54 protein-coding genes, 9 tRNA genes and 1 riboswitch (2 of these 64 cut by a window edge) are annotated in these 53,579 nt (G+C 66.9%); of the genes, 47 read left to right on the forward strand and 16 right to left on the reverse strand.

Annotated elements, in window-relative coordinates; translation table 11 throughout:
* From AC5P8F_RS02635 to AC5P8F_RS02645, 3 genes are all read left to right on the forward strand, one after another.
* Positions 1-3,213 carry the 3' portion of a pilus assembly protein gene (locus tag AC5P8F_RS02635; protein WP_032960885.1) on the forward strand. It extends 534 nt beyond the left edge of the window, so 3,213 of the gene's 3,747 nt are visible here — the last part of the coding sequence; the start codon falls outside the window, past its left edge; it ends in the stop codon at positions 3,211-3,213.
* Positions 3,214-3,251: 38 nt separating this feature from the next.
* Positions 3,252-3,674: a type IV pilin protein gene (locus AC5P8F_RS02640; RefSeq protein ID WP_049416370.1), complete on the forward strand. Its 423-nt coding sequence runs from the start codon at positions 3,252-3,254 to the stop codon at positions 3,672-3,674.
* A gap of 80 nt (positions 3,675-3,754) precedes the next feature.
* A tRNA-Asn gene (locus AC5P8F_RS02645) sits at positions 3,755-3,831 on the forward strand.
* A gap of 72 nt (positions 3,832-3,903) precedes the next feature.
* Here the strand turns inward: AC5P8F_RS02645 and AC5P8F_RS02650 are convergent.
* Positions 3,904-4,440 (reverse strand): GspH/FimT family pseudopilin, encoded by a 537-nt coding sequence (locus AC5P8F_RS02650; RefSeq protein WP_329768056.1) that lies wholly within the window; start codon positions 4,438-4,440, stop codon positions 3,904-3,906.
* Between the two features lie 128 nt (positions 4,441-4,568).
* On the opposite strand from AC5P8F_RS02650, the gene uvrB reads away from it, so the two are divergent.
* The 3 genes from uvrB (at position 4,569) to AC5P8F_RS02665 (ending at position 6,947) form a co-directional block, all read left to right on the forward strand.
* Positions 4,569-6,593: an excinuclease ABC subunit UvrB gene (gene uvrB / locus AC5P8F_RS02655; RefSeq protein ID WP_014646599.1), complete on the forward strand. Its 2,025-nt coding sequence runs from the start codon at positions 4,569-4,571 to the stop codon at positions 6,591-6,593.
* Positions 6,594-6,699: 106 nt separating this feature from the next.
* Positions 6,700-6,774: transfer RNA gene (locus tag AC5P8F_RS02660), tRNA-Val, on the forward strand.
* A gap of 98 nt (positions 6,775-6,872) precedes the next feature.
* A tRNA-Val gene (locus AC5P8F_RS02665) sits at positions 6,873-6,947 on the forward strand.
* Positions 6,948-7,079: 132 nt separating this feature from the next.
* On the opposite strand, the gene AC5P8F_RS02670 is transcribed toward AC5P8F_RS02665, so the two are convergent.
* Positions 7,080-7,382, reverse strand: coding sequence for a hypothetical protein (locus AC5P8F_RS02670; protein ID WP_495227587.1), 303 nt, complete (start codon positions 7,380-7,382; stop codon positions 7,080-7,082).
* 182 nt (positions 7,383-7,564) lie between these two features.
* Between AC5P8F_RS02670 and AC5P8F_RS02675 the strand changes: the two genes are divergently transcribed.
* The gene (locus AC5P8F_RS02675; protein ID WP_162838510.1) at positions 7,565-7,705 is read left to right on the forward strand and encodes a hypothetical protein; all 141 of its coding nucleotides are present in this window, start codon (positions 7,565-7,567) and stop codon (positions 7,703-7,705) included.
* A gap of 87 nt (positions 7,706-7,792) precedes the next feature.
* On the opposite strand, the gene AC5P8F_RS02680 is transcribed toward AC5P8F_RS02675, so the two are convergent.
* The gene (locus AC5P8F_RS02680) at positions 7,793-8,077 is read right to left on the reverse strand and encodes a hypothetical protein (RefSeq protein WP_014646601.1); all 285 of its coding nucleotides are present in this window, start codon (positions 8,075-8,077) and stop codon (positions 7,793-7,795) included.
* A 29-nt stretch (positions 8,078-8,106) separates the two neighbouring features.
* Complete coding sequence (locus tag AC5P8F_RS02685; RefSeq protein ID WP_495227588.1) at positions 8,107-8,874, reverse strand: MipA/OmpV family protein; 768 nt, start codon at positions 8,872-8,874, stop codon at positions 8,107-8,109.
* Positions 8,875-9,019: 145 nt separating this feature from the next.
* Here AC5P8F_RS02685 and AC5P8F_RS02690 point away from each other — a divergent pair, with 145 nt between their 5' ends.
* From AC5P8F_RS02690 to AC5P8F_RS02780, 19 genes are all read left to right on the forward strand, one after another.
* Positions 9,020-9,691: a response regulator transcription factor gene (locus AC5P8F_RS02690; protein ID WP_005415973.1), complete on the forward strand. Its 672-nt coding sequence runs from the start codon at positions 9,020-9,022 to the stop codon at positions 9,689-9,691.
* A gap of 1 nt (position 9,692) precedes the next feature.
* Positions 9,693-11,036: a sensor histidine kinase gene (locus tag AC5P8F_RS02695; protein ID WP_014646603.1), complete on the forward strand. Its 1,344-nt coding sequence runs from the start codon at positions 9,693-9,695 to the stop codon at positions 11,034-11,036.
* A gap of 59 nt (positions 11,037-11,095) precedes the next feature.
* Positions 11,096-13,495, forward strand: a complete 2,400-nt coding sequence (locus tag AC5P8F_RS02700; RefSeq protein WP_495227589.1) for a DNA internalization-related competence protein ComEC/Rec2 — start codon at positions 11,096-11,098, stop codon at positions 13,493-13,495.
* Between the two features lie 3 nt (positions 13,496-13,498).
* Positions 13,499-14,161 (forward strand): MotA/TolQ/ExbB proton channel family protein, encoded by a 663-nt coding sequence (locus AC5P8F_RS02705; protein ID WP_014646605.1) that lies wholly within the window; start codon positions 13,499-13,501, stop codon positions 14,159-14,161.
* 3 nt (positions 14,162-14,164) lie between these two features.
* A complete protein-coding gene (locus AC5P8F_RS02710) occupies positions 14,165-14,587 on the forward strand; it encodes an ExbD/TolR family protein (RefSeq protein WP_053494939.1) in 423 nt (140 codons plus the stop codon).
* The gene (msbA, locus tag AC5P8F_RS02715) at positions 14,584-16,332 is read left to right on the forward strand and encodes a lipid A export permease/ATP-binding protein MsbA (protein WP_014646606.1); all 1,749 of its coding nucleotides are present in this window, start codon (positions 14,584-14,586) and stop codon (positions 16,330-16,332) included. Before AC5P8F_RS02710 ends, msbA begins: the two co-directional genes overlap by 4 nt.
* Positions 16,332-17,351 carry a tetraacyldisaccharide 4'-kinase gene (gene lpxK / locus AC5P8F_RS02720; protein ID WP_032960871.1) on the forward strand — a complete coding sequence of 340 codons (1,020 nt, stop codon included), beginning with the start codon at positions 16,332-16,334 and terminating at the stop codon, positions 17,349-17,351. Before msbA ends, lpxK begins: the two co-directional genes overlap by 1 nt.
* A gap of 75 nt (positions 17,352-17,426) precedes the next feature.
* Complete coding sequence (gene kdsB / locus AC5P8F_RS02725) at positions 17,427-18,200, forward strand: 3-deoxy-manno-octulosonate cytidylyltransferase (RefSeq protein ID WP_014646608.1); 774 nt, start codon at positions 17,427-17,429, stop codon at positions 18,198-18,200.
* A complete protein-coding gene (locus AC5P8F_RS02730) occupies positions 18,197-18,685 on the forward strand; it encodes a low molecular weight protein-tyrosine-phosphatase (protein WP_495227590.1) in 489 nt (162 codons plus the stop codon). The genes kdsB and AC5P8F_RS02730 overlap by 4 nt, the downstream gene beginning before the upstream one ends.
* Entirely contained in the window at positions 18,682-20,094 is a 1,413-nt protein-coding gene (locus AC5P8F_RS02735) for a hypothetical protein (protein WP_495227591.1), read from the forward strand. Before AC5P8F_RS02730 ends, AC5P8F_RS02735 begins: the two co-directional genes overlap by 4 nt.
* Positions 20,091-21,935, forward strand: coding sequence for an excinuclease ABC subunit UvrC (gene uvrC / locus AC5P8F_RS02740; protein WP_014646611.1), 1,845 nt, complete (start codon positions 20,091-20,093; stop codon positions 21,933-21,935). The genes AC5P8F_RS02735 and uvrC overlap by 4 nt, the downstream gene beginning before the upstream one ends.
* Positions 21,936-21,953: 18 nt before the next feature.
* A complete protein-coding gene (gene pgsA / locus AC5P8F_RS02745) occupies positions 21,954-22,580 on the forward strand; it encodes a CDP-diacylglycerol--glycerol-3-phosphate 3-phosphatidyltransferase (RefSeq protein ID WP_012510614.1) in 627 nt (208 codons plus the stop codon).
* Positions 22,581-22,829: 249 nt separating this feature from the next.
* Positions 22,830-22,905: transfer RNA gene (locus AC5P8F_RS02750), tRNA-Gly, on the forward strand.
* Between the two features lie 139 nt (positions 22,906-23,044).
* A complete protein-coding gene (locus AC5P8F_RS02755; protein ID WP_075075706.1) occupies positions 23,045-24,151 on the forward strand; it encodes an NAD(P)/FAD-dependent oxidoreductase in 1,107 nt (368 codons plus the stop codon).
* Between the two features lie 114 nt (positions 24,152-24,265).
* Positions 24,266-24,341 (forward strand) — tRNA-Gly (locus tag AC5P8F_RS02760).
* 367 nt (positions 24,342-24,708) lie between these two features.
* The gene (locus AC5P8F_RS02765; RefSeq protein ID WP_032959318.1) at positions 24,709-26,172 is read left to right on the forward strand and encodes an efflux transporter outer membrane subunit; all 1,464 of its coding nucleotides are present in this window, start codon (positions 24,709-24,711) and stop codon (positions 26,170-26,172) included.
* A complete protein-coding gene (locus AC5P8F_RS02770) occupies positions 26,169-27,308 on the forward strand; it encodes an ABC transporter permease (protein ID WP_032959316.1) in 1,140 nt (379 codons plus the stop codon). The genes AC5P8F_RS02765 and AC5P8F_RS02770 overlap by 4 nt, the downstream gene beginning before the upstream one ends.
* 10 nt (positions 27,309-27,318) lie before the next feature.
* Positions 27,319-28,047: an ABC transporter ATP-binding protein gene (locus tag AC5P8F_RS02775; protein WP_032959314.1), complete on the forward strand. Its 729-nt coding sequence runs from the start codon at positions 27,319-27,321 to the stop codon at positions 28,045-28,047.
* The gene (locus tag AC5P8F_RS02780) at positions 28,044-28,958 is read left to right on the forward strand and encodes an efflux RND transporter periplasmic adaptor subunit (protein WP_075075705.1); all 915 of its coding nucleotides are present in this window, start codon (positions 28,044-28,046) and stop codon (positions 28,956-28,958) included. Before AC5P8F_RS02775 ends, AC5P8F_RS02780 begins: the two co-directional genes overlap by 4 nt.
* Before the next feature lie 2 nt (positions 28,959-28,960).
* On the opposite strand, the gene AC5P8F_RS02785 is transcribed toward AC5P8F_RS02780, so the two are convergent.
* Complete coding sequence (locus AC5P8F_RS02785; RefSeq protein WP_014646638.1) at positions 28,961-29,410, reverse strand: hypothetical protein; 450 nt, start codon at positions 29,408-29,410, stop codon at positions 28,961-28,963.
* On the reverse strand, positions 29,403-29,804 hold the full coding sequence (locus AC5P8F_RS02790) for a hypothetical protein (protein ID WP_014646639.1): 402 nt from the start codon (positions 29,802-29,804) through the stop codon (positions 29,403-29,405). Before AC5P8F_RS02790 ends, AC5P8F_RS02785 begins: the two co-directional genes overlap by 8 nt.
* A 130-nt stretch (positions 29,805-29,934) precedes the next feature.
* On the opposite strand from AC5P8F_RS02790, the gene AC5P8F_RS02795 reads away from it, so the two are divergent.
* The 5 genes from AC5P8F_RS02795 to AC5P8F_RS02815 all read left to right on the forward strand — a co-directional run bounded on the left by AC5P8F_RS02795 (position 29,935) and on the right by AC5P8F_RS02815 (position 31,891).
* Positions 29,935-30,010, forward strand: a tRNA-Gly gene (locus tag AC5P8F_RS02795).
* A gap of 142 nt (positions 30,011-30,152) precedes the next feature.
* Positions 30,153-30,228, forward strand: a tRNA-Gly gene (locus AC5P8F_RS02800).
* Between the two features lie 66 nt (positions 30,229-30,294).
* Positions 30,295-30,368 (forward strand) — tRNA-Cys (locus AC5P8F_RS02805).
* Positions 30,369-30,489: 121 nt separating this feature from the next.
* Positions 30,490-31,404 carry an ADP-ribosylglycohydrolase family protein gene (locus AC5P8F_RS02810; RefSeq protein WP_346601260.1) on the forward strand — a complete coding sequence of 305 codons (915 nt, stop codon included), beginning with the start codon at positions 30,490-30,492 and terminating at the stop codon, positions 31,402-31,404.
* Between the two features lie 217 nt (positions 31,405-31,621).
* Complete coding sequence (locus tag AC5P8F_RS02815; RefSeq protein WP_032959304.1) at positions 31,622-31,891, forward strand: hypothetical protein; 270 nt, start codon at positions 31,622-31,624, stop codon at positions 31,889-31,891.
* Positions 31,892-32,066: 175 nt separating this feature from the next.
* Here AC5P8F_RS02815 and AC5P8F_RS02820 read toward each other — a convergent pair whose 3' ends face one another.
* Positions 32,067-33,140, reverse strand: coding sequence for an alpha/beta hydrolase family protein (locus AC5P8F_RS02820; protein ID WP_495227592.1), 1,074 nt, complete (start codon positions 33,138-33,140; stop codon positions 32,067-32,069).
* A 260-nt stretch (positions 33,141-33,400) separates the two neighbouring features.
* Here AC5P8F_RS02820 and AC5P8F_RS02825 point away from each other — a divergent pair, with 260 nt between their 5' ends.
* Both AC5P8F_RS02825 and AC5P8F_RS02830 read left to right on the forward strand, forming a co-directional pair.
* Positions 33,401-33,919, forward strand: coding sequence for a P-loop nucleotide/nucleoside kinase family protein (locus AC5P8F_RS02825; protein ID WP_014646670.1), 519 nt, complete (start codon positions 33,401-33,403; stop codon positions 33,917-33,919).
* A gap of 141 nt (positions 33,920-34,060) precedes the next feature.
* Positions 34,061-34,894, forward strand: coding sequence for an AraC family transcriptional regulator (locus AC5P8F_RS02830; RefSeq protein WP_032959295.1), 834 nt, complete (start codon positions 34,061-34,063; stop codon positions 34,892-34,894).
* Positions 34,895-34,897: 3 nt separating this feature from the next.
* On the opposite strand, the gene crcB is transcribed toward AC5P8F_RS02830, so the two are convergent.
* Both crcB and AC5P8F_RS02840 read right to left on the reverse strand, forming a co-directional pair.
* Positions 34,898-35,290, reverse strand: a complete 393-nt coding sequence (gene crcB / locus AC5P8F_RS02835) for a fluoride efflux transporter CrcB (protein ID WP_014646672.1) — start codon at positions 35,288-35,290, stop codon at positions 34,898-34,900.
* Positions 35,291-35,371: 81 nt separating this feature from the next.
* Positions 35,372-35,435: riboswitch (Fluoride riboswitch) on the reverse strand.
* A gap of 22 nt (positions 35,436-35,457) precedes the next feature.
* Complete coding sequence (locus AC5P8F_RS02840; protein WP_005415999.1) at positions 35,458-35,859, reverse strand: helix-turn-helix domain-containing protein; 402 nt, start codon at positions 35,857-35,859, stop codon at positions 35,458-35,460.
* Between the two features lie 111 nt (positions 35,860-35,970).
* Here AC5P8F_RS02840 and AC5P8F_RS02845 point away from each other — a divergent pair, with 111 nt between their 5' ends.
* Positions 35,971-36,174 carry a helix-turn-helix domain-containing protein gene (locus AC5P8F_RS02845; RefSeq protein ID WP_014646673.1) on the forward strand — a complete coding sequence of 68 codons (204 nt, stop codon included), beginning with the start codon at positions 35,971-35,973 and terminating at the stop codon, positions 36,172-36,174.
* A 359-nt stretch (positions 36,175-36,533) separates the two neighbouring features.
* On the forward strand, positions 36,534-36,770 hold the full coding sequence (locus tag AC5P8F_RS02850; protein WP_005416001.1) for a hypothetical protein: 237 nt from the start codon (positions 36,534-36,536) through the stop codon (positions 36,768-36,770).
* Between the two features lie 9 nt (positions 36,771-36,779).
* Here the strand turns inward: AC5P8F_RS02850 and AC5P8F_RS02855 are convergent, their stop codons facing one another.
* A complete protein-coding gene (locus AC5P8F_RS02855; protein ID WP_262224839.1) occupies positions 36,780-37,835 on the reverse strand; it encodes a 4Fe-4S dicluster domain-containing protein in 1,056 nt (351 codons plus the stop codon).
* Entirely contained in the window at positions 37,832-38,119 is a 288-nt protein-coding gene (locus AC5P8F_RS02860) for a hypothetical protein (protein WP_164167119.1), read from the reverse strand. Before AC5P8F_RS02860 ends, AC5P8F_RS02855 begins: the two co-directional genes overlap by 4 nt.
* Before the next feature lie 179 nt (positions 38,120-38,298).
* Here AC5P8F_RS02860 and AC5P8F_RS02865 point away from each other — a divergent pair, with 179 nt between their 5' ends.
* Positions 38,299-38,739, forward strand: coding sequence for a group III truncated hemoglobin (locus AC5P8F_RS02865; RefSeq protein ID WP_041863293.1), 441 nt, complete (start codon positions 38,299-38,301; stop codon positions 38,737-38,739).
* Between the two features lie 44 nt (positions 38,740-38,783).
* Positions 38,784-40,193 carry an oxygen-independent coproporphyrinogen III oxidase gene (gene hemN / locus AC5P8F_RS02870; protein ID WP_041864131.1) on the forward strand — a complete coding sequence of 470 codons (1,410 nt, stop codon included), beginning with the start codon at positions 38,784-38,786 and terminating at the stop codon, positions 40,191-40,193.
* A 21-nt stretch (positions 40,194-40,214) separates the two neighbouring features.
* On the opposite strand, the gene AC5P8F_RS02875 is transcribed toward hemN, so the two are convergent.
* Positions 40,215-40,301 (reverse strand) — tRNA-Leu (locus tag AC5P8F_RS02875).
* Between the two features lie 131 nt (positions 40,302-40,432).
* Between AC5P8F_RS02875 and AC5P8F_RS02880 the strand changes: the two genes are divergently transcribed.
* From AC5P8F_RS02880 to AC5P8F_RS02895, 4 genes are all read left to right on the forward strand, one after another.
* Positions 40,433-40,867 carry a BLUF domain-containing protein gene (locus AC5P8F_RS02880; RefSeq protein ID WP_014646679.1) on the forward strand — a complete coding sequence of 145 codons (435 nt, stop codon included), beginning with the start codon at positions 40,433-40,435 and terminating at the stop codon, positions 40,865-40,867.
* A gap of 134 nt (positions 40,868-41,001) precedes the next feature.
* Complete coding sequence (locus AC5P8F_RS02885) at positions 41,002-42,288, forward strand: nucleotide sugar dehydrogenase (RefSeq protein WP_346601257.1); 1,287 nt, start codon at positions 41,002-41,004, stop codon at positions 42,286-42,288.
* A 55-nt stretch (positions 42,289-42,343) separates the two neighbouring features.
* Positions 42,344-43,966, forward strand: a complete 1,623-nt coding sequence (locus AC5P8F_RS02890) for an FMN-binding glutamate synthase family protein (protein ID WP_014646681.1) — start codon at positions 42,344-42,346, stop codon at positions 43,964-43,966.
* 105 nt (positions 43,967-44,071) lie between these two features.
* Entirely contained in the window at positions 44,072-44,533 is a 462-nt protein-coding gene (locus AC5P8F_RS02895; protein WP_032959291.1) for a GNAT family N-acetyltransferase, read from the forward strand.
* Positions 44,534-44,624: 91 nt separating this feature from the next.
* Here the strand turns inward: AC5P8F_RS02895 and AC5P8F_RS02900 are convergent, their stop codons facing one another.
* Together AC5P8F_RS02900 and AC5P8F_RS02905 are read right to left on the reverse strand one after the other, a co-directional pair.
* Positions 44,625-45,872: a TIGR03862 family flavoprotein gene (locus AC5P8F_RS02900; RefSeq protein WP_495227593.1), complete on the reverse strand. Its 1,248-nt coding sequence runs from the start codon at positions 45,870-45,872 to the stop codon at positions 44,625-44,627.
* Complete coding sequence (locus tag AC5P8F_RS02905) at positions 45,859-46,293, reverse strand: FKBP-type peptidyl-prolyl cis-trans isomerase (protein WP_014646684.1); 435 nt, start codon at positions 46,291-46,293, stop codon at positions 45,859-45,861. Before AC5P8F_RS02905 ends, AC5P8F_RS02900 begins: the two co-directional genes overlap by 14 nt.
* Positions 46,294-46,363: 70 nt before the next feature.
* Here AC5P8F_RS02905 and AC5P8F_RS02910 point away from each other — a divergent pair, with 70 nt between their 5' ends.
* From AC5P8F_RS02910 to AC5P8F_RS02925, 4 genes are all read left to right on the forward strand, one after another.
* Positions 46,364-46,729, forward strand: coding sequence for a DUF6164 family protein (locus AC5P8F_RS02910; protein WP_053494901.1), 366 nt, complete (start codon positions 46,364-46,366; stop codon positions 46,727-46,729).
* Between the two features lie 306 nt (positions 46,730-47,035).
* Positions 47,036-47,803 carry a sulfurtransferase gene (locus AC5P8F_RS02915; RefSeq protein WP_164077625.1) on the forward strand — a complete coding sequence of 256 codons (768 nt, stop codon included), beginning with the start codon at positions 47,036-47,038 and terminating at the stop codon, positions 47,801-47,803.
* Between the two features lie 190 nt (positions 47,804-47,993).
* Positions 47,994-48,989, forward strand: a complete 996-nt coding sequence (locus AC5P8F_RS02920) for an LLM class flavin-dependent oxidoreductase (RefSeq protein WP_014646687.1) — start codon at positions 47,994-47,996, stop codon at positions 48,987-48,989.
* 67 nt (positions 48,990-49,056) lie between these two features.
* A complete protein-coding gene (locus tag AC5P8F_RS02925; protein WP_014646688.1) occupies positions 49,057-49,554 on the forward strand; it encodes a pyridoxamine 5'-phosphate oxidase family protein in 498 nt (165 codons plus the stop codon).
* A 92-nt stretch (positions 49,555-49,646) separates the two neighbouring features.
* Here AC5P8F_RS02925 and AC5P8F_RS02930 read toward each other — a convergent pair whose 3' ends face one another.
* The gene (locus AC5P8F_RS02930; protein ID WP_014646689.1) at positions 49,647-50,306 is read right to left on the reverse strand and encodes an exopolysaccharide biosynthesis protein; all 660 of its coding nucleotides are present in this window, start codon (positions 50,304-50,306) and stop codon (positions 49,647-49,649) included.
* Entirely contained in the window at positions 50,290-51,594 is a 1,305-nt protein-coding gene (locus AC5P8F_RS02935; RefSeq protein ID WP_041863295.1) for a hemolysin family protein, read from the reverse strand. Before AC5P8F_RS02935 ends, AC5P8F_RS02930 begins: the two co-directional genes overlap by 17 nt.
* Before the next feature lie 292 nt (positions 51,595-51,886).
* Here AC5P8F_RS02935 and AC5P8F_RS02940 point away from each other — a divergent pair, with 292 nt between their 5' ends.
* Together AC5P8F_RS02940 and AC5P8F_RS02945 are read left to right on the forward strand one after the other, a co-directional pair.
* The gene (locus AC5P8F_RS02940; protein ID WP_004152833.1) at positions 51,887-52,513 is read left to right on the forward strand and encodes a DUF47 domain-containing protein; all 627 of its coding nucleotides are present in this window, start codon (positions 51,887-51,889) and stop codon (positions 52,511-52,513) included.
* A gap of 13 nt (positions 52,514-52,526) precedes the next feature.
* Positions 52,527-53,579: the 5' portion of an inorganic phosphate transporter gene (locus AC5P8F_RS02945; RefSeq protein ID WP_014646691.1), read on the forward strand. Its footprint extends 69 nt past the window's final position; the window shows 1,053 of its 1,122 coding nt (coding positions 1-1,053); its start codon is at positions 52,527-52,529; the stop codon falls past the right edge of the window.

Consider the following 53,579-nt stretch of genomic DNA (forward strand, 5'->3'; position numbering starts at 1 on the left):
CTGACTGTGGACTCGCTGTTGACCAGCATGGACACCGGCGGGCGGACCGGCGCGAACTGGCGCTTCCGCTTTCGTTCCGGCATGACGCTGCCGGTCGGAACCCGTATTGAGCGTGGGCGATGCAACCTGAGCGGGGGGGCTGTCCGGCAGGAAGGCTCGTTCGACAACGTGACGCGCCAGACCACCATCAGCAGCTCAAGCTGCGATGCTGCCGTCGCCTTCTATCCGGCCACGTTCTTCCTGGCAGATCCGTCTACACTGCCGGCGGAATATGGGTACACCGCGGCACCTGTTGCCGTTGCAAATCCTCCGGGCGGCCGTCCAGGTACGTTGTACAAGTACGAAATCAAGATTGCGAACTTCGGCAACAATCAAGCGAAGTACAACGCTGCCATGCAGAGCTTCGCCAACTGGTTCAGCCTGTATCGGACGCGACGCGAAGCGCTGATCGGTGCGGCCACGAACGCGCTGTACGACACTACCAATCTGCGCGTGGGCTGGTTCCGTATCAATGGCCGCCGCGCGGTGACCATGTTCAACATGACCAACGAGCCGGAGAAGCAGCAGCTGCTCAGCCAGATCATCGGCGAAATGCGGGCCAGCAGTAGTACGCCCAATCGTTCCGCCGCACAGTACCTTGGCGAACAATTCCAGCGCACGGATCAGAACGCGCCGGTACTCCTGTCATGCCAGAAGAACGCGGGCATGCTGTTCACCGATGGCTATATCAATGAGTCCGGCAACACGACGCTGATGAAGGATCTCGTGGCGCCGTACTACAACAGTTCTCTCGTGCCGGGCAAGGAGACCAATTCCGTGCCGGTGCCGGCCGAGTGCAAGGGGCCGAATCCAAATCCGTCGCTGGATTGCAAGACCCACCTGCACATGAATTTCTACGGCGTGACGCTGGGCACGCAGGGCAAGGAGTTCGGCGTCCGGTACCTGCCGGATCCGCTGCGCCCGTGGGTGCTCAGCCCCGACCCGTACGTCGTCAAGCCCAACTTCCCGACGACGACGCAGGACCTCAAGCCCGAGGCCGTTGATGAGCTGTGGAACGCGGTCTATGACACCCGCGGTGAAATGGTCAACGCCACGCGCCCGGCCGAAATCACCGCAGCCATGCGCCGCATCATCAGCAACGTCGCCCAGGGCGCCACGCCGTCCGGCTCGCGTTCGCTGACTGGCGCACGCATCGGCGTCGGCTCGTTGTCGGTGGAGCCGTTCTACGAGGCCACCAACAACGGCACCGACTGGTACAGCAAGTTGCGCGCCTTCAAGCTGAGCGTCGAGCCGTCCACCCGCAAGATCGTTTCGGAAGAGGCCTGGGAAGCATCTGCGAAGATGCCGGCGCCTGCATCACGCCGCATCCGGTTCTGGCGCAACGGCGCGCTGGAAGACTTCACCGGCAGCAATGTCAGCCTGGCCAATCTGTGCACCAAGTCATCGACGCTGTATCCGGGCATCCTGATCTGCAGCGCGTCCGAGCTGGCCGGCCTGACAACGGATTCCACCACGGCCGTGGCCTACCTGCGTGGTGAAACCTCCGGCGAGAAGCGCAACGGCGGCAAGCTGCGTGATCGCAGCACGGTACTGGGCGACATCATCACCTCCACCCCGGTGCTGAGTTCGCCTCTGGATGACTATGGGTTTGGCCGCCTCCCGGGCACGATGGGCAGCAGTTACGCCGCCTACATGACCACCAAGCGCAATGGTCGCCGCTACATGGTCTACGCCGGCGCCAACGACGGCATGTTGCATGCCTTCGATGGTGGCATGGGCGCCGACGGCCAGATGGACGCTGACGGTGGCAAGGAGCGGTTCGCCTACATTCCCTCGACCGCGTTGGGCCACATGGGCAACCTGTTGTTGCCCAACGACCCGACCAACCAGAACGCCCAGCGTTTCCAGCACCGTTACTACGTCGATGGCCCGGTGACGATCAGCGACACCTACGGCAGCAACGGGTGGACCACGTCACTGGTGGGCACGGCCGGTGCCGGCGGCCGCAGTGTGTTCGCGCTGGATGTGTCCGATCCGGGCAACTTCGGCGCCACCGGCTCCCTGCTGTGGGAGATCAGTGACCTCGATGCTTCGCTTGACGATGCTGTGCGCGCCAACATCGGCCATGTGCTGGGCAAGCCGGTGATCGTGCCGGTGAAGAATGCCGACGGTTCGGTGGGCTTCAAGGCGATCTTCGGCAACGGCTACGAGAGCAGGAGTGGCAAGGCGGTACTGTTCGTGGTTGACATGGTGGCAGGCCGCACGCCGACCATCCGCATGATCGAGGCGATCGAGTCGGGTACCAACCTGCCGTCGGGCAGCAACGGGCTGGGCAACATCGTGGTGGTTGATCGCTGGGGCGGAACCGGGCAGAACGCGCGGGTGCGCGATGGCCTGGCCGATACGGTCTATGGCGCCGACAAGCGTGGCGTTATCTGGAAGTTCGACCTGCGCGGGACCACCGCGCCAACCGTACCGTTGTTCACCACCAATACCCATGTCGATCCCGCCGACCGCCGGACCTACCGTCAGCCGATCACCGGTGGCATGACGGTGACCACCGGACCGTCCGGTGGCGTGATGCTGATCTTCGGCACCGGCAGCTTCTCCTACTACGGTGACGAGAGCGATACGGCGGTGCAGGCGTTGTACGGTATCAACGACACCGCAGCGGGCCAGCCGACGACGACGCTGACCTCGGCAAACCTGAGCTCGTATACGGCCGAGATCGGTTCCGGCGTGCGGACGTTGCGTGCGGGAACCGTGCCTACGGTCAGCCGCGGCTGGACCGTGGTGCTGGCCAACAAGGAGCGTGCCGTCGGTAATCCGAGGATCGTGTCCGGCGTGGTCTTCTTCCCGACCTATATTCCGTCCGACGCTCAGGGTTGCTCGGTGGACGGTGCGAACTGGTTGCTTGGCCTGCAGGCCAGCACCGGGCAGGCAGCGATGTCGCAGGTGCGCTTCGGTGCCCCCGACGGCCGGTCGCCGGGAGCGGGTACTGCCGGCGTTGCTCTCAACACTGGCGGCAACGCGCCGGTGAGGGATGTGACGACGTCGGTGGTGCCGCGCCTGGCGCCGCCGGACAGCACTCCCGGCAACCCGCCGCCGCAGCCGCCAGGTGAGGCGTGCCTGATGCAGATCTCGGTGGCCGGTGCTGATCCGATGTACCTGCCGTACCCCTGTGGCCGCCAATCCTGGAGGCAGATCCAGTGACCGGCGTCGATCCTTCTCCGGCAGCAGGAGCCCGTGCAATGCGCCAATCTTTCGCGGCGGGTCGCCTGGCCCGCGGTTTCACCCTGATCGAGCTGATGATTGTGGTCGCGGTCGTGGCAATCCTCGCCGCGATCGCATACCCGAGCTACAGCGAACATGTGCGCAAGTCGCGCCGGGCCCAAGCCAAGGCCGATCTGGTGGAATACGCACAGTTGGCCGAGCGCTTCCACACGGTCAACAACACCTACGTCGGTTTCAAGTTCCCGGGCAATGCCGATTCGATCAACTCCCCGCGCGAGGGCGGCACGGCGGCCTACACCCTGTCCATGCAGACTGCGCAGTCCACATTCACCTTCACCGCCACAGCCGTCAACGCACAGGCGAAGGACAAGTGTGGAAATCTGACGCTCAACCAGGCCAACGTGAAGACCGCCAAGACCACGCTGTCCGAGTGCTGGTGACACTGCTGGAAACAGACGACGCAAGCATGTGAACGGGAGTGTTGCACTCCCTGTTCGACGTGATTACAATGCGCCTCCCCGCCCGAATAGCTCAGCCGGTTAGAGCACTTGACTGTTAATCAGGGGGTCGTTGGTTCGAGTCCAACTTCGGGCGCCAAATGTTACACATCAAAGGCTTGTGGACTTCCGCAAGCCTTTTTTGTTGTCTGCTTGAAGGCCAGGGCATCGTTCAGCAGGCTTGCCCGGCCCGCAGGGTGGACGAACGCGCCCGCCCACTGTTGCTGACGATGACCCGCGCGTGCTCGCGTCCCCGCACGCAGATTTGCAGTGTCAGGTTGCTGCCGGGACTGCGGCCATCCGGTTGGAAATAGAGTTGCGGTCGCCCGCTGCTGCTGGCGGCACTGATCGTGACATCCGGGCGGCCGGCCTGATGCAGGACAATGGCATCGGCCGTGGATGGGGGCTGCCACGCGGCTGCGGCCCGGTAGGCAATCCAGCCCTGGCTCCAGTCGTCCCCGCAGCGGTGGCCGTCCGCGCTGGCGCAGAGGCCGATCAGTTCGCGACGCATGATGGCCTGGCTGCGTGCCGTTGCCAAGGCGGCTTGCAGGCTGAACCGGGTGGCTTCCGCGCGCTGGTGCAACAGCAGCGCTCGCAGCGAGGGCCAGCCGGCGGCCAGCAGCACGGCCAGTACCACCGTGATGACCAGGATCTCGATCAGGTGCATGCCGCGCGACGCGGCGCGGCTGGAAGTGTGGTCAGGGTGCATGCATCCAGCCTCCGCGCCCGGCTGCGCGGCCGCCATCGGGAATCCCCGTGGCGGGCTGCCCGGCCACCCCTCAGCCAGCCGTCACCCCTAGCCCCGTATACTCATCCTTCCCGGGAACTGGCAACACCATGAGCGACAGTTTTGAACTTGTCTCGCCGTATTCGCCGGCGGGCGACCAGCCCGATGCCATCGCGAAGCTGACCAGCAACTTCGAGGCCGGCATCGCCAAGCAGACCCTGCTGGGCGTGACCGGCTCGGGCAAGACCTACACCATCGCCAACGTCATCCAGAACATTCAGAAGCCGACGCTGATCATGGCGCCGAACAAGACGCTGGCGGCGCAGCTGTATGGCGAATTCAAGGCGTTCTTCCCGCACAACGCGGTGGAGTATTTCGTCAGCTATTACGACTACTACCAGCCGGAAGCCTACGTGCCGTCGTCGGACACCTTCATCGAGAAGGACAGTTCGATCAATGAACATATCGAGCAGATGCGGCTGGCCGCGACCAAGACCCTGCTGTCGCGCCCGGACGCGATCGTGGTGGCGACGGTGTCGGCGATCTATGGCCTGGGCGCGCCGGAAGACTACCTGTCGCTGCGCCTGATCCTGTCCAAGGGCGAGCGCATCGACCAGCGCGACCTGATCAACCACCTGACCCAGCTGCAGTACACGCGCAATGAGTATGAACTGCAGCGCGGCACCTTCCGCGTGCGCGGCGAAGTGATCGACGTGTTCCCGGCCGAGTCGGACAGTGAAGCGCTGCGCCTCGAGCTGTTCGATGGCGAGGTCGAGAAGATCACCCTGTTCGATCCGCTGACCGGCGAGACGCTGCGCAACATGCAGCGCTTCACCGTGTATCCGAAGACCCACTATGCGACCACGCGCGAACGCGTGCTGGCGGCGATCGAGACGATCAAGGTGGAGCTGAAGGAGCGGCTGGAGCAGCTGTACGCGCAGAACAAGCTGGTGGAGGCGCAGCGTTTGGCGCAGCGCACCCAGTTCGACCTGGAGATGATGGCCGAGGTCGGTTACTGCAACGGCATCGAGAACTACTCCCGGCACCTGACCGGCAAGGCCGCCGGCGAGCCGCCGCCGACCCTGTTCGACTACCTGCCGGCCGATGCGCTGCTGGTCATCGACGAATCGCATGTGACCATTCCGCAGATCGGCGCCATGTTCAAGGGCGATCGCTCGCGCAAGGAAACCCTGGTCGAGTTCGGCTTCCGCCTGCCGTCCGCGCTGGACAATCGTCCGCTGCGTTTCGAGGAATGGGAGGAGCGTTGCCCGCGCAGCATCTACGTGTCGGCCACGCCGGGTCCGTATGAATACCGCGAGGCCGGAGACGAGATCACCGAACTGGTGGTGCGCCCGACCGGCCTGATCGACCCGGTGGTGGAGATCCGGCCGGTGGGTACCCAGGTCGACGACCTGATGAGCGAGGCCAACGCACGCATCAAGGCGGGCGACCGCGTGCTGGTCACCACGCTGACCAAGCGCATGGCTGAAAACCTCACTGAGTACCTCACCGAGCATGGCATCCGCGTGCGTTACCTGCACTCGGACGTGGACACGGTCGAGCGTGTGGAGATCATCCGCGACCTGCGCCTGGGCAAGTTCGACGTTCTGGTCGGCATCAACCTGCTGCGCGAAGGCCTGGACATGCCCGAGGTATCGCTGGTGGCGATCCTGGACGCCGACAAGGAAGGCTTCCTGCGCTCCACCGGCTCGCTGATCCAGACCATCGGCCGCGCCGCCCGCAACGTGCGCGGCAAGGCGATCCTGTATGCCGACCGGATCACCCGTTCGATGCAGGCGGCGATCGATGAAACCGACCGCCGCCGCGCCAAGCAGGTCGAGTACAACGAAGAACATGGCATCGTGCCGCGTTCGGTGGCGCGCCCGATCGTCGACGTCCTTGAGGGCGCGCGTTCGGATGCCGCGGAGAAGGAAGCCAAGAAGGGCAAGGGCAAGGGCCGGGCGGGCGTGGCCGAAGAGGCGACCGACTATCGTTCGCTGTCGCCGGCGCAGCTGGCTGTCCGTCTCAAGGCGCTGGAACAGCAGATGTACCAGCACGCCAAGGATCTGGAATTCGAGGATGCCGCGCGCGTGCGTGACCAGATCCGCCAGCTGAAGGAAGCCAGCCTGGGCTGAACGCGGCAGTGCAGCATCATCTTCACAAAAGTGTTGCGCTTCCCTGCCGGCATCCGTAATATACGCGGCCTGCACCGACGCAATCGCGGAAATGCAGAAGCAAAACGGGCGGTTAGCTCAGCGGTAGAGCACTACCTTGACATGGTAGGGGTCACAGGTTCGAACCCTGTACCGCCCACCACGAAGTCCTCGCAAAAGGGCTCTCGTGAACTGCAAAGCCCGGCCCTGGCGCCGGGTTTTTACGTAACAAGGCCAGCCTTCGGGCGGCAAGAACAAGATGGGCGGTTAGCTCAGCGGTAGAGCACTACCTTGACATGGTAGGGGTCACAGGTTCGAACCCTGTACCGCCCACCACCTGTTCCCGGCGTTGCCGGTGAAGCGGTGGAAACGATGAAAGCCGGCCCTGGGGCCGGCTTTTTTTCTTTCCAGGGGCAGGACCCCGGCGTTCCCGCGAAGCCACATTCCTGCAGGTTCAGTGGCGTGAAATCAGTGGGTGATGGTGATCGAATGCTGGATCCGCCAGTGGCCATCGACGCGTTCCCACAGCTGCGCTACACCTGCCCGGGCCAGCGCAGCATTCGGGCTGCCGCCATGGTCGCCTGCCAGTTGCTGGCTGCCCAGGCGCAGCACGCGGTCCTGGCGCAGGTGATAGAGCTGCAGGGGCAGCGCTTCATGCGTGTCCTGCGGTCCTTCGGTGCGCAGGATCTGGCTGCGCAGGGCATCCTCGGTGGGCCCGCTGCCGTCGCCGAACAGGCTGGAGAACAGCAGGACCAGGGCAAGCATCGGCATGGCACGGTGCTCCAGCGGGAAAGTGCGTGCAGGCTGGCATGGCCGGCCGGGCACCGCAGCCGGCCTGCGACGAAGACGGGGATTGCGCCGCCAAAGGCGGGCAGGCGGCGATGAATCCGGGACGCGCAGGCGTAGACTCGGCGCTACCGCGCAACCGCGCCGTCACTTCAACGAGCTGCCGCATGAGCGATCACGTCCCGGTGTCCAGGCCCAATCCGTTCCTGGAACGCCTGTTCGGCGGCAACATGCTGGAAGGCACGTTCAAGGCAGTGATCTGGGTGGCTATCCTGTGCGCGCTGCTGGCGTGGACCACGCTGCGCTGAGCGACGCTACCGCGTGGGCTTGGCTGCTGATGCAGTGAATACGGGTGCCGCGGCAAGGGTGCGGCGGCAGTGTCCGTGCATGTGCCGTCAGGCGCTGAAGGCCTGGCGCAGGCTGCGCAGGGTTGCCTGGCGGTGTTCCCTGGCCGTCGGCTCGCCCATCTCCAGTTCCTGCAGGCGCAGTCCAACCAGGGTCATCGACAACGCATAGCCGCGTGCCGCGTCGGCAACGCGTGACAGGCCCACTGCACGGCGTGCCAGTGCATTCACATGTTCAAGGTCGGGCATCAGTCCCAGATAGACGCGCTCGGCGCTGTCCAGGTCGGGCGCGCGCAGGATCGCGTGGGCTTCGGTGGCGGAGGAGACGGAGGCCATGGGGGTCCTTGTCCGTAGGGGGCGCTCGCTCAGAACGAGCGCATCAGGGAAACGAAGGCCGACGTCTGCGTGCCACGTCGTGCCATCGGGCTGTCCTTCACTGCATCACCGAACCACTGGTTGGCCACCACGCCGGTGGCGCGCCATTTGGTGCCCAGTGGCGTGCTGACCGCGATCTGCAGGCTCGGCGACGTGGTGCTGCCGGGGCGGTAGGCGGCAAGGCCCGAGCGCAGGGCTTCTTCATCGCTGATGCCGTAGTAGTAGTCGAGCAGCCGTGCACTGGAGTGCACCACGCCCGCCCGCGGCACCCAGGTGAAGCGACCCGCCTGGATCGGGTAGCTGTAATGCAGGCGCGACTCGAAACCGCCGCCATGGCCGGTCACTTCGCGCATCACGCTGGCCTCGACCATGCCCCAGTCGGCGCTGTACTCGCCGTTGATGCCGGCCATGGCCGACATCTGCCGGCTGTGCAGGCGGCGCAGCTGAGCATCGTTCACGTCGTTGGTCTTGAAGCGCAGCGTGTAGGGTTTGACCGCTGCCGACAGGCGCAGTCCCTGGCCCTTGTAGAGGTACATGCCCAGCGAGCCGGGGCTGGCGAAGAAGCGCTCGCCCTGCCAGGCAATGGCCGGTACCACCAGCGGTTTGACGTCGTAGTGCGCGTACGCACCGGAGGTCGCGCCAGCGCTGATGCCGGCCTGTACGCCCGGGTTCTGCTCGGCAGCGTGGGCGAGCAACGGCACGCCGAGGGCAGCGGTGAACAGCAGCGGGCGCAGCAGGGTCGGGGACAGCGACGGCATCGATCAGCCACGTTGCGGAGGATGGCTGCGCATGGTGAGGGGGCAACATTGTCAGAACATTGCGCCGGTGTGATCGGCACGCATGGGCGCAAAACCCTGGCGCCAGGCACTATGATCGGCAGCGTTTCCGGCAGACGAGTTCCTGATGCGCATCCTCCTGGTCGAAGACGATCCTGATCTGTCCCGCGCCCTGCAATCGGGCCTGGAGCGGCAGGGCGTGGTCGCCGACGTGGTCGGCAGCCTGGCCGAGGCCGCGCTCGCGTTGCGCGAACCGGTGCACCAGCTGCTGCTGCTCGATCGCCAGCTGCCCGATGGCGATGGCGCCGGATTCGTCGCGACGGCGCGTGCGCTGCGGCCGAACCTGGCGGTGATCATGCTGACCGCCAAGGGCACGCTGTCGGACAAGGTCGAAGGCCTGGACGTCGGTGCCGATGACTATCTGGTCAAGCCGGTGGCGATCGAGGAACTGATGGCGCGCATCCGCGCGGTATCGCGCAGGCCTTCGGCGATGGTGACACCGAGCCTGCGGCTGGGGCGCCTCGAGTTCGATTTCGAATCGCTGCAGGCGCAGGTGGAGGGCCAGCCTCTGGCGCTGCCACGTCGGCAGGTACTGGTGCTGCAGGCATTGGCGATGCGGCAGGGGCGCACGGTCACCCGCAGTGCGTTGGAGGCTGCGGTGTACGGTTTCGACGATGAGATCCAGTCCAATGCGCTCGACGCGCACATCTCCAAGCTGCGCAAGGCACTGCAGCAGGCCGGTGCCGGCGTCGAGATCCACGTGATACGGGGCGTCGGCTACCTGCTGGCGGAGGCCTGAGATGGCCCGTCCGATCCGTTCGATCACCCTTGGCCTGGCCTGGCGCCTGTTCCTGGCGCAGGCCTTCACCGTACTGTTCGCGGTGGTCGCGCTGATCCTGACCTGGGGTGACAAGGACTCCTGGGGCATGGACATGTTCGTTGCCGAGGCGGTGGCCAAGGCGGTGCACAGCGAAGACGGCCGCCTGGTGCTGGACCAGGCGCGCTGGGACAAGCTCGATGCCAACGCCGGGGGAAATCTCTGGTTCGCCGCGGTGGATGACAAGGGCATGTGGCTCGAGCGCGGCACCATCCCCGCGATCCACGCGCCGATGCTCGCGCGGCTGCCGACCGTGGGTGCCACCGAGCTGGGTTCGCTGGTACCGCCCTACCTGGACGTGGCGCGGGTGATGATCCGCAACGAGGATGGGCGCCGCATCACCGTGATGGTCGGTGGAGCACCCAAGGGCGGGCTGCTGGACGGTGCGCTGATGGTGCTGCGCCTGATCGGCCTGTGGTTCTTCCTGCCACTGATCGTGGTCACCCTGCTGGTGATGCCGACCGTGATCCACCGTGCCATGCGCGGTGTGCGCCGTTCCGCGCAGCAGGCCAAGGAGCTGGACATCGGCCAGCCCGGTGCGCGGCTGGATGCGCGGCTGGTCTCCACGGAAGTGGCGCCGCTGGTGGAAGCGTTCAACGATGCCATCGACAAGGTGCAGCAGGGCTACGCCGCGCGCGACAAGTTCCTTGCCGACGCAGCGCACGAGCTGCGCGTGCCGATCGCCGTGGTGCAGGCGCGCCTGTCGCAGCTGCCGCAGGGCGAGCTGAAATCGCAGTTGCTGACCGACGTGGCGCGGCTGGGCAATGTTGCCGAGCACCTGCTTGATCTGCAGCGGCTTGACCGCAATGTCGGCGCATTGCAGCGGCTGGACCTGGCCCTGCTGGTGCGTGAGGCAGCCGCGGACCTGGCGCCGTTGGTGGTGGGCGCCGGCTATGGATTCGAAGTGGACGCGCCGGAAGCGCCGGTGTGGATCCACGGTGACAGCCTGGCGCTGGGGCGGGTGATTGCCAATCTGGTACACAACGCGATCGTGCATGGTGGTGGCCGTGGCACCATCTGTGTGCGGTTGGACACGCGCGGGTTGCTGGAAGTCAGCGACCAGGGCGCGGGCATTCCAGTAGGCGACCGCGAGGCGATCTTCGAGCCGTTCCATCGCCTGCGCGCGGCGGGCAGCGGCAGTGGCCTTGGCCTGCACCTGGTGAAGGAGATCGTGCAGCACCATGGCGGCTCGGTCAGTGTCGGTGAGGCCGCGGGCGGCGGCGCAAGCTTCCGGGTCAATTTCCATCGCGGCAGCGCGCGGCGCTGACGCGTTTGCGGGGCAAGTCCCGATAGGCAACCTGCCGCCGGCAGCGGCAGGCTGGCCTCATGGCCATCGAGCGCTCCCCGTCTCCCTTGCTGGGCAGTGGCACCGCTGGGGCGCTCACACTGGGGGCGTTGGGCTGCGTGCAGCTGTCGCAGCTGCCGCCGCTGTGGGTCTGCACGGTGATGATCGTGCTTGGCATGGCCGGGTGGGGCCTGCGATGGCGGGGGCGCCTGCCGGCGGTCATGCTGCTCGGTGCCGGATGGACGTCGATGCACGCGCACTGGGCAATGCAGGACCAGCTGCCACCGGGCCACCCGGCTCGGGATGTAGTGGTCAGTGGCCGGGTCATCGATCTGCCGGATCATCGGGCCGCGCACACCCGCTTCCTGCTGCAGGTCAGCGAGAGCCGCGAACTGCCATCGCTGCGCGGCAAGCGCCTCCAGGTCACCTGGAACGACGGCTGGCAAGGCAGGTCCAGCGCCGCTGCCGAGGGGCAGCGCAGGCAGGTCCTGGCCGGTGCGCAGTGGCAGCTGGCGCTGCGTGTGCGGGCCCCTCGCTCGCGGATCAATCCCGGGGGTTTTGACAGTGAGCGTCATGCGCTGCTGCGTGGCGTAGCCGGCACTGGAACGGTGAGGGCGCCGGCCAGCGCGCGTGAGCTGCAGGCCGGACATGGCCTGCCGGCATGGCGTGAGCGCACCAGCGCCGCCATCGCGCTGCAAGTGGCCCATCCGGCCGCCCGTTTCGTGCAGGCGCTCGCCCTGGGCGACACGCGTGGCCTGTCCGACACCGATTGGGATCAGCTGCGGGCGCTGGGGCTGACCCATCTGGTGGCCATTTCCGGATTTCATGTCGGGGTGGTGGCGGGGCTGGGGGCGTTGCTGTGCCGAGGGCTGTGGTGGCTGTGCCCCCTGCTGGCCCGGCATTGGCCACGTCCACAGGCGGCGGCCTGCGCCGCGGCCCTGTCCGCAGCGGGCTATGCGGTGCTGGCCGGCGGTGAATTGCCGACCGTGCGCACGGCATTGATGATCGGGCTGGTGGCCCTGGCGCGCAGCGGGCGGCGCCCGCTGGGTCTCGTGCAGGGGCTTGCGCTGGCGGCGCTGGCGCTGCTGCTGCCGGCGCCCCTGTCGGTGCTGTCAGCGGGCTTCTGGCTCAGCTTCGGCGGCGTACTGTGGCTGGTGTGGTGCTTGCCGCAGGGACGTCCGCGCGGGGTGGCCGCCAACCTGCGCGGGTTCCTGGCCGCACAAGGGGTGGCCAGCGTCGGCCTGTTGCCGCTGGGCATCGCCTTGTTCGGTGGCACCGCCTGGCTGGGGCCGCTGGTGAACCTGCCGGTCATCCCGTGGTGGACATTGCTGGTGGTGCCCCTGTCGCTGCTGGGCACCGCCCTGCAGGCGCTGCACGACGGTGCTGGGTGCTGGGCGTGGCGCGCGGCGGCGTGGCTGTTCGAGATCAGCTGGCAGGCCCTGCAGCCACTGGCGGCGCACCCGCAGGCGATGTGGTGGCTGGCCGAGGCGCCGGCCTGGGCGGTGCCGGCGGCGCTGCTGGGGGTGTTCTGGTGGCTGCTGCCACGGGGGGCCGGGGGCTGGCTGGCTGGCCTGCTGCTGTGCCTGCCGCTGCTGTGGCCGGCGCGTGAGCGCCCGGCCGAGGGGGAGCTGGAGCTGCTGGTGCATGACGTCGGCCAGGGCGCGGCGGTGTTGCTGCGTACTGCGCGGCATGCCCTCTGGTACGACGTGGGGCCGCCGAACGGGGGCGAGGGCAGCGAGCGGGTCCTGGTTCCGTCACTGCGGGCCCTGGGCCAGGCGCCGCCCGAGCGGGTGCTGCTCAGCCACGACGATCTCGATCATGCCGGCAACCTGCCGAGCCTGCGTCTTCAGCTGCCGGGGCTGCCATTGCTGGCGCCGCCGGGAAGTACGATCGCCGGGGCCGGCCGTTGCCAGCGCGGCCTGCGCTGGCACTGGGATGGCGTCGATTTCCAGGTGCTGCACCCGGATGCCGGCAGCCAGCGGGCCGAAAACGAAGACAGCTGCGTGCTGCGCGTGGCCGGTGCCCATGGCGTGGTCCTGTTGCCGGGGGACATCGGCCGTCCGGCCGAACAGGCGCTGTTGCGGGCGTCTGCGGCGGCGCTGAAGGCGGATGTGGTGCTGGTGCCGCACCATGGCAGTGGCGGCAGCTCCAGCGCGCCCTGGGTGGCGGCGGTGTCAGCCCGGCTGGCATTGGTCTCGGCCGGCCACCAGAACCGTTTCGGCCACCCGCGCAAGGACGTGGTCCGGCGCTGGCAGGCGCAGGGCGCCGAGGTGGTGTCCACTGCGGAGTCCGGGGCGATCCGCGTATGGCTTGGCGCACAAGGGCTGCAGCTGCGTGAACAGCGCATCCATGCATCCCGGTGGTGGGATGCCGCTGGGCGGGCGCGGTCGGCTGCTATCCTATCGCCGATCGAACAAGCGGCCGTTGGGCCGGAGGGTTGAAACGTGTGGGAACTGGTCAAGGCCGGTGGCTGGCCGATGGTGCCGCTGCTGCTGTTGGGCGTACTGGCTTTGGCGATCATCCTGGAGCGTTTCTGGTCCCTGCGGCGAACGGAGGTGCTGCCGCCCGGTCTCGGCCAGGAAGTGCGCAACTGGGCCGCGCGCGGCAAGCTTGACCCCGCGCACCTGCAGACCCTGCGTGCCAACTCGCCGTTGGGCGCGCTGCTGGCGGCCGCGCTGGAAGCCCGCAACCGCCCGCGCGACCAGATCCGCGAGCGCATCGAGGATACCGGCCGTCACCTGGTGCACCGCATGGAGCGGTTCCTCAACGCGCTGGGCACCATCGCTTCGGCCGGCCCGCTGCTGGGCCTGCTCGGCACCGTGATCGGCATGATCCAGATGTTCCTGGGCATCCTCGACCATGGCGTGGGTGATGTGAACCAGCTGGCCGGTGGCATCGGCAAGGCCCTGGTGTGCACCGCCACCGGCATGATCGTGGCCATCCCGGCACTGATGTTCCATCGCTACTTCAAGGGCCGCATCCACGGCTACGTGGTGGAGATGGAACAGGAGGCCAGCGCCCTGCTGGATACGCTCGACGGCCGCCCGGGGGTGATGAACCCGTCCCCGTCGGCGCGCCCGGCCAACGCCGCTGCGGCGAAGGCCTGATCGATGCGTATCGGCAATGACCGATCCCAGGATGAGCCGCATATCGATCTGGTCCCGCTGATCGACGTCATCCTGGTGCTGATCATCTTCTTCGTGGTCACCACCACCTTCGATGCGCGCTCGACGTTGCAGGTGCAGCTGCCCACCGCCAGCCAGCAGCCCAACAACGAACCGCCGCGTTCGCTCAGCGTGCTGATCAACGCCGAAGGCCGTTATTTCATCAATGACCAGGAAGTGCTGCGCAGCGATGTCGAGTCCGTCAAGCAGACCATCGTCGCCGTCGCCGGCAGTGATCGCAGCCAGCCCGTGCTGCTGCGCGCCGACGCGCGTACTCCCTACCAGGCCGTGGTGACTGCGCAGGACGCGCTCGGTCAGCTCGGTTTCCGTCGTATCGCCATTGCAACTGCGCCAGAGGTGCGTCCATGAGTTCCCATCACGCGCCGGTGTGGCCGATCTACAAACGTCTGCTGGGCTACACCCGCACCTACTGGGTGTTCATGGTCGGCGCGGTCATCGCCATGGTGGTCGAAGCTCTTGCCGGCTACCACTTCACCAAGCTGATGGAGCCGCTGGTCAACGAAGGTTTCGTCGATCCGCAGCCGCGCGCGGCCGTGGTGCTGCCGCTGACCATCCTCGGCCTGTTCCTGATGCGCAGCCTGGCCACCTGGGTCAGCGACTACACGCTGGCCAAGACCGGCCGCAGCGTGGTCCGCGACCTGCGTGAGCAGGTGCTGCAGAAGTACCTGCACCTGCCGTCGTCGCACTTCGATACCGAAGCGACGCCGGTAATGGTCAGCCGCCTCAACTTCGATACGGAACAGGTCACCCAGGCCAGTGCCGACGCGCTGAAGACCGTGGTCGCCGATACCCTCACCATCATCGCGATGCTGGCGGTGATGCTGCAGATGAGCGTCAAGGTGACCCTGGCGATGCTGCTGGTGGTGCCGCTGATCGGCGGCATCGTGTCCTACGTGGGCAAGCGCTACCGTCGCATCAGCCGCGGCATCCAGGACGGCATGGGCACGATGGCGCAGACTGCCGAGCAGTCGCTGGCCGCGCAGCAGGAAGTGAAGGTGCACGGCACCCAGCAGCATGAGATCTCGCGCTACTCTCGCTTGGCCAACCGCATGCTGGCGCTGAACATGAAGGTCGAGGTCACCCGCGCCGCCGCGTCCAGCGTGGTGCAGTTCCTGGCCGCACTGGCGCTGGCGGTGATTGTCTGGGTGTCGACCCGCGAAGCCCTGGCCGGCCGCCTCAATGCCGGCCAGTTCATGGGCCTGATGACCTCGATGATGGCCATCATTCCCTCGCTGCGCCGACTGACCAGCGTACAGACCTCGATTTCGCGCGGCGTCTCCGCCGCCGAGCGCCTGTTCGGCATCCTCGACATGCCGGTGGAGCGTGATGAGGGCCAGCACCGCGTGCAGCGCGTGCGCGGCGAACTGGCGTTCGACCACGTCATGCTGCGCTACCGCGAAGACAGCGGCATTGCCCTGGACGACATCAGTTTCGTTGCCAGGCCGGGCACGGTGACGGCCATCGTCGGCCGTTCCGGCAGCGGCAAGACCAGCCTGATCCGGCTGGTTCCGCGCTTCTACGAGCCCAGTGGCGGCGTCATCACCCTCGATGGCGTGGCCCTGGATGACTATCCGCTGGCCGACCTGCGCCGGCAGGTGGCGATCGTCGGGCAGAAGGTGATGCTGTTCGATGACACCATCGCGGCCAACATCGCCTACGGCATGGAGGCGACCGATGAGCAGATCCGTGCGGCGGCCGAAGCGGCCAATGCCTGGGAGTTCATCGCACGCATGCCGCAGCAGCTGCAGACCCCGGTCGGCGAGAATGGCGCGCTGCTGTCCGGTGGCCAGCGCCAGCGCCTGGCGATTGCCCGCGCGATCCTGCGCGACGCGCCGATCCTGATCCTCGACGAAGCCACTGCGGCGCTGGACAACGAATCCGAGCGCCTGGTGCAGGATGCGCTGCAGCGCCTGATGCCGGAACGCACCACGCTGGTCATCGCGCACCGCCTGTCGACCATCGAGCATGCCGACCAGGTGCTGGTGATGGACCATGGCCGCATCGTTGAACGTGGCACCCACAAGGAGCTGCTCGAACTGGGCGGCCTTTACCAGCATCTGCACAGCATGCAGTTCCGCGAAAGGCAGGACTGATGGCCGGCAAGGGTACCCAGACCCCGGCGTACTGGTACGACGGCAGCCCCGTTCCGTGGACGATGCGCCTGCTGGCGCCGCTGTACGCAGGTGTCACCGCGCTGCGCCGGCGCGCCTATCGGCGTGGCTGGCGCAAGCGCCACTCGCTGCCGGTGCCGGTCATCGTGGTCGGCAACATCACCGCCGGTGGTACCGGCAAGACGCCGCTGACCATTGCCCTGGTCGAGCGCCTGCGCGCGGCCGGCTGGAAGCCGGGCGTGGCCAGCCGTGGTTATGGTCGCGAAGACGCCGACAAGCCGCTGTGGGTGCAGGCCGATACGCCAACTGCCAAGGGCGGTGACGAGCCGGTGCTGATCGCCTGGAAGACCGGTGTGCCGGTGCGCGTGGACCGCGACCGTGTCGCCGCCGGCAAGGCGCTGATCGAGGCCGGCTGCGATGTGATCGTCTGCGACGATGGCCTGCAGCACTACCGCCTGGCGCGCGACATCGAGATCGAAGTGGTCGATGCGCAGCGTCGCTACGGCAATGGCCGGATGATTCCGGCCGGGCCGTTGCGCGAGCCCGTCAGCCGCGCCAGCGAATGCGATTTCCGGGTGGTCAACCTCGGCCAGGCCGATGAGGAAACCGCAGCGCAGGCCTGTGGCTTCGGCCAGTGGCCGATGGCGCTGCACATCGACAGTGCACAGCCGCTGGCCGGTGGCCGCGCTCGCCCGCTGGCGTACTTCAAGGGCCAGCGCGTGCATGCGGTGGCCGGCATTGCCCATCCCCAGCGCTTCTTCGACATGTTGCGCGCGCGCGGGATCGGCGTGGTGCCGCATGCGTTCGCCGACCACCAGGCCTACCAGCCGCAGGACCTGTCCTTCGGCAGCCAGCTGCCGGTATTGATGACCGAGAAGGACGCGGTGAAATGCCGTGCGTTCGGCAACGACTGGCACTACGCGGTTCCGTTGCGCGCCGAGCTGCCCGCGGCGTTCTGGGTGGCGCTGACCGATCGCCTGGACAAGCTGCGGCCGAACTGAGTGGTGCGGCGGCGCTTGCATTCACGCGCTGCTGCCCGCATTCCCGTTGTAACGAGCCTGCCGAGTACCGCCTGCATGACTGAATTCGTCGTCGCCATTCCGGCCCGCTATGCCGCCTCGCGGCTGCCGGGCAAGCCGTTGCGCCCGCTGGGCGGCGAGCCGCTGGTGCTGCATGTGGCGCGCCGCGCGCTGCAGGCCGGTGCCCGTGAAGTCTGGGTAGCGACCGACGATCAGCGCATTGCCGATGCGCTGTCCGGGCTGGCCGAAGTGAAGGTGGCGATGACCGCGACCACGCACGCCTCCGGCACTGATCGCCTGGCCGAATGCGCACGCATTGCAGGCTGGGCCGATGACACGGTGGTGGTCAACCTGCAGGGCGACGAACCGTTCGCACCGGCGGCCGGTATCCGTGCGGTGGCCGATGCGCTGGTCGCAGGCACTGCGACGATGTCGACTCTCGCCACGACCGTCGAGGACGCGCACACCCTGTTCGACCCGAACGTGGTGAAGCTGGTGCGCAACGTGCGCAACGAGGCGATGTACTTCAGCCGCGCGCCGATCGCCTGGCACCGCGACGGCTTCGCACGCAGCCGCGACACGCTGCCGGACGGCCACCACTGGTTGCGCCACATCGGCATCTACGGCTATCGCGCCGGCTTCCTGCAGCAGTTCGCGGCGATGCCGCCGGGCCAGCTGGAGCAGGTCGAATCGCTGGAGCAGCTGCGCGTGCTGGAAGCGGGCTATCCGATCAGCGTGGCGATCTCGCCCGAGCCGTTCCCGCCGGGCATCGACACGCCCGAGGACCTGGAGCGCGCCGAGGGGCTGCTGCAGGCGATGGCGCCGCGATGAGGCTGCTGGTCGTCTGCCTCGGCAACATCTGCCGTTCGCCGATGGCCGAAGGCGCGCTGCGCGCACGCCTGGATGCCTCGCCGCTGGCCGGGCGGGTGCAGGTTGATTCGGCTGGCACCGGCGACTGGCATGTGGGCGAGCCGCCGGACCGCCGCGCGATCGCCTGCGCGGCCGGGCACGGCGTGGACATCGGCGGCCTGCGCGCACGCCAACTGCAGGACGTGGATTTCGACCGTTTCGACTGGATCCTGTGTGCCGACGAGGCCAACCTGCGTGATGCCGGGCGCCTGGCGTCGGCGGCCCAGCGTGAACGGCTGGCGTTGTACCTGCCCTGGTCGGGCGTTCAGGGGCGGGTAGCCATCCCCGACCCCTACAGCGGCGGCAGCGATCATTTCGAACAGGTCTGGTCGCTGGTCGACGATGCTGCAAAACGTGCGGTGGCACGACTGTTGCATGACGCCGACTCCGGCATAATCGGGTCATGAACGTCCAGCCCGTCCCGGACCTGCCCGAGTTCGCCACCTGGCTCAATGCCACCCCTTGCACCCTGACCGAACTGCGCGGCCGGCCGGTCGCGCTGCTGTTCGTCAATGCGGCCTCCGCCTGGAGTGCGCAACGCCTGGCCGAGTTCGGCCAATGGCTCTCGCGCCACCCCGGCAAGCTGCAGCCGCTGGTGCTGCAGGTGCCGCGCTTCGATTTCGAGCGCGACGCCAGTGCCGCACTGAAGCTGCTGCGCCGCCAGGGTCTGACCATGCCCGTACTGCTCGATGCCGATTGGGATGGCTGGCGCCGCTTCGGCGTTACCGCCTGGCCGACCGTGGTGCTGCTGGACGCGCAGGGTCGCGAGCAGCAGCGGCTGGTCGGGCAGGGAGCACCCGGTGAACTGGAGCGCGCCCTGAACACGCTGTGCCAGGGCGCGCCTTCGGCGCCGCCGCGCGGCGGCAGCGAACTGCATCCGGAACCACGCCAGGCGCTGCGGTTCCCGCTGGGCCTGGCGGTCAGCACCGAACGCCTGTACATCGCCGACAGTGGCCATCACCGCATTCTCGAATGCAGCCATGGCGGCCGCATCCTGCGCCAGTTCGGCCTCGGTACCGCCGATTTCATGGACGGCAACCTGGCCGAAGCGGCGTTCCACCGCCCACAGGCGCTGGTGCTGGAGCGCGATTCGCTGTACGTCGCCGACACCGGCAACCATGCGGTGCGCCGCATCAACCTGCTGACCGGCATCGTCGACACGCTGTGTGGCAACGGACGTCCCGGTGCGCCGATGGAAGGTCCGGTGGCGCAGGCGCGGCAGGTCTCGCTGGACCATCCTGTCGGCCTGGCCATCGCCGACAACCAGCTGCACATCGCGATGGCCGGCGACAACCGCATCTGGAGCTACCACCTGGGCCAGCGCAGCCTGCAATGGCGCGCCGGCAGTGGTTCCATCGACGAGCGTGACGGCAGCGGCCACCTGGCTGCCTTTGCCCAACCGACTGCGCTGGCCGTGGTGCAGCAGGTGTTGTACGTCGCCGACGCCTTGGGATCCTCGATCCGTGCACTGCAACTGCGCGGCGACCTGGTGCAGACGCTGGTCGGGCAGGGGCCCTGGCGCTTCGGCAGCGAAGACGGCCCGCGTGCGCAGGCCAGCCTGCAGTATCCGCAGGCGATCGCATTGAGCGCGGACGCTCCGCTGCTGTGGATTGCCGATACCGGCAACGGTCGCCTGCGCACGCTGCGCCTGGGCGGCGGTGAACTGACCACCCAGCCGCTGCCGCGCCGCCTGCATGGCCCGGCCGGATTGGCGGTGGGCGCCGGTGCGGTGTGGATCGCCGAGACTGACGCCCATGCCGTGCTGCGATTCGACCCCGACAGCGGCGTGCTCAGCGAAGTCCCGATCAGCGAATGACCGACGTTCCCGCCCCGGCCTTCGACGGCAAGGCCTTCGCGGCCCAGCTCAGCACCGCCCCTGGCGTGTACCGCATGTACGCCGCCGACGACACCCTGCTGTACGTGGGCAAGGCGCGCGCGCTGCGCAACCGTGTCGGCAGCTATTTCAACGGCAGCCCGAAGAACGCGCGGATCATGTCGATGATCTCGCAGATCACGCGCATGGACGTGACCGTGACGCGCTCGGAAGCCGAGGCGTTGCTGCTGGAAAACCAGCTGATCAAATCGCTGTCGCCGCGCTACAACGTCTCACTGCGCGATGACAAGACCTATCCGCATGTGCTGCTGACCCGCGAGGACTGGCCACGCATCGCGCTGCATCGTGGCCCGCGTGCCATTCCTGGGCGCTACTTCGGGCCGTATCCCGGCGTCACCGCCGTGCGCGAGACGCTGAACCTGATGCACAAGCTGTTCAAGCTGCGCAGCTGCGAGGACAGCGTGTTCCGCAACCGCTCGCGGCCGTGCCTGCAATACCAGATCGGGCGTTGCAGCGCGCCGTGCGTGGAGCTGGTCCCGGCGCCGGAGTACGCCGAGTCGGTGCGCCGCGCCGCCCTGTTCCTGGAAGGCAAGAGTGACGAGCTGACCCGCGAACTGGGCGAGCAGATGCAGGCCGCCAGCGAGGCGCTGGAGTTCGAGCAGGCCGCGCGCCTGCGCGACCTGATCTCCTCGCTGCGCAGCATGCAGACCCGCCAGTACGTGGATGGCCGCGCCGCGGACCTCGATGTGCTGGCCGTGGCCATGCAGGGCTCGCAGGCCTGCGTGCTGCTGCTGGCCTTCCGTGATGGCCGCAACCTCGGTACCCGCCCGTTCTTCCCGCGCACCAATGGCGAGGAAAGCCCGGAGGAAGTGCTGGCGGCCTTCGTTTCGCAGTACTACATCGAATTCGAGCCACCGCGCGAAATCCTGCTTGATCGCGAGATTCCCGATGCCGACCTCCTTGTCGCCGCGCTGTCGGCCTCGGCCGAGCGCAAGGTGCAGCTGAAGTGGAACGTGCGCGGCGAGCGCGCCGGCTATGTGGAACTGGCCAGCCGCAACGCGCAGCTGACCCTGGCCACCGAACTCAACAGCCGCAATGCGCAGCACGCGCGCAGCGATGCGCTGCGCGAGATGCTGGGCCTGGCCGAGCCGGTCAAGCGTGTCGAGTGTTTTGATATCAGCCACACCCTGGGCGAGGCCACCGTAGCCTCGTGCGTGGTGTTCGACGCCGCCGGCCCGGTGCGCGCGCAGTACCGCCGTTTCAACATCAGCGGCATCGAGCCGGGCGACGACTACGCCGCCATGCGCCAGGCCATCGACCGCCGTTTCCGCCGCGCAGTGGAAGAGCAGGGCGTGCTGCCGGACGTGCTGCTGATCGACGGTGGCGCCGGCCAGCTGTCGCAGGCCCAGGCCGCACTGGCCGATCTGGGCGTGGAAGGCGTGCTGCTGGTGGGCGTGGCCAAGGGCGTGGAGCGCCGTGCCGGCCACGAAGCGCTGGTGATGCCCGATGGCCGCGAGCTGCGCCCGGGCGCGGCCAGCCCGGCGCTGCAGTTCATCCAGCAGGTGCGCGACGAGGCGCATCGCTTCGCCATCACCGGCCACAGGGGGCGCCGCCAGAAGGCGCGGATGACCAGCAAGCTGGAGGATATCCCCGGCATCGGGCCGCGCCGCCGCGCCAGCCTGCTCAAGCATTTCGGCGGCCTGGTGGGCCTGAAAGCCGCTGGCGAAGCCGAGATCGCCAAGGTGGAAGGCATCAATGACGCCCTCGCGGCACGTATCTACGCTAACCTGCACGGGTTGGCCACGCCTGATGCGGCCGAGTAGAGAGAGAAGCACGCAAGCATGAAGTTGACCCTGCCCACCTGGCTGACGTTGTTGCGGATCGTGATGATCCCGGTGCTGGTGCTGGTGTTCTACCTGCCCTACACCTGGACCAACTTCGCTTCGGCGGCGATCTTCGGCCTGGCCGCGATCACCGACTGGCTCGATGGCTGGATCGCACGCCGTTACCAGCTGGAGTCGGCCTTTGGCGCCTTCCTCGACCCGGTCGCGGACAAGCTGATGGTGGCGGTGGCGCTGTTCCTGATCGTGCAGGGTCATCCGACGCCGTGGATGGCGTTCTGGGCGGCGGTCATCGTCGGCCGCGAGATCGCGGTGTCGGCGCTGCGCGAATGGATGGCCGAGCTGGGCCAGCGCGCGAAGGTGCGCGTGGCGATGATCGGCAAGGTCAAGACCACCGCGCAGATGGTCGCGCTGTTGTGCCTGCTGTATTCGGTGGCCCCGAACGTGCCGGTGGAAGACATCTGGATGGGCTGGCCGGTGTTCCATATCGGCGACTGGACCCTGGCCATTGCCGCCGTGCTGACCCTGTGGTCGGGCCTGCAGTACCTGCACGCCGCCTGGCCGAGCCTGCGCGACGATGAGCGCGCTGCGCGCGAGCGTGCGCGGCAGAAGAAGCTGGGCAACTGAGCCCGGAGTCTGAGCCCCGGGGTCGGATCCCTTTCCGAAGGAAAGGGCTCTGACCCCATCGATGCGCCTATCCCCGCATGGCGTGGACCTACTGGAAATGCTGCGTCCACGGATGGTGCGGATCCATCAGTTTGCGGAGACGCTGTAGTAGATCCACGCCATGCATGGATACGCGGTGCAAGGCGCCTCGCAGGCCCCGAAAAAACCGCTTGACGCCATCCTTGGAACAGGTAGAATTTCGCCTCCCAAGCGGGAATAGCTCAGTTGGTAGAGCGCAACCTTGCCAAGGTTGAGGTCGCGAGTTCGAGTCTCGTTTCCCGCTCCAGATTCAAGAAGAACGCTCCCGGAAGGGAGCGTTTTTTCGTTTGTGTGCAGGGCACTTCATCCCTGCTTCACCGCCACCCCATCGCCTCACCACGCGTGCTCGCGAAGCTGTATCTCCGTTCCAGCCCGGCGATGCCGCGATGCCTCATCAATCCTCTGCTTACGACCACGATGTGGTCATCGTCGGCGCCAGTTTCGCCGGTGCCGCCTGCGCCTTGGCCGCCGCGCAGTACGGTCTGCGCGTCTGCGTGCTGGAACGCAAGGTCGACCCCGGCGAGCGCCTGCACACCACCGGTATCGTGGTGAAAGAAGCGATGGAGGAGACCTGGTTGGGGCGCATGCCCGAACATCTGGTGGACCGGGTCGCAAACGTGCGCCTGTATGCGCCGAACCTTCGCAGCGTGTTGCTGGCCGCACCGGGCTATTACTTCCTCACCACCGATACGCCGAACCTGATGCGCTGGCTGGCCAGCGAGCTGCATGCGAACGGCGTCGACCTGCGCCTGCAGCAGTCCTTTACCGACGCCCATCGCAGTGGTGACGGCTGGCAGGTGGATGGGGCAGGGCGATGCGCCTATCTGGTTGGCGCTGACGGCGCACGCTCACGCGTGGCACAACGCACTGGGCTTGGCCAGGTGCGTGACAACCTCTACGGCGTCGAGCGTGAGTTCGCCGGCCTGCAGGTGTCGCAGGGCGATGCACTGCATTGCTTCGTCAGCAAGCGCTACGCACCGGGCTACATCGGCTGGGTCGCGCAGAATCCGACCGGGCTGCAGGTGGGATTGGCGCTGCGTCATGACCCGCAACAGGTACGGCCGCCGGATATCGATGGCTTCCTCGACCACGTGCGCAATGTGGTCGGCATTCCGCCTTCGGCGCGTCCCTCGGCCACCCGCGCCGGCTTGGTCCCGTGCGGCCGGCCGGATGGGCCCTTCACCGGCCAACGCGTGATCCTGACCGGCGACGCGGCAGGCATCGTCTCGCCGCTGTCCGCCGGCGGCATCCACTCCTCGTGGCGGCACGGCTGGGCGGTCGGCGAGGCGATTTCCCGCCATCTGCGTGGGCAAGGGCCGGAAGCGGAACGGGTGGCGCGGCAGGTGGCGCCGGCATTCCATGGCAAGCGCCTGCTGCGCTGGGCGATGGACCATCTGCAGGCCGACTGGCCGCTCAACGCACTGCTGCACACGGGGGCCACGCGGCGCATCGCCGAGCAGGTCTACTTCCACCGCCGTGGCCTGCGAACCTGAGGTGTCGGTCCTGAGGGCCTGAACGCCTCCCGCAATGCCGGTGAAAATTCCTGTTGACGCCGTGCAGCAATATCGACACAATAGCGCTCCTTCGACGCAGGTCGAACGGAATCTGCGGGAATAGCTCAGTTGGTAGAGCGCAACCTTGCCAAGGTTGAGGTCGCGAGTTCGAGTCTCGTTTCCCGCTCCAGATTCAAGAAAAACGCTCCCGCAAGGGGGCGTTTTTCGTTTGTCATGACGTTGGCCAGGCGGGTCGCTACAGGCGGGCCACGACATTTTCATGGTGGGCGTGGTAAGTCTGCAGCTGGGGGCGATTCCGACATTGGTGTCGCAATCGGCATGACGGGGGGCGCAGCGATCGTGGGGACGATCGGAAGCACCTGGCACGAGGGGCTGCAACAGACGCAATGACCTGGAATCCGCACCAGTGTTCCGCCTGCTGCAGGCGCTGAAAGGCTGGCGAAAGGCCTGCGCCGGCGTTGCCTGAACCGCACGCGTGCTGTGACCTTTTTCGGACCATTTCTCCATGTTCGCTCCACAATCGCACGGTAGCCTTCATGCTCCTTCTACACGTTGGCGGGCTGGTGGTCAGGCGTATCACTTCAGTGGCAGTGCCCAGGACGGGGCGCGGACTCTCCCTGCAGGCAGTGCTGCGACCCGGCGCGCTGCTCGCAAGTCTCGCATTGGCGGGCTGCATGTCGGTGCCGGTTCCGGATCTGCCTGATCGCACGCCCAGCACCTGGACCCAGGTGCCGCAGGGCCAGGGCGTGGCGGTGGACGCCAAACAGTGGTGGAAAGTGTTGTCCGACCCAGCGCTGGATGGACTGGTCGATCAGGCCATCGCCGGCAACCTCGACCTGCAGCAGGCCACGCTGCGCCTGCAGGCCGTGCGGATTGTCGCCGGCACGTCCGATTCGCGCTTCCTGCCGGAAATCACGGCCAGCGCCAAGCAGGTGCAGGATGCCGCTGCGGTCGACACCTACTTCCACGCGGGTATCGAAGCGATCTGGGACCTGGGCCTGTTCGGCGCCGCCGAGAGCGCGCAGTTGAGTGCACAGGCGTCGGCCGGCAATGCCGAGGCGCTGCGTGGTGCCGCGCAGGTCGCGGTGATCGCCGACGTGGTGCGCAGCTATCTGGATCTGACCGTGGCGCAGGCCCAGCAGGACCTGTTGGCCCGCCAGCAGGCGGTGGACGATCGCGGCGAACAGTTGGCCCTGGTACGCCAGCGCCTGCGCCTTGATGAGCCCGGCGAACTTGATCGCCTGCGTGCACGCCAGGCCGCCACCCGCGCGGCCACGGCACAGGCACGGGAAAACGCGGACAACGCTGCCCGTGCGTTGGCTTTGCTGCTGGGACGCGATGGCCCGGACCCGGCCTGGCGTGCCTATCGCACGCCGCCGACGCTGGGTGCGTTCTCGCTGCAGCAGGTCCCGGCCGATCTGCTGCGCCATCGGCCGCAGATCCTGCTGGCCGAATCGGAGGTGATGCAGGCTGCTGCCAGCAAGGGTTCGGCACGCGCCGCGATGTATCCGCGTGTCAGCCTCGGTGGCTCCATCCTGTACGCCTACAACCTCACCCAGAACGCCCGCTCCAATTCCGATTCGAGCCCGTCGATCGGCCCGTACATCGATATTCCGCTGTGGGACTGGGGCCAGCGCCGCGCACGCTTCCATGCCGATGAAAAGCAGCTGGATGCCGCCTTGCTGGGTTACCGCAAGGCGGTGCTGGAAGGCGTGAGCGAAGTGGAAGGCGCGCTCGGCAGCCTGGCGCGCCAGGACAGCAGCATCCAGTCGCTGCGCGCGGCCGATGATGCCGCCGGGCAACAGGTCAAGCGGCAGGCGCGGCAGGTGCAGTTGGGGCTGTCCAGCGAATTCGACGGGCTTGACGGGCAGCGTGCGGCACTCGCCGCGCAGGCCGACCTGATCGGTGCACAGGGTGCGCGCGTGCTGGCCTTTGCGTCGCTCTACCGCGCCCTCGGTGGTGCTCCGTTGCCTGTCGAGGGTGAGGGCGAATCGCAATGATCGCGCTGGCCCGCAAGACCCTGGCCTATGAGTGGCGCCGGTTCCTGCCGGTGGTGCTGGCGATGTGCTTCGCCGGTGTGCTGTTGATCGTGCAGGCGGCACTGGTGCTGGGCATCTTCGGTACCGCTGCGATCTACGTGAAAGCGTCCTCGGCCGACATCTGGGCGGGTTTCCCCGGCACCCAGAGCGTCAATTACGGCCATGCGATCAGCGCCGACGTCGAAAGCCACCTGCGCATGGACCCGGATGTCACCCGCGTCGAACCCTACGAGTGGGTCGATGGCGAATGGCGCTCGGGCGCGCAGGGTACCGGCAACGTGTCGGTATACCTGTCCGGCATCTCCACCGGCGATGACGCAATGATGTTCGCGCGCATCCTGCCTGCCGACCTGCGCGCGCAACTGCGCGAGCCGGGGGCGGTGATCGTCGACAGCGCCGACCTGGATACGCTGGGCGTGGACCTGCAGAGCAACCGTGCATGGATCAATGGCAAGGCGGTGCGCGTGGTCGCCGCGCAACCCGGCCTGCGTGGCCTCGGTGGCGTCAACGTGCTGGCCTCGCTGGATACCGCGCGTGCCATCGCCGGTACCGATCCGCACGAGGGTAGTACCTATTTCGTGGCGGGCCTGCGCTCGCCGGACCTGGCCGACCGCGTGCGCGACCGCCTCGCTGCGTCGATGGGCCAAGCCACGCCGGTCGAGTTCTGGACCGCGCCGGCGTTCGCCAGCCGTTCGCAGCAGTACTGGTTGTTCGACACCGGCGCCGGCATCGCGGTGCTGTTCATGGCCGTCATCGTCTGCTTCGTCGGCGCGGTGATCACCAACCAGTCGTTCGCCTCGGTGGTGGCTGGCTCGGTGCGCGAGTACGCCACGCTCAACGCGCTCGGCGCAGGTCGCTACGCGCTGGCACGGGTGGTATTCGAGCAGGCATTGCTGATCGGTGGCGTGGGCATGTTGCTGGCGGCGGCGTTCAGTACCGTCGTGCTGTTGATCGCACAGTCCCAGCGCGTGCCGGTGCAGCTGACGCCGATGGTCATCATCGGCTGCGTGGCGCTGGTCGCGGTGATGGCCATGCTGTCGAGCATCATGGCGGTACGCAGTGTGGTCCGCTCCGATCCATCGTTGCTGCTGCGTTGAGGACCGGCCGATGACCTCCAAACATGCCGTCGCCCCCACGTTGCAGGCCGACGCACTGGAAAAAGGCTTCATGTCCGGCGATGTACAGGTGCCGGTGCTGCGCGGCCTGTCGCTGGACATCTATCCGGGCGAGTTGACCCTGGTCTCGGGCCCTTCGGGGTGCGGCAAGAGCACGCTGCTGTCGCTGCTGTCCGGCCTGTCCGCGCCGGATGGCGGTCGCGTGCACGCGCTGGGCCAGGACGTGGGCCACATGACCCGCGGCGAGGTGGAGCGCTTCCGCCTGCACCATGTCGGCTTCGTGTTCCAGGGCTTCAACCTGTTCCCGGCACTGACTGCGCTGGAGCAGGTGCAGCTGCCGCTGGGCTACCGCGGCATGCGCAATCGCGAAAGCGAGCCGCTGGCGCGCAAGGCGCTGGAAGAAGTGGGCCTCAGCCACCGCAGCCACATGCGCCCGGCGCAGTTGTCCGGCGGTGAGAAGCAGCGTGTGGCCGTCGCCCGTGCCTTCGCCAAGTCGCCGACACTGATCTTCGCCGACGAACCCACCAGCGCGCTGGACGCCGAGAACGGCCAGCGCGTGATCGACATCCTGCATCGCTACGCACGTGCGCATGGCGCCACCGTGCTGTGCGTGAGCCACGATCCGCGCCTGATCCGGCATGCCGATCGGGTGATCGCCATGGAAGACGGCATGGTCCGTGATGACCGCCGCCAGAACGAAACCGTAGAGTCCGCCCCATGACCAAGACGTCGCACCTGCTTCCCCTCAGCCTGGTACTGTCCGCGGCACTGCTGCTTTGCGCCTGTTCCAGGGACGCGCCCGCCCAGGCACCTGCAGGTAAAGCCAGCACTGCCACCGCCGGCAAGGTTGCGGTGGCGCGCGGCATCATCGATGTCGAGGGTGGCCTGATCGCGCTGGCGCCGCCGGTGGATGGTTCGATCACCGCCGCGCTGGTGAAGGAGGGCGCCACGGTGAAGAAGGGGCAGCTTCTGCTGTCGCTGGACGGTGCGCTGCTGCAGCAGGAAGTGGCGATGGCCACCGCTGATCTCGCACTGGCCAATGACCGCCTGAAGGGCAGCCAGGCGCAGCTGCGCGAACTGGAGCGCAATGCCACCCGCCTGTCCACGGGTGCGAGCGAAGGCGTGTCGTCCAACCAGCAGGCCGATGCGGCCAAGCAGCAGCTGGCTGGCGTACGCGCCGATGTCGACGTGGCCGGTGCGCAGGTCGACATGGCCCAGCACAAGCTGGAACACGCCAGGCTGAAACTGCAGCAGATGTCGCTGAGCGCGCCGGAAGCCGGCACCGTGGTCAGCCAGGTGCCGGGCCTCGGCGCCTTCGTGCAGGCCGGCAAGCCGGCGATATCACTGCTGCCGGCGCGCCCGCTGCAGGTACGTGCCGAACTCAGCGCGGCCTACGCCGATGCCGTGCAGGTGGGCATGAGGGCCACCGTGGTGCCAGACAGCGATGGTGCCGAGAACGCCAGCACGCTGCCGCCCGCACGCGTGGTACGCATCAGCCCGGTGTTCGCGCAGGCTCGCCTGCCTGAAGACGCGGGGCGTGGCGTGGCCAAGGTGGTGGAGTGCGTGCTGGAGTTCGATGGCGAGGCCAAGGCGCGCTTCGGCCAGCATGTGCGGGTGGAGTTCCGGAAGTAGGCCTAGTGCTGCAACGGGGGCGCATCCGCGCGCCCTCGACGCCTGAACGCCCGCCACGCGCTCACCGCCGACACCATGCACAGCGCCAGCAGCAGGCCCACGTCCAACAGCAGCAGCCACAGCAGATGCATGCCTTGTACCGGCGGCTGATGCATCGCCGACAGCATCCACGGCACCGACCACAGCAGCAGAAGGGCGAAGGCGATCAGCAGGCGCAGCCACAGGCGTTTCAGTCTCCACGGCCGCACGATCAAGGCGGCTACCACCAGTTCGACGGTGCCCAGCAACGCGAAGACGATGACGGTGCTGGTCGGGTAGGGCAGTTCGGCGCCTTCCAGGTGGTGCAGCAGCCAGTAGTCCGGAGTGAAGCCGGCATTGACCAGTGCGGCGATCAGCGCCAGCCAGGTCAGCGCGACCAGCAGCCAGAACAGGCGGATGTAACGTCTAGGCATCGGTGGTGTCCGTGGTGTAGCGGGAGGTTGCCCGCGACGAATAGCGCAGGCTTGCGGCGATTGCGGCCAGTGCCAGCAGGCCAGGTCCAGCGGTGAAGTACACCAGGCGCAGCGGATGGTCGTGCATCAGCGTCCAGCTGGCGAACGCCAGCGGCGCCGCCAGCACCAGCAGCTTGGCGAACAATGGCCGCAACACTGCGATCAGCAGTTGGGCGCCAATGAACATCCAGAACAGATGGAACTGGGCGATGCCCAGGCCGATGTCGCGATGGGAGGTGAAGCCGAAATGGTCGCGATACCAGTTCATTCCCAGCGGAATCAGTGCCCAGTACAGCAGCGCCACCAGCAGATGCAGCAGCAGGGCGATCAACAAGGGTTTGCCGCGAAGGAACATGGGCGCATGGGGCTGGGCGGGGCAGCGTACCCCAGTGCGGACGCCCGTGACCGCATGATGTGAAGACTGTTGACGGCGTGAAGGAATTTGGACACAATAGCGCTCCTTCGACGCAGGTCGAACGGAATCTGCGGGAATAGCTCAGTTGGTAGAGCGCAACCTTGCCAAGGTTGAGGTCGCGAGTTCGAGTCTCGTTTCCCGCTCCAGATTCTACAGGGCCCCGGCAGGGGCCTTGTTTTTCTCCCGCCACGGCAAGGCGGGGCACGTTGAGCCACAAGGCTTTGCGCGCAGTCAGAAAGGTGAAATCGCTGGTGTGTTTTCCGGATTTCCGGTACCATGTCGGCTTACGCGGGAATAGCTCAGTTGGTAGAGCGCAACCTTGCCAAGGTTGAGGTCGCGAGTTCGAGTCTCGTTTCCCGCTCCATGTTCCGACAGGCCCCATCATGGGGTTTTGTCTTGTCAGGGTTCCGTTCCTGGCACGCAGTACGTTGGCCTCATGGCAGAGTGGCTATGCACCGGATTGCAAATCCGTTTACAGCGGTTCGATTCCGCTTGAGGCCTCCAATTGAAAAGCCCTGACTCCGGTCAGGGCTTTTTTGTTGGCTACGATTGCTTTCCCGCTTGCGCGATCGTTGCGCGGCCTGGCGGCCAGTCATGGCGGATCCGGTGGCGCTACACTGGTCTGATGAACCAGATTGATCACTTCCGCGGCGCCTTGCTCGGCCTCGCGTGCGGCGATGCCGTCGGTACCACGCTGGAGTTCAAGCCTCGTGGCAGCTTCACCCCGATCACCGACATGGTGGGTGGTGGGCCATTCCAGCTGCAGCCGGGGCAATGGACCGACGATACCTCCATGGCGATGTGCCTGGCCGAGAGCTTGGTGCGTTGTGACACCTTCGATGTGCACGATCAGATGAACCGCTACGCCAACTGGTACCGGCATGGGTACTGGAGTGCGACCGGCGAGTGCTTCGATATCGGTATGGCAACGCGGGCTGCGATCGACCGGTTCCTGCAGGATGGCCATCCGCTGGCGGGTAGTGACGACCCACGCAGCGCTGGCAATGGCTCGATCATGCGTTTGGCGCCGGTGGCATTGCGCTACGCCGGGACCCCCGACCTGCAGGCAATGGTCGAGCTGAGTTCGCGAACGACGCACGCTGCGCAGGAGTGCCTGGAGGCGTGCCGCTTGCTGGCGGTCGCGCTGGAGCGGGCGTTGGCAGGTGGCCCCCGTGACGCGGTGCTGGATCTCAGCAATGTCCCCGTCGAGAGCGCGCGGCTGCAGCAGATCGCGGCGGGCGGCTACCGCGGTGCCGCGCGTGAGCAGATCCGTGGCAATGGCTATGTTGTCGACAGTGTCGAAGCTGCACTCTGGTGCTTTGATCGCCACGACACCTTTGAAGCCGTCGTACTCGAGGCGGCCAATCTTGGCGAGGACGCCGACACCACGGCCGCCATCGCGGGGCAGCTGGCGGGCGCATTCCATGGTGCGCGCGGAATCCCCGGGCGGTGGTTGCAGCGGCTGGCCCTGCGTGCCGAAATCCAGGCGCTGGCCGATGCGCTGCACGCCTTGAACCAGGGCAGCGACCGCGCTGCGTGAGTCGGGTTCCCTGCCTGTGAACTGCGCCGGCAGGACGCTCCCTGCCGTCGCCATTTCCGACGCCGCGAGGGAACCCGTGCGGCAGCTCGCATGCCGCGGCCGCCAGTCTCAGCCGGCCACGACATGGAAAGGCGCTATGGTCGGGTTCCACGTCTCAGGGAGCCGCAATGTCGAGCAAGGACATCACGCGTCGCTTCAGCCACGGAGCGAAACGGAAATGAGCAAAGTCATGGCAGATGTGCGTTGGCTGACCTTTCGGTTGAAGAACGGGCAATCCATCGGGCCGGAGCGGCTGAAGGACGGATGGGTGATTGCCTCGGAAACCGCCCGCTGCGAGGTCCGCCGCGAGCATATCGAGGGATCGGGCCTGGTGTATGCGCTGTATGCGCCGGCCAGCCTGGCCTCACCGCGGCGCGCGGAAATGCGCATGCGCGAATTCCTGATGAGCTCGGGCTACACCTTCACGATGGGCACGCTGGGCGGCTGACTGGGCCCGTCATGGTCGCGCTCGCACGGTCAGCGCCTGGCCCTGCATGCCGATCGGGCGGCGTGCATCGTGCAGCACCATGCTGGTCAGGCCGAGGCCTTGGCGGCTGAACAAGACACGCCACCCCAGCAGCCCCTTCCGGCACGGTGGTGATGCGTTGCGGCACGCGATGGACTCAGCGTTGCACTGCTTTCAAGGCGTCGACCACCTGTGCCCCAGAAAAACCACAGTGTCCTTCGCCCACCGGCGGCAACACGCGTGGCAGCGGGCGTGCGCCAGCCCGTACGGCCAATTGCGGATACACCGTCTGCATGTGCGGCACGATGGTCGGGTCGTTGTGGTTGAACTGGATCACCAGCGGTCGCTTCAGTGCGCCGGTCATTGCCAGCGTGTCGCGGACATGCGCCTGTGCCGCAGGCACGGGATCGATGCGCTGAGCGCCGGCATTGAACGCGGCGTCGTCACCGAATCCGCTGTACACCACCCCCAGGTTGCCGACCGGCATGCCGCCGCTGCGCGTGGCCAGTTCGTGCAGCACCAGTGCGTGCAGGCTGATGGCGCCGGCCAGTGCATCAGGGGACACCTGCAGCCGCCGTGCCAGCACTGCGGCGTGCGACGGATCACGTTGCAGTGCATTGGCGATGCCCTGGTACAACTCGCCCTGCGGCAGCGCCGCCGCTTCGCGCGATAGCAGGCCGGTGGGCGGCAACCCATCAGCCTGGGGGAACAAGTAATCGAACGCGACCAGCGTGGTCAGCAGATCGGTCGCGATCTGTTCGCCACTGAGATTGGCGCCGCACAGCGATACACCGCCGGTGTAGTGCTGCGGGAAGCGTTCGAGGCTTCCGATGGTCACGGCACCGCCCATCGAGAATCCCAGCATCCAGGTGTGGCGGACATGCTTGAGTTCACCCACTGCCTGCTGGCGCAGGCGTTCCATGTCGGTGATCGCATCGGCCACCGCCCAGCCCTGGCTGGCATAGGCGCTCTGCGCGACGGCGTAACCTGCTGCCAGCAGTGGTGCGGTGCTGTCATTGGCCGCCATGGGGGCGGTGCGCGGCACGCCGACCGGTTCATAGCCATGGGCCAGCATTACCAGGTCGCCGTTCCAGTCGGCAGGCACATCCAGCCGCCATGGTGCGCCCTGCCGCTCGCCGCTGAGCGTACGCGCTGCTGGCGGCGGTGCAGCCAGCGATGTCATCCAGGGCAGCAGGCAGAGGGCAAGTGCGCATCGAAGCAAGGGTCGCATCGGGGTCATTCCATGCGGGAATGGCGCCGAGCATAGATCCCTGCACCACCTTGCGCGCGCTGCACTGCCGCAGGGCATTGCCGGTTGGCGGTGCCGCGCTTTACGCTGGCGGCATGGCCCTGCACAGCATCGCGTCGATTATCCGCATTCCCCACGGGAAGGCGGGGTAGCGCGCGGTCATCACGGCCAAGCAACCTGCCCGGGAAGGCGGGTTGCATGCAGCGCTCTCCCGGGTAATGAATCCACCAAGGAGAATGCAGATGCACGACCTTTCATCGAACGACGCTGCGCCGACCCTGCACCTGGTGTGCGGCAAGATCGGTGCCGGCAAATCCACCCTGTCGCAGCAGTTGGCGTTGAAGCCGCGCCACGTATTGATCAGCGAAGACACGTGGCTGGCGGCGCTGTATCCGGGCGAAATCCATTCCATTGCCGACTATCTGCAGCGTGCAGCCACGTTGCGCAATGTGCTGGCCGATCATCTGCGCGCATTGCTGCAGGCCGGTGTTTCGGTGGTGCTCGATTTCCCATTCAATACGCCAGCCAGCCGCGCGTGGGCACGTGAAGTGTTCTCGCCGGTTGGCGCTGCACATCAACTGCATTTCCTCGACATTGCCGATGAGGTCTGCAAGGCGCGGCTGCGCGCGCGCAATGCTCTCGGCGAACATCCGTTCCAGGCCAGCGACGAGGAGTTCGAACGTATCACCCGCCACTTCGTTGCACCGGCCGCGGAAGAGCGCTTCGTGGTGATGCGCTATACCGAGGCAGGCCCGGCGTAGCGCAGCACCAGGCGGCCGTCGTCATGCTGGCGCAGCTGCATGAATTCGAGACGGATCACTCAGCCAGTGCCGCCCCCTCAACCGCCGAATCCGATACGATCTGTCGCATTGAGTTCGTCTCGCTTGATCCGGAGTCCCGTCATGGTCGACCGTCTCGCAATTCTGCTGGAACGTTTTTCGGTCACCGCCTCGGTGTTCCATGCCGGCGCGCTGTGCGGCATCAACACGCTGGACGGCGAGGATGAAGCCGGGCAGTTGCACCTGGTGCGACGTGGCCCGCTGCAGGTCAGCCACGGCCAGCAGACCGTGCAGGTCGAGGTGCCGAGCCTGCTGCTGTACCCGCGGCCGATGCCGCATCGGTTCAGCACCGATCCGCAGCACGGCGCCGACATGGCCTGCGCCAACCTGCATTTCGAGGGTGGACGGCTCAACCCGATCAGCGCCGCATTGCCCGATTTCATCTGCCTGCCGCTGGCCGATCTGTACGGCGGCAACGCAGCGCTGGAACTGCTGTTCGAGGAAGCCTTCGAGCAGCGCTGCGGGCGTGCGGCGATGGTCAACCGGCTGTTCGAGGTGGTGATGATCCAGGTGCTGCGGCAGCTGATGGAAGGGGGCGAAATGCGTGGTGGCCTGTTTGCCGGGCTGGGGCATCCGCGGCTGCGGCTGGCGCTGGTGGCGATGCATGAAGCGCCCGCACAGTCCTGGACCCTGGAAGACCTGGCCGAGGTCGCCGGCATGTCACGCAGCGTGTTTGCTGCCAGTTTCCGTGAGGCGATGGGCACCACGCCCGGTCAATACCTGCAGGGCTGGCGGGTGGGCCTGGCGCAGCAGGCACTGCGCCAGGGCAGACCGCTCAAGCGGATTGCCGACGATGTGGGGTACGGCAGCGAAGCCGCGCTGTCGCGCGCATTCAAGGCGCACACCGGGCAGTCGCCGCGCGAGTGGCGCGGGCAGGCCCGCGCCGGCGCGGCCTGAGTCTCAGCCCAGCACCAGCCGGGCCAGTTTCATGCCACCGAACAGGCCGACCAGGCCCAGTGCCACCGAACCGCCGGCGTACAACGCTGCCAGGCCGTGCTGGCCGCGCTGCAGCAGCACGCCGATTTCCAGCGCATAGGTGGAGAACGTGGTGTAGCCGCCGAGAACGCCGGTGGCCAGCAGCAGGCGCAGCTGCGGCGAGGCGCCATTGCGCAGGGCGAAGGCTTCGACCAGCACGCCCATCAGCAGCGCGCCGCTGATGTTGATCAGGAAGGTCGACCATGGCCACGGGCTGCCGACTGCCACCCGCGTACCGATCAGGTTGCAGGCATGGCGAAGGCAGGCGCCGAGCCCGCCGCCGATGAAGACCAGCAAGTAGTTGTTCAATGCGTGCATCACGTGCCTCGGGTACGGGTTCGCTGATTCGATGGCGAACGCCGAGGGCAGGCACGGCCTGCCATCGACGAACGCCGGTTCGTCCTGGCAGGAGCCATCAGCCCTTTCAGGCGGTTATCGGGGGAGCCCCATCCCCATCGGCGACCATGCTACCAGCGGTAGTGCATTCACGTCATCGAGGTCGTCAGCACCCGGATGACCTTGCTGCGGCTGAAGCCGTCCATCAGCAGTTCGAAGGCCAGCAGGTCCAGGGCCGCGTGGCGGCGGTGGTCGATCTCCAGGCCCTTCTCTTCCACCAGGTGGCTGACCAGTTCGTAGGCGTCCTGCCAGACATCCAGGTGGGCCTGGCTGGGGATATAGGTATTGCCCCGCTCACCGACGCCAAGCCCGCTCACGCCATACAGCAGTTCACGCGCATCCAGCTTGGCCGCATCGGCGATGCGGAACAGCTGTTCGGCCTTCACATGGGCGGGGCTGACGTGGTCGTTGAGCCAGTTGCTGATGGTTGCCGTCGTCGAATCGGCGGCGCGGGCCAGATCGGCCGGGCGAGGGTGCCCGGCTTTCTTCATGGCAATGGCGAGTCGTTGGCCGAGAGTATTCATCTATGCAAGCCAGCTTAACGCGTGGATCGCAAAGATCCCTTGTTCCAAGAATAAGTCTGGTTAACAGAAGGACCGACCGTGACCGAATTCTGGAGCAAGGGGCAGGTGCGCACCCGGCTGGGTTTCCGCACCGATGCCGAACTGGCGCGCTTCTTTGGCATAAGCCGATCTGCAGTGTCGCAATGGCCCAAGGATTTCCCGATTCCTGCGTTACGCCAATACATCCTGCATCAGCGCTATCCCAACCTGTTCCCGGCAACTGAAGCCACGCAGGGCGAATAAGCCTCAACTGCGCCGCCTTTTGTCGCATATAGCACTCTAAGTGCCATTTGCTAAGTATGCTTAGCAACATAGGAAACTTCGATGGAACGGGGTCGGGCTATCGATGAGGCCTACCAGGGCAGAGGCTGGAGGAATCGGGTAGGTTGTCGGCTCCGGCCCATCCGGGAAGCCTGTCATCCCGTATGTGGTTTCGTGAACGATTAATAATTTCGATCACGAAAGTCGCTGCATGTAATTGACCTGTCGTGAAATCTATGACTAATTGGCATCAACCGGGCGTGAAGCCCGGGAGTCTTTCAGTAGCTCGCAAGTGAGTCGGTAGACCGTCAACGATGCAGAACAAGTCCAACGGAGGTCGTATGGAATACGGCATGCATGGCTTGGCTGAACGGGTACGCCGCGAACTGGAAGCCAGTTATCACAAACACGGATGCGGTCCGGCGTTCTGGGATACCTACCAGCAGGTGCTGGACCGCCTGGTCCCGCAGGGGACCGAGCGTACCGAAGTCACCAATGAAATGGCGCTGATCATCGAACAGCTCGGCATCGTCCGACGTGCGCAGCTGGTGCCGCCGCACGCCAACGGGCCGCGTTGACCCGTTGATTCAAAGCAGGCGCCAGGCGCCACAGGCCAACAGCGCCAGCAGCATTGACAGCAGTGCCAGGGTCCGCGGTCGCCACCATTGCCGCGGTTGCCCGGCCATGGCCTGCGGACTGCAGTAGCGCACCAGCCCCGGGCCGAAACCGGCCTGGTGCTGCTGCCGCGAGCAGGCGTCCAGGCAGGCGCCGCAGGCCAGGCAATCGGCCTGCGGTCCCTGGCGGATGTCCAGCTGCATCGGGCAGGCGCTGACACACGCGGCGCAGTCGGTGCAGTCGCCCAGGCGATCGGCGCTGAAGGTGGGCATCGGTCCGGCCAGCAGCGGATGTGCGGCGCGGAACACGTAGTCCTGTGCGGTGGTCGGGTCGAGCAGGCCGCGTCCGCGTCCGAGCACGCCCCCCATGCCCGGAGGGCGCATGCCGCGCGGTTCGCCGCGGCGCGCGTCGTACAGCATGCGTGGTGTATGTGGATCGATCAGCAGTGGTTGCATGCGCGCGAACGGGCACAGCGAACGGCACACCTGCTCGCGCAGGAAGCCGGCATTGCCCCAGGTGGCGGCGGCATAGAACAGCACCCAGAATGTTTCCCAGCCGCTCCAGCCGGCATGCGGAGCGGCGGCCAGCAGTCCGGCGATCGGGCTGAACAGGCCGACGAAGGTGATGCCAGTCCACAGCGACAGCAACCCCCAGGCGACCTGGGTGGCCGCGCGCACGGCTGGCACTGGCAAGACCTTGGCCATGCCGTGCGCGATCCAGTCGAAGGCACGACGCCACAGCGTCTGCGGGCAGGCATGACCGCACCAGATGCGGCCGGCGAGGTGGGTGAGCAGCGCAAGGCCCACCGCCAGCACCGCCAGCAACCCGATCAGCACGCCGACATCGCCGGGCCACAACGTCCAGCCGAACAGGTCGAAGCGCCGTGCGTTGATGTCCAGCAGCAGGGCCTGGTGTCCATTCCAGCGCAGCCATGGCAGGGCATAGAACAGAATCAGCAAGAGCGCGCTGAGCGCGCCGCGCCAACGCCAGAGGCGTGGGGTTCCGGTTCCGGTACAGGGCGTACTCATCCCAGCGGCAGCTCGTCGTCGTCATCGCTCGGCAGGGGCCGCTGCAGGTACCAGGTGACCGCGCTGGAAAGTGCGGTCACCGACCAGAACATGAAGAATCCTGCCGTATAGCCCAGTTCACGGCTGATCGCCGTGCCCGGGAAGCTGATCGCCTGCAACCGCAGCGGGTCGACGAAGGCGAAGAACACCACGCTGGCCAGGCCGGCAGCGATGAAGCTGGGCCAGAGGATGGCGCCCCAGTGCTGGATCAGCCGCTGGCGGCGGCTGGGAGAGGGTCTGTTCATGCTGTCCCGGATCGGAATGAGGGCGGCGCGTATACTCCGCCGAGGCCGGCGCAGCATCCGCAGGGCATGCTTCCTGCAATCGTGGCAGCCTAGGTGCAGCGGACTGCGCCGACATTGATCTGGATCAACGGCGGTGCCGGCCGGCTGCGGCACACTGCCGGCACGCTTTGGGTACCCCGATGAACGCAATACCGCCACCTGTCCTGCCCGTCGCCTCGCCCGGGCTGTGCACCGAGCAGGAAGTGACCCGCCTGGTCCACGACTTCTATGCGCGCGTGCGCGAGGAAGAGCGGTTGGGGCCGGTGTTCCAGGCGCATGTCCACGACTGGCCGGAACATCTGGCGCAGCTGGTCGATTTCTGGTCGGCGATGCTGCGCGGCACGCGCCGCTTCAAGGGCTCGCCGATGTCCAAGCACATGGCCATCGAGCTGGACAAGGACTTGTTCGATCGCTGGCTGGTGCTGTTCCGGATCACCACCGCCGAGTGCGGCAACCCGCCGATGCAGGAGCTGGCCAACGACGTCGCCGCGCGCATCGGTGACACCTTCTGGAAGCGCTACCAGATGCTGCGCTGGCCGCAGGTGGGCCTGCCGGTGCTGGGAATCCCCACCCGCGATTGATCTGGGTCAAGGCGGTCATGGCCGTCCGGCGCGATGCTGGCGGCATGGACACGTTCTCTCCCGCCGCCGGTGGCCTGGCCTGGACCTTCGACCCCGACCTGCTGCGCCGGCATGACCGGCCGGGGCCGCGCTACACCTCGTATCCGACCGCGCCGCACTTCCACGATGGCTTCGACGCGCCGGCGCTGCGCCAGGCGATCGCCGACAGCAACCAGCTGGCGCGCGCGCTGTCGCTGTACGTGCATGTGCCGTTCTGCTCCAGCCCCTGCTTCTACTGCGGCTGCAACCGGGTGATCACCCGCGACCGCGGTCGGGGCCACAGCTACGTCGCGCGCGTGCTGGCCGAGGCCGACCTGCTGGCGCCGCAGTTCGAGGACGGCCGTGAGGTCATCCAGCTGCATCTGGGCGGTGGTACGCCGAACTTCCTCGAGGCCGAGGCGATGACCACGCTGGTGGAGGGGCTGCGCCGGCGCTTCGATTTCAGCGATTCGCCGCAGCGCGATTTCTCGATCGAACTCGATCCGCGCTTCATCGATACCCGCGATGTCGCCATGCTGGCGCGGCTGGGCTTCAACCGGGCCAGCCTGGGCGTGCAGGATTTCGATCCGCATGTGCAGGAATCGATCAACCGCATACAGGGCGTGCAGCAGACGCTGGACATCCTGCATGCCTGCCGCGACAGCGGCATGCGCTCTGTCAACGTCGACCTGATCTATGGGCTGCCTGGACAGAGCCTGCAGGGATTCGGCCGCACCCTGGAACGAGTGCTGGCATTGCGACCGGATCGCCTGGCGGTGTATGGCTACGCACACCTGCCACACCTGTTCCGCGCGCAGAAGCAGATCGACGAGCGCCGGTTGCCTTCACCGGAAGACAAGCTGGCGCTGCTGGGCCTGGCGGTGGAGAAGCTTTCTGCTGCGGGTTACCAGTACATCGGCATGGATCACTTCGCGCTGCCGGAAGAGGACCTGTCGCGCGCGCAGCGTGCCGGCCAGCTGCATCGCAACTTCATGGGCTATACCACCCACGCCGATACCGACCTGCTCGGCCTGGGCGTGAGTGCGATCAGTCATATCGGTGCCACCTACAGCCAGAATCCGCGCGACCTGCCGTCGTGGGAGGACGCGGTGGACCAGGGCCAGCTGCCGGTCTGGCGCGGCGTGGCACTGAGCGCCGACGACCAGCTGCGCGCTGAACTCATCCAGCAGCTGATGTGCCAGGGCGAGGTGGACGGTGCCGTGCTGGGCCAGCGCCATGGCGTCGATTTCGAGCAGTACTTCGCCGAGGACCTGCGTTCGGTGCAGCGGTTGCAGGAAGACGGCCTGGCCGAATACCGCGACGGTGTAGTGCGCGCCAGCGAGCCGGGTCGGCCGCTGCTGCGGCTGCTGGCGATGTGTTTCGACCCCTACCTGCGCGCGGCGCATGAACAGCCGCGTTACTCGCGTGCAATCTAAGGTGTACTCGCGCAGCGCGGTTGGTGCCCGGAGCCGGAATCGAACCGGCATGGGGTTGCCCCCGGCGGATTTTAAGTCCGATGCGTCTACCAGTTTCGCCATCCGGGCCTGCAGCGCGGCGCCGATTGTAGCCCAGCTGCAGAATCGCAGCCGGATTGCCGTGGGGCGGCAGCGTGTTTAACTGTCGCTCCCATTCATGTCATAGTCCCAACCATCGTTCCCAGGGGGGGAGCCGCACGATGTCGCTGCACGCGATTGCCTATGCCAGTGAGGCCCGCGCCGATCTGCAGACAACCGATCTTGACCGCCTGCTGGCCGATGCCACGGCATTCAACCGTGTAGCCGGTGTCACCGGTGTGCTGATGTTCGATGGCAGCCGTTTCCTGCAGTACCTGGAAGGCCCGGAGGACGGTATCGATTCGGTGTACCAGCGCATCGTCAATGCGCGCAGCCATGGCCAGCTAAAGGTGCTGTGCCGCGCGCCGGTGGCGCAGCGGGCGTTTCCGCGCTGGTCGATGGGAACCCGGCGCATTGATGCGGAGCTGCTGGCACAGATCGTTGAATCGGCGTGGCCGGGCTTCCTGCTTGGCAGCGGTGGCTTCGAGCGCCTGCGGCAGGCCTGGACCGGCGCCGATGGCGAACTGGAACCGGCCGCGGTCGCACTGGGCTCCTGATCCCATCTTGGCGGGCAGGCGCCCGGGCCGTTACGCTGTTGCCTTTCTGGCGTGGAATTACACGGAGTGGTGCAGCGAATGAGCAGGTCGGCCGAATCCATGGCGGCATGCATGCCGTTGCGCGGGACATGCCAGTGAGCGCGTCCCTTGCGGCAGCGGAGACCCCGCGTTTTGCGGTGATCGGCCTGGGCTACGTCGGCCTGCCGTTGGCGGTGGCCTTCGGTCGGCACTGGCCGACGCTGGGCTTCGACATCGATGCCGATCGCATCGCCGAGCTGCGCGATGGCCAGGACCATACGCTGGAGGTGGAGGCCGACGAGCTGGCCAGTGCTCGGCAGCTGCAGTACGGCAGCGATCCGGCCTTGCTTGATGCATGCAACGTCTACATCGTCACCGTGCCGACGCCGATCGATGCCTATGAGCAGCCCGATCTGGAGCCGTTGCGTTCGGCGACGCGGCTGATCGCCAGCCATCTGCGCGCGGGTGACCTGGTGATCTACGAATCCACGGTGTACCCCGGCACCACTGAAGAAGTCTGCGTGCCGCTGCTGGAAGAAGGCTCGGGCCTGCGCTTCAACGAAGACTTCTACTGCGGCTACAGCCCGGAGCGGGTCAGTCCCGGTGACCGCCAGCGGCGCCTGGCCGACATCCGCAAGATCACCTCGGGGTCGACAGCGGAAGTGGCTGCGGTGATCGATGGCCTGTACCAGCGCATCATTGCCGCCGGCACGTTCCCCGCGCCATCGATGCGCGTGGCCGAGGCGGCCAAGGTGGTCGAGAACATCCAGCGCGATGTGAACATCGCGCTGGTCAATGAGTTGGCGCTGATCTTCGACAGGCTGGGCATCGATACCCAGGATGTGCTCGATGCCGCCGGCAGCAAGTGGAACTTCCTGCCATTCCGGCCGGGCCTGGTCGGCGGCCATTGCATCGGCGTGGACCCGTATTACCTGCTGCACAAGTCCGAGAGCGTGGGCTACCACCCGGACCTGATCCACACCGCGCGGCAGGTCAACAACCGCGTCGGTGAGCATGTGGCGTCGCGGGTGCTGGCGATGCTGGCCGAACGCGGCCGCGAACCAGTGCAGTCGCGCATCCTGGTGCTCGGTGTGACCTTCAAGGAGGATTGCCCGGACCTGCGCAACAGCCGCGCGCTGGAGCTGGCGCAGCGCCTGCGTGATGCCGGCGCTCAGGTCGAGGTCAGTGATCCCTGGGTCGGCCCGGCGGCATTGGCCGCTGAGGGCGTGCAGTGGCTGGCCGAACCCGTGGCAGGGGCCTATGACGCGGTGGTGCTGGCGGTTGCCCATGCCCGCTTCAAGGCGATGGACGAGGCGGGTATCCGGTCGCTGCTGGCGCCGGGCGGCCTGGTCTACGACGTCAAATCGGCCTGGCCACGCAACGTGGTTGACGATCGCCTGTAAACCCGGGCGGCGGGCAGCACGGTAGACTCGCAGGCAGTTGCAACCAAGGAACGCCATGCACCGGTATATCGTCTACCTGCTCGCCATCCTGATGTTCCCCATCTGCCTGTGGTTGGCCACGATCTGGCCGGCCTGGTACTGGGGCGTCGGCCTGACCGCCGCGATGGTGGCTCTGGGGACCTGGGACCTGCTGCAGAAGCGCAGCACGCTGCGCCGCAACTATCCGGTGATGGCGCACTTCCGCTACGGCCTGGAATCGATCGGTCCGGAAATCCGCCAGTACTTCGTGCAGAGCGACCTGGAGGACGTGCCGTTCTCGCGCCAGCAGCGTGCACTGATCTACCAGCGGGCCAAGAACGAGATGGACACGGTGCCGTTCGGCACCCTGCGCAGCACCTACGCGGTGGATTACGAGTGGATCAACCACTCGCTGGCGCCGACCGCCATCGCCAAGCACGATTTCCGCGTGCTGATCGGCGCCAATTGTGCAAAGCCGTATTCGGCGAGCGTGTTCAATATTTCGGCGATGAGCTTCGGCTCGCTGTCGGCCAACGCGATCCGCGCACTGAACGAAGGCGCGCGGCGCGGTGGCTTCTACCACGACACCGGTGAAGGTTCGATTTCGCCGTACCACCGCGAGATGGGCGGCGATCTGGTGTGGGAGATCGGCTCGGGCTACTTCGGTTGCCGTGACGAAAAGGGCGGTTTCAGTGAAGAGCGCTTCGTCGCCAACGCCACCCATGATCAGGTCAGGATGATCGAGATCAAGCTGTCGCAGGGCGCCAAGCCCGGTCATGGCGGCGTGCTGCCGGCGCCAAAGGTGACCGCTGAGATCTCGGTCACCCGTGGCGTGCCGATGGGCGTGGACTGCGTATCGCCGTCGCGTCACTCGGCGTTCTCGACGCCGGTCGAACTGCTGCAGTTCGTCGCCCGTCTGCGCGAACTGTCCGGCGGCAAGCCGGTCGGTTTCAAGCTGGCCATCGGCCACCCGTGGGAGTGGTTCGGCATTGCCAAGGCGATGCAGGAAACCGGCCTGCTGCCGGACTTCATCGTGGTCGACGGTGCCGAAGGCGGTACTGGCGCAGCACCGGCGGAGTTCGTCGACCATGTCGGCGTGCCGATGCACGAAGCACTGCTGCTGGTGCACAACACGCTGGTCGGCCTGGACCTTCGCGAGCGGATCCGCATCGGCGCGGCGGGCAAGATCACCAGCGCCTTCGACATCGCGCGCACCATCGCGCTGGGTGCCGACTGGTGCAATGCCGGCCGTGGCTTCATGTTCGCGCTGGGCTGCATCCAGTCGCTGAGCTGCCACACCGACAAGTGCCCGACCGGCATTGCCACCCAGGACCGGGCGCGCTGGAAGCACCTGGATGCACCGGACAAGGCCACCCGCGTGTACAGCTACCACGAGCACACGCTGCACGCCCTGAAGGAGCTGTTGTGTGCGGCCGGCCTGAACGATCCGGCCGAACTGGGGCCGGAGCACATCCTGCGTCGTGTTTCGCCTGTCGAGATCCGCTCGCTGGCGTCGCTGTACCGCTACCTGGAACCGGGCGAGCTGCTGCACAAGGTGCCGGATCATGCGGTGTTCCATGCATTCTGGGCCGATGCACGCAGCGATTCGTTCCAGCCGCCGCCGAAGATCCAGGCGCTGCGCGCCAGCAAGTCGCGATAATGTGTTGCTGTAGAGCCGAGCCCATGCTCGGCTGCTTCTCTCATCGCGATGTTGGAACGAAGAACAGCCGAGCCGAGCATGGGCTCGGCCCTACAGGGGGATGTCATGCGGTTCAGGACCGGCACCATCGACGATGTCGCCATGCTGTGGGCACTGCGCACGCGTTGCGTTCGCGAGACGTGCAGCAGCCACTACCCGGCGGAGGTGATCGATCCGTGGTCTGCTTCGCCGCCGCCGTCGCAGTACGCACGGCTGCTGGGGCAGGGAGGCTGCGTGGTGGCCGAGGACGGGCAGGGTGTCCTGCTCGGGTTCGGCGTGTTTGATACCGACGCCAATGAAGTCGATGCGCTGTTCGTCGATCCGGATCGTGGCGGCACGGGCATCGGCCAGGCGCTGATGCAGCGTCTGCTGGCGATGGCCGATCGTGAGCGTGAGGTGGTGCTGTCAGCCTCGCTCAATGCGGTGCCGTTCTACCAACGGCAGGGATTCATTGCCGTGCGGGAGGAAGCCTACCCGCATCCCAGCGGCGTGGCGCTGGCCTCGGTCAGCATGCGCAGACCATGGTGAGCGCCGGGGATTGCAGAGTCGAGCCATGCTCGACTGCTTCATCGCCTGAATCAAAGGCCGTCGAGCATGGCTCGACTCCACAATGCGGGCGTCACCGCCCAGCCAGCCACCCGATCACGCCCTCGGCGGCGCGCAGGCCACTGGCATAGCACGCCGTCAGCAGGTAGCCCCCCGTGGGGGCCTCCCAGTCCAGCATCTCGCCGGCACAGAATACGCCGGGTGCTGCCCGCAGCATCAGGCCATCATCCAGCGCATCCCGGCGCACGCCGCCGGCAGTGCTGATCACCTCGGCCATCGGCCGTGGACGCAGAAGGCGCAACGGCAGGCGCTTGAGCGTGGTAGCCACGGCAGGCAGGTCGTGGCCCGCATCCTTGCCAAGGATCTCGAACACCAGGGTGGCCTTCACCGCATCCAGGCCGGCCTGGCGGCGCAGATGCTCACCAAAACTGCGACCCTTGCGCGGCCGCGAAAGATCGGCCAGCAGGCGTGCTTCATCGCGTCCCGGTACCAGGTCCAGCCACAGCATGGCATGGCCATCACGGTTGATGGTCTCGCGCAGGTCTGCGGCCAGCGCGTAGATCAGGCTGCCTTCGATGCCGTACTCGCTGGCTACGCATTCGCCCTGCAGCGACTGCGGTTGTCCGGCCAGGTCGAGCCAGTGCGCGACCACCGGCTTCAACGGTGCGCCTGCATTGCGCTGGGCGAAGAACGGCGTCCAGTCGATGTCGAAGCCGCAGTTGGCCGATTGCAGCGGCGCAATGTCCACGCCTCGTGCCTGCAAGGGGGCGACCCAGGCGCCATCACTGCCCAGCTGCGGCCAGCTGCCGCCACCCATCGCCAACACGCTGGCATCGGCGTGGACATCGATCTCGCCGGCTTCGGTGGCGAAGCGCAGCGCGCCGTCGTTGCCCCAGCCGATCCAGCGGTGGTTGGCATGCAGGCGCACGCCCTGTTCCTTCAGTCTGCGCACCCAGCCGCGCAGCAGCGGCGCAGCCTTGCGGTCGACCGGAAACACGCGGCCGGAGCTGCCCACATAGGTCTCCACGCCAAGGCCGGCAGCCCAGTCGCGCAATGCCTGCGCATCGAAGCCATCCAGCCAGCGGCCCACGGCCGTGGATTGCTCGCGGTAGCGGCTGTCGAACAGCGGCCGCGGATCGGAATGGGTGAGGTTGAGACCGCCCTTGCCGGCGATCAGGAACTTGCGGCCGGGTGAGCCCTTGGCCTCGTACAGGTCCACGTCCAGCCCCGCGGCGCGCAGGCGCTCGGCGGCGAACAGGCCGGCCGGGCCACCGCCGATGACGGCGACCCGATGGGGCAATGCGGTATTACGGCTTGACATCGAGCAGCTCGACATCGAACACCAGCGACGAACCGGCCGGAATCGGCCCGACCCGGCGGTCGCCGTAGCCGTAATCCGGCGGGATCATCAGCGTGCGCTTGCCGCCGACCTTCATGCCGGCTACGCCCTCATCCCAGCCGCGGATGACCTGGCCGGCGCCGAGCGCGAAGGTGAACGGCTGGCCGTGCTTGAAGGAGCTGTCGAAGGTCTTGCCGTGCTTGGTTTCGGTGCGGTTGTCGTAGATCCAGCCGGTGTAGTGCACGGTGACCTTGCTGCCGGGAACGGCTTCGGTGCCGGTGCCAGCGACGGTATCGATGCGCTCGAAGGTGGTCAGGGTGCCGCCTGGCGGCGGACCGGAGGGCTCGCTCGAGCAGCCAGCGGCGGCGAGGGACAGCAGCAGGGGAAGCAGCAGGCGGCGCATCGGGCGTCTCCAGAAGGGCGCAGGGCGAGGGCGGCAAGGGTAGCGCATCGGCGCCGGGTATCATGGCGGCATGGCAAAACTCCTGCTCAATCTGCGCAATGTCGGCGACGACGAATATGCCGATGTCTGCACGCTGCTCGACCAGCACGGCATCGCCTGGTACCGCACCGAACCCAGCCCCTGGGGCATTTCCAACGGTGGCCTGTGGCTGCGCGAGGACGCCGATCATCCGCGCGCGAAGGCGCTGATGGCCGGGTACCAGGCGGCGCGCGGTGCGCGCGTGCGGGCCGAGCGTGAGCAGGCGTTGCGGGATGGCACGGCGGAGACCTTTGGCAGCCTGTTCCGGCGGCGGCCGGTGTTCGTGGTGCTGGTGCTGCTGGGCATGGCCGCTGCGGCGGCGCTGGTGCTGCTGCCGTTCATGCTGTTGCGGGGGTAGGGGGCGCGGCCGGGTTGCACCCGGCACCCGCGGTAGTGCCGGCCGCTGGCCGGCAACAGCAACAGCAACAGCAACGGCAGGCAATCCGTTGCGGGCAGGGCGGTGTCGGCAGGCGGGACACGCCGTAAACCCATCCTTGGGGGCTCGATGGCGCCATCCATGGCGCCAACGGTCCCGCCTGCCCACACCGCCCCGCCTCTGACAGATTCCGGGTGTCTGCCGGGCTTGGGGTCGGATCCCTCTGCTGCGCAGAGGGCTCTGACCCCTGAATCTGTCTGTGCGGGCGGGAGGCGCTAAAATGGCAGGATGATCGCCAACACCGCTGCCTACCATTTCGCCGTCATCGACGCCCCCCAGGCCCTGTGCGACCAGCTGCTGTCGCGTGCCCAGGCGGCCGGGTTGCGGGGCACGATTCTGGTGGCGGGCGAGGGACTGAACCTGTTCCTGGCCGGTGAGCCGGAGGCGGTCGAGGATTTCTACGCCGCGCTGCATGCCGATGCGCGTTTCGCCGGGATGCGGGTCAAGACCAGCCTGAGCGAGCACCAGCCGTTCGCGCGGCTGAAGGCCAAGGTGAAGGACGAGATCATCAGCTTCCGCCGCGATGACGGCCAGCCGCTGGACTATCCGCGTGCACCGGCGGTCGATCCGGCCACCGTGCAGCGCTGGCTGCGGCAGGGCCACGATGACGCCGGCAAGCCGGTGGTGATGCTCGATACCCGCAACCTGCAGGAAGTGGAGTACGGCACGTTCAAGGATGCGCTGGTACTGCCCATCCACAAGTTCACCGACCTGCCCGAGGCGCTGGCGCCGCATCGCGAGGCGCTGAAGGACAGCACCGTGGTCAGTTTCTGCACCGGCGGCATCCGCTGCGAGAAGGCCGCACTGTGGATGGCCAACGATGGCATGGACAACGTGCTGCAGCTCGATGGCGGCATCCTCGGCTACTTCGAGGAGGTCGGCGGCGAAGGTTATGAAGGCCGCTGTTTCGTGTTCGACGAGCGCGTGGCGCTGGATGCCGAACTGAAGCCGATGGTCGACCAGCCGCTGCCGGAGCCGCGCCCCAGCGCGTTCTGACACGCTTCTGTAGAGCCGAGCCCATGCTCGGCTGCCTTTTGTTGATCAACAGCAGCCGAGCATGGGCTCGGCTGTACACGGTCCGGCAGGCCCTGAACCGGCTCCGCGGGAATCAGCATCCCGCCACCGTCACTGGCCGCTGCGCCTGGCCGACCCCATGCAGGGGAGATCCTGAGACGGAAAACCGCTGATGATCCCGTTGTCGATCCTTGACCTGGCCCCGGTCTGCGAGGGCAGTGACACCACCGCCGCCTTCGCCAACATGCTGGAACTGGCCCAGCACGCCGATGCGCTGGGCTACCGCCGTTACTGGCTGGCCGAACACCACAACATGCCCGGCATCGCCAGCGCGGCCACGGCCGTGCTGATCGGCCACGTCGCGGGCGGCACCCGGCGTATCCGCGTCGGTGCCGGCGGCATCATGCTGCCCAACCATGCGCCGCTGCAGGTGGCCGAGCAGTTCGGCACGCTGGCTTCGCTGTATCCGGACCGCATCGATCTCGGCCTCGGCCGTGCGCCGGGCACCGATCAGCCCACCGCGCGTGCACTGCGCCGCTACTTCGACAGCGCCGACCAGTTCCCGCAGGACGTGCGCGAACTGCTGCACTACTTCGAGCCGGTACAGCCCGGGCAGGCGGTGCAGGCGGTTCCGGGCGGTGGCCTGCGGGTGCCGACCTGGATCCTGGGGTCCAGCCTGTTCGGCGCGCGCATGGCCGCCGCGATGGGCCTGCCCTATGCGTTTGCCTCGCACTTTGCGCCCGATGCCATGGACGAGGCGCTGGCGGTGTACCGCCGCGAGTTCCGCCCCTCGGCCACGTTGAAGCAGCCGCACGCGATGCTGGCCCTGAATGTCGTCGCCAGTGACAGCGAGGCCGAATCGCGCCGCCTGTTCACCAGCCAGCAGCAGAGTTTCGTCAACCTGCGCCGCGGCCGGCCGGGCAAGATTCCGGCGCCGATCGACGACATCGAAGCCTTCTGGGAGCCGCACGAAAAACTCGGCGTAGAGCGGGCCCTGGCCTGCACCGTGCTCGGCGATCCGCAGCAGGTGGCCGATGGCATCGCCGCGTTCGTTGAGCGTCACTCGCCGGACGAGCTGATGCTCACCGCCAACCTGCATGACCACCGTGCGCGCCTGCGTTCGTTCGAACTGGCGATGCAGGCCTGGCATGCCCGCCACGCGGGCTGAACAATGGCGTCACGGCCCGTTGCAGCCGCGACGGGTCTGATGGGGGCTCTTCCCATTGGAGCCTCCCATGGCGGATACCCGCGCCGAACACATCGCCCAGCTGGCAGAACTGATCAAGGACGTGGAGGTGGCGATGTTCACCACCACCGGCGTCGACGGACGACTCTACAGCCGGCCGCTGGCCACCCAGCAGGTCACCTTCGACGGTGACCTGTGGTTCGTCATCACCGCCGACAGCCCGAAGGTTGCCGAGATCGCGCTTGATCCGCACGTCAACGTGGCCTATGCCTCGCCGTCGAAGAACACCTACGTATCGGTGGCAGGGCGCGCGCGCATCGTTGATGACCGTGCGAAGATCGAGGAACTGTGGTCGCCGGCGATGAAACTGTTTTTCCCGGGCGGCAAGGACGACCCGAACCTGCGCCTGATCCACGTGCGGGCCGACTCGGCCGAGTATTGGGATGGTCCGGGCACGCTGCTGGGCAAGGCGTTGAATTTCGTGCTGTCGGCGGTGCAGGACGAGCCGGCGCAGTTGGCCGACAATGGCTTCATCGATCTTCGGTGAGGATCGATATCCGGTATTGGTAGTGCCGGACGCTGGCCGGCAGACCTGGAAACGTGGCAGCCGGCCAGCGGCCGGCGCTACCGGATTCCGGCTCAGAACCAGCGCTGGAACAGGTCCACCGTGTAGCCCACCAGCTGTCCCGAACTGAAGCCGAAGAACGCGATCGCCGCCAACGCGGCGATCCAGTTGAACAGCATCAGCGCGCCATCGCGTTCCAGCAGCGCCAGCGAGAACAGCAGCAGCTGGAAGCCGAACAGGAAATTGGTGAAGGGGATCGGCAACGACAGCAGCAGGCCCAGCAGCACCAGCAGCAGGCCGCTGAAGGCGTGGGCGGGGAGGGGTGTCAACAGCTGCGGCAGGCGTGGCCTCAGCATCCTGTCCAGGCGCCGCAGTGGGCGGTCGATGCGGTCCAGGAAACGGTGCATGGTGCCGCGCTTGGGTCCGCGGCGGGCAATGAAGCCGGGCAGCCACGGCCGGCGCAGGCAGAACAGCATCTGCAGGCCGATCAGGATCACCAGCGGGCCGCTGACCGCGCCACCCATGCCCGGGATCGGGATGAACGAGGGCAGGATCGCCACGAACAGGAACACGCCGAACGCGCTCTGCTGCAGGTTGCTCAGGATCTGGCCGAGCGGCATGTGCTCGGCGGGGTCGCCGGAAGCGAACATCTCCAGCAGGGTGCGGATGCCCTCGTTGCGGTAGGCCGGGCGCTCGGCGCCTGGACCCTGGCCGGCCTCAGGCGGTGAGCTCATCGGCCTGCTCGTCGGACAGCGTGCGCAGCAGCAACTTGTCCACCCGCGCACCGTCCAGGTCGACCACTTCGAAGCGCCAGCCGGCCCAGTCGAAGTACTCGCCTGCGTGCGGGATGCGGCCGAAGTAGTGGATGCACATGCCGGCCAGGGTGTAGTAATCGCCGTCCTCGGCATCGGGCAGCTCGTTGCTGCCGATCAGCTCGCGCAGGTCTTCGATCGGCAGCGAGCCATCCACCAGCAGCGAACCGTCCTCGCGGGTCACCACCAGCGCATCTTCATCGGCATTCTCCACCGCCTGCAGGCGGCCGACCACGGCGCCCATCAGGTCGCTGATGGTCACCAGGCCCTGGATCTCGCCGTACTCGTCCACCACCAGCGCCATCGACTGCTGTTCCTCGCGGAAGATCTCCAGCAGCTTCATCGCGTGGGTCGATTCGGACACGTAGAGCGGTTCGCGCAGGGTCTGGAACAGCGCGTTGTCGCCGCGTGCCATGCGCGTGGCCAGCGATTTCAATTCAAGTACGCCGACCACGTCCATGTCGTTGTCGCGGTACACCGGGTACCGCGAGAACTCGTGCTCGGCCATGATTTCCAGGTTGCGCTCCAGCCCGGCCTGGGTGTCCAGCCAGGCAATGCGGTTGCGCGGGGTCATCAGGCTGTCGGCGGTGCGGTCGCCCAGGCGCATGACGCGGTTCATCATGTCACGCTCGTGGGCGTCGATCACACCGGCTTCGTGGCTCTCGGCCACCAGCATGCGGATCTCTTCTTCAGTCACCGAGGCGACTTCGTCCTTGCCCAGGCCGAACAGGCGCAGCACCAGCTGGGTGGTCCTGGACAGCAGCCAGACGAAGGGCAGGGCCAGCTTGGCCAGCCAGCTCATCGGCATCGCGACCAGGCCGGCAATGGCCTCCGAGCGGGTCAGCGCCAGGCGCTTGGGCACCAGTTCGCCGAAGATCAGCGTGATGAAGGTGATCAGGCTGACGGCCAGTGCGGTACCGATGTTGCCCGCGTACGCAAACCCCGGCATCAGCCCCTGGATCCAGCCGGCGAAGGCCTCGCCCAGCGCCTCACCGCCGAGGTAGCCGGTCAGCACGCCGATCACGGTGATGCCGATCTGCACGGTGGACAGGAAGCTCTCCGGCTTCTCGGACAGCTCCAGCGCCTTGGCCGCGCGCTTGGAGGTGGCAGCCATCTGCTTCAGGCGGCTCTTGCGCGAGGTCATGACCGACATCTCGGACATGGCGAAGAAGCCGTTCAGCAGAACAAGCGCGAAGACAATCAGGATCATTTCAAACACGGGCGTCGTCCCCGGTTGGTGGCAGGGAGGGCGGGTGCTGGCGATGGCGGCAGGCGCTCAGGAACGGGATCCGGCGCGGCGCAGGGGGATAAGGGTCGTCGTCCATAAGGTGCGCCCGAAGGCGCGCTGGCATCTTAGCAAAGGGGCATGGCAGGGTGGCAACCGCCTGTTCAGGTTGGGGGTTCCAAGGCCTCGAAAGGGGGCGGGGATACCCGTGATGGTCATCTAGCCGTCATAATTCCATCTGGTGCCGTCCTTCCCGCGACGGCTGACAGGTTTCTCAATGTTCTCTCTGCAGACCATTTTCGGTTCCGGCAAACAGTTCTACACCCTGCTCGATGAGGCTGCCGTCGCGGCTTCCGACGCCGCCAAGGCGCTGCATTCCATGCTGCGCGAGGCCGACCGCCAGCCCGCGCTGGACGCCTTCAAGCTGGCCCGCCTGCGCGAACGCGCGGCCTCGGACAAGATCAGCCAGGCGCTGGTGGACAGCTTCATGACCCCGATCGAGCGCGAAGACATCGAAGCGCTGGGCTCGGCGCTGTACAAGATTCCCAAGCAGATCGAGAAGTTCGCCGACCGCTATTCGCTGGCCACGACGCACCTGGAGCACATCGACTTCGCGCCGCGCGCGGCGATGCTCGAACAGGCCGCCGGCGTGGTGGTGGAGATGGTGGCCGATCTGCGCCACATGAACCTGGACCGGATGACCGCGCTCAACGAGAAGCTGCGCTCGCTGGAGAACGAGGCCGACCGCCTGATGCTCGAGCTGTACCGCGACATCTATTCGGGCCGTCTGGACAACCTGCAGATGTTCCTGCTGAAGGAATTCTTCGAGATCCTGGAAAAGGCCATCGACCGCTGCCGCGAGGCTGGCGTGGTGGCGTACCAGATCGTGTTGAAGAACAGCTGACGGACGCCGCCGCATGTTGACCCTTGTCCTGGTGGTGATCCTGGCCGCGCTCGTCTTCGAGTTCATCAACGGCTTCCACGACACTGCCAACTCCATTGCCACCGTGGTGGCGACCAAGGTGCTCTCGCCCGGCTGGGCGGTGATGCTGGCCGCCTTCATGAACCTCATCGGTGCACTGACCGGTACCGCGGTGGCGCTGACCATCGCCTCGGGCCTGCTCAACACCAACGTGGTCGAGGTCACCCCGCAGGTGATCCTGTGCGCCCTGCTGGGCGGCATCATCTGGAACCTGATCACCTGGTGGAAGGGCCTGCCGTCCTCGTCCTCGCACGCCCTGATCGGTGGCCTCTGCGGCGCCGGCCTGGCTGCCGCCCACAACAACTGGGACGCGCTGATCTGGTCCGAGCGCCTGGGCAGCTGGGCGCAGAACAAGGGCCTGCTGTGGAAGGTGTTCGTGCCGATGATCACCTCGCCGATCGCCGGTTTCCTGCTCGGCATCGTGGTGATGGTGCTGCTGTGGGCGCTGATCGCCGGCCTGGCCAAGATCGGTGGTGCCATCGGCCGCCTGGCGCGTCCGCGCATCGTCAACGCCTTCTTCGGCAAGGCGCAGATCGCCTCGGCGGCCTACATGGGCTTCGCCCACGGCCACAACGACGCGCAGAAGACCATGGGCATCATCGCCATGACCCTGATCGGTGCCGAAGCCACCGGCGCATTGAACGACCTGCCGTCCTGGCTGGCCTTCATGCACCCGGACGCGCATGCCGGTGATGGCATCGCGATGTGGATCGTGCTGACCTGCGCGGTGGTGATGGCGGCCGGTACCGCTTCGGGCGGCTGGAAGATCATCAAGACCCTGGGCCACAAGATGGTCAAGCTGCACCCGATCCACGGCTTCGCCGCGGAGACCAGCTCGGCAACCATCCTGACCCTGGCGGCCCACTTCGGCATGCCGGTCTCGACCACGCACAGCATCTCCACCGCGATCATGGGCGTCGGCTTCGCCAAGAACCCGCGCTCGCTGAAGTTCGGCGTGATCGAGCGCATCGTCTGGGCCTGGATCCTG

The sequence above is a fragment of the Stenotrophomonas sp. YJH_SMC_69 genome, from assembly GCF_059370495.1.

What these genes read in the sequence shown, in the direction of transcription:
- AC5P8F_RS02640 (WP_049416370.1), top strand. Translation starts at nt 3,252, where the DNA reads ATGCGCCAATCTTTCGCGGCGGGTCGCCTGGCCCGCGGTTTCACCCTG.
- AC5P8F_RS02650 (WP_329768056.1), bottom strand. Translation starts at nt 4,440, where the DNA reads ATGCACCCTGACCACACTTCCAGCCGCGCCGCGTCGCGCGGCATGCAC.
- uvrB (WP_014646599.1), top strand. Translation starts at nt 4,569, where the DNA reads ATGAGCGACAGTTTTGAACTTGTCTCGCCGTATTCGCCGGCGGGCGAC.
- AC5P8F_RS02670 (WP_495227587.1), bottom strand. Translation starts at nt 7,382, where the DNA reads ATGCCGATGCTTGCCCTGGTCCTGCTGTTCTCCAGCCTGTTCGGCGAC.
- AC5P8F_RS02675 (WP_162838510.1), top strand. Translation starts at nt 7,565, where the DNA reads ATGAGCGATCACGTCCCGGTGTCCAGGCCCAATCCGTTCCTGGAACGC.
- AC5P8F_RS02680 (WP_014646601.1), bottom strand. Translation starts at nt 8,077, where the DNA reads ATGGCCTCCGTCTCCTCCGCCACCGAAGCCCACGCGATCCTGCGCGCG.
- AC5P8F_RS02685 (WP_495227588.1), bottom strand. Translation starts at nt 8,874, where the DNA reads ATGCCGTCGCTGTCCCCGACCCTGCTGCGCCCGCTGCTGTTCACCGCT.
- AC5P8F_RS02690 (WP_005415973.1), top strand. Translation starts at nt 9,020, where the DNA reads ATGCGCATCCTCCTGGTCGAAGACGATCCTGATCTGTCCCGCGCCCTG.
- AC5P8F_RS02695 (WP_014646603.1), top strand. Translation starts at nt 9,693, where the DNA reads ATGGCCCGTCCGATCCGTTCGATCACCCTTGGCCTGGCCTGGCGCCTG.
- AC5P8F_RS02700 (WP_495227589.1), top strand. Translation starts at nt 11,096, where the DNA reads ATGGCCATCGAGCGCTCCCCGTCTCCCTTGCTGGGCAGTGGCACCGCT.
- AC5P8F_RS02710 (WP_053494939.1), top strand. Translation starts at nt 14,165, where the DNA reads ATGCGTATCGGCAATGACCGATCCCAGGATGAGCCGCATATCGATCTG.
- msbA (WP_014646606.1), top strand. Translation starts at nt 14,584, where the DNA reads ATGAGTTCCCATCACGCGCCGGTGTGGCCGATCTACAAACGTCTGCTG.
- lpxK (WP_032960871.1), top strand. Translation starts at nt 16,332, where the DNA reads ATGGCCGGCAAGGGTACCCAGACCCCGGCGTACTGGTACGACGGCAGC.
- kdsB (WP_014646608.1), top strand. Translation starts at nt 17,427, where the DNA reads ATGACTGAATTCGTCGTCGCCATTCCGGCCCGCTATGCCGCCTCGCGG.
- AC5P8F_RS02730 (WP_495227590.1), top strand. Translation starts at nt 18,197, where the DNA reads ATGAGGCTGCTGGTCGTCTGCCTCGGCAACATCTGCCGTTCGCCGATG.
- AC5P8F_RS02735 (WP_495227591.1), top strand. Translation starts at nt 18,682, where the DNA reads ATGAACGTCCAGCCCGTCCCGGACCTGCCCGAGTTCGCCACCTGGCTC.
- uvrC (WP_014646611.1), top strand. Translation starts at nt 20,091, where the DNA reads ATGACCGACGTTCCCGCCCCGGCCTTCGACGGCAAGGCCTTCGCGGCC.
- pgsA (WP_012510614.1), top strand. Translation starts at nt 21,954, where the DNA reads ATGAAGTTGACCCTGCCCACCTGGCTGACGTTGTTGCGGATCGTGATG.
- AC5P8F_RS02755 (WP_075075706.1), top strand. Translation starts at nt 23,045, where the DNA reads ATGCCTCATCAATCCTCTGCTTACGACCACGATGTGGTCATCGTCGGC.
- AC5P8F_RS02765 (WP_032959318.1), top strand. Translation starts at nt 24,709, where the DNA reads ATGCTCCTTCTACACGTTGGCGGGCTGGTGGTCAGGCGTATCACTTCA.
- AC5P8F_RS02770 (WP_032959316.1), top strand. Translation starts at nt 26,169, where the DNA reads ATGATCGCGCTGGCCCGCAAGACCCTGGCCTATGAGTGGCGCCGGTTC.
- AC5P8F_RS02775 (WP_032959314.1), top strand. Translation starts at nt 27,319, where the DNA reads ATGACCTCCAAACATGCCGTCGCCCCCACGTTGCAGGCCGACGCACTG.
- AC5P8F_RS02780 (WP_075075705.1), top strand. Translation starts at nt 28,044, where the DNA reads ATGACCAAGACGTCGCACCTGCTTCCCCTCAGCCTGGTACTGTCCGCG.
- AC5P8F_RS02785 (WP_014646638.1), bottom strand. Translation starts at nt 29,410, where the DNA reads ATGCCTAGACGTTACATCCGCCTGTTCTGGCTGCTGGTCGCGCTGACC.
- AC5P8F_RS02790 (WP_014646639.1), bottom strand. Translation starts at nt 29,804, where the DNA reads ATGTTCCTTCGCGGCAAACCCTTGTTGATCGCCCTGCTGCTGCATCTG.
- AC5P8F_RS02810 (WP_346601260.1), top strand. Translation starts at nt 30,490, where the DNA reads ATGAACCAGATTGATCACTTCCGCGGCGCCTTGCTCGGCCTCGCGTGC.
- AC5P8F_RS02815 (WP_032959304.1), top strand. Translation starts at nt 31,622, where the DNA reads ATGAGCAAAGTCATGGCAGATGTGCGTTGGCTGACCTTTCGGTTGAAG.
- AC5P8F_RS02820 (WP_495227592.1), bottom strand. Translation starts at nt 33,140, where the DNA reads ATGCGACCCTTGCTTCGATGCGCACTTGCCCTCTGCCTGCTGCCCTGG.
- AC5P8F_RS02825 (WP_014646670.1), top strand. Translation starts at nt 33,401, where the DNA reads ATGCACGACCTTTCATCGAACGACGCTGCGCCGACCCTGCACCTGGTG.
- AC5P8F_RS02830 (WP_032959295.1), top strand. Translation starts at nt 34,061, where the DNA reads ATGGTCGACCGTCTCGCAATTCTGCTGGAACGTTTTTCGGTCACCGCC.
- crcB (WP_014646672.1), bottom strand. Translation starts at nt 35,290, where the DNA reads ATGCACGCATTGAACAACTACTTGCTGGTCTTCATCGGCGGCGGGCTC.
- AC5P8F_RS02840 (WP_005415999.1), bottom strand. Translation starts at nt 35,859, where the DNA reads ATGAAGAAAGCCGGGCACCCTCGCCCGGCCGATCTGGCCCGCGCCGCC.
- AC5P8F_RS02850 (WP_005416001.1), top strand. Translation starts at nt 36,534, where the DNA reads ATGGAATACGGCATGCATGGCTTGGCTGAACGGGTACGCCGCGAACTG.
- AC5P8F_RS02855 (WP_262224839.1), bottom strand. Translation starts at nt 37,835, where the DNA reads ATGAGTACGCCCTGTACCGGAACCGGAACCCCACGCCTCTGGCGTTGG.
- AC5P8F_RS02860 (WP_164167119.1), bottom strand. Translation starts at nt 38,119, where the DNA reads ATGAACAGACCCTCTCCCAGCCGCCGCCAGCGGCTGATCCAGCACTGG.
- AC5P8F_RS02865 (WP_041863293.1), top strand. Translation starts at nt 38,299, where the DNA reads ATGAACGCAATACCGCCACCTGTCCTGCCCGTCGCCTCGCCCGGGCTG.
- hemN (WP_041864131.1), top strand. Translation starts at nt 38,784, where the DNA reads ATGGACACGTTCTCTCCCGCCGCCGGTGGCCTGGCCTGGACCTTCGAC.
- AC5P8F_RS02880 (WP_014646679.1), top strand. Translation starts at nt 40,433, where the DNA reads ATGTCGCTGCACGCGATTGCCTATGCCAGTGAGGCCCGCGCCGATCTG.
- AC5P8F_RS02890 (WP_014646681.1), top strand. Translation starts at nt 42,344, where the DNA reads ATGCACCGGTATATCGTCTACCTGCTCGCCATCCTGATGTTCCCCATC.
- AC5P8F_RS02895 (WP_032959291.1), top strand. Translation starts at nt 44,072, where the DNA reads ATGCGGTTCAGGACCGGCACCATCGACGATGTCGCCATGCTGTGGGCA.
- AC5P8F_RS02900 (WP_495227593.1), bottom strand. Translation starts at nt 45,872, where the DNA reads ATGTCAAGCCGTAATACCGCATTGCCCCATCGGGTCGCCGTCATCGGC.
- AC5P8F_RS02905 (WP_014646684.1), bottom strand. Translation starts at nt 46,293, where the DNA reads ATGCGCCGCCTGCTGCTTCCCCTGCTGCTGTCCCTCGCCGCCGCTGGC.
- AC5P8F_RS02910 (WP_053494901.1), top strand. Translation starts at nt 46,364, where the DNA reads ATGGCAAAACTCCTGCTCAATCTGCGCAATGTCGGCGACGACGAATAT.
- AC5P8F_RS02915 (WP_164077625.1), top strand. Translation starts at nt 47,036, where the DNA reads ATGATCGCCAACACCGCTGCCTACCATTTCGCCGTCATCGACGCCCCC.
- AC5P8F_RS02920 (WP_014646687.1), top strand. Translation starts at nt 47,994, where the DNA reads ATGATCCCGTTGTCGATCCTTGACCTGGCCCCGGTCTGCGAGGGCAGT.
- AC5P8F_RS02925 (WP_014646688.1), top strand. Translation starts at nt 49,057, where the DNA reads ATGGCGGATACCCGCGCCGAACACATCGCCCAGCTGGCAGAACTGATC.
- AC5P8F_RS02930 (WP_014646689.1), bottom strand. Translation starts at nt 50,306, where the DNA reads ATGAGCTCACCGCCTGAGGCCGGCCAGGGTCCAGGCGCCGAGCGCCCG.
- AC5P8F_RS02935 (WP_041863295.1), bottom strand. Translation starts at nt 51,594, where the DNA reads ATGATCCTGATTGTCTTCGCGCTTGTTCTGCTGAACGGCTTCTTCGCC.
- AC5P8F_RS02940 (WP_004152833.1), top strand. Translation starts at nt 51,887, where the DNA reads ATGTTCTCTCTGCAGACCATTTTCGGTTCCGGCAAACAGTTCTACACC.